Source organism: Pseudomonas sp. CGJS7 (assembly GCF_036961695.1).
The window spans coordinates 1-56,644 of sequence record NZ_JBAMDI010000046.1; the positions used below are offsets into that span (position 1 = coordinate 1).

General features: G+C 62.4%; 51 protein-coding genes (1 of these 51 cut by a window edge). 21 read left to right on the plus strand and 30 right to left on the minus strand.

Going from position 1 to position 56,644, the window contains the following annotated elements; all coding sequences use genetic code 11:
• Positions 1-139 precede the first annotated feature (139 nt).
• Positions 140-1,324, minus strand: a complete 1,185-nt coding sequence (locus V7787_RS25215; protein ID WP_064493185.1) for an alkaline phosphatase family protein — start codon at positions 1,322-1,324, stop codon at positions 140-142.
• A gap of 139 nt (positions 1,325-1,463) precedes the next feature.
• On the opposite strand from V7787_RS25215, the gene V7787_RS25220 reads away from it, so the two are divergent.
• The 4 genes from V7787_RS25220 (at position 1,464) to V7787_RS25235 (ending at position 4,328) form a co-directional block, all read left to right on the plus strand.
• The gene (locus V7787_RS25220) at positions 1,464-2,114 is read left to right on the plus strand and encodes a FadR/GntR family transcriptional regulator (RefSeq protein ID WP_010952159.1); all 651 of its coding nucleotides are present in this window, start codon (positions 1,464-1,466) and stop codon (positions 2,112-2,114) included.
• Positions 2,115-2,127: 13 nt separating this feature from the next.
• Positions 2,128-3,408 carry a CynX/NimT family MFS transporter gene (locus V7787_RS25225; protein WP_336090013.1) on the plus strand — a complete coding sequence of 427 codons (1,281 nt, stop codon included), beginning with the start codon at positions 2,128-2,130 and terminating at the stop codon, positions 3,406-3,408.
• Positions 3,409-3,517: 109 nt separating this feature from the next.
• Positions 3,518-3,994, plus strand: a complete 477-nt coding sequence (locus tag V7787_RS25230; RefSeq protein ID WP_010952161.1) for a nuclear transport factor 2 family protein — start codon at positions 3,518-3,520, stop codon at positions 3,992-3,994.
• Positions 3,987-4,328, plus strand: a complete 342-nt coding sequence (locus V7787_RS25235; protein ID WP_064493187.1) for a GIY-YIG nuclease family protein — start codon at positions 3,987-3,989, stop codon at positions 4,326-4,328. Before V7787_RS25230 ends, V7787_RS25235 begins: the two co-directional genes overlap by 8 nt.
• Here V7787_RS25235 and yejK read toward each other — a convergent pair.
• The gene (gene yejK / locus V7787_RS25240) at positions 4,276-5,283 is read right to left on the minus strand and encodes a nucleoid-associated protein YejK (RefSeq protein WP_010952163.1); all 1,008 of its coding nucleotides are present in this window, start codon (positions 5,281-5,283) and stop codon (positions 4,276-4,278) included. The two genes, V7787_RS25235 and yejK, sit on opposite strands and share 53 nt — an antisense overlap.
• Positions 5,284-5,652: 369 nt before the next feature.
• Here yejK and V7787_RS25245 point away from each other — a divergent pair, with 369 nt between their 5' ends.
• Positions 5,653-5,934 carry an HU family DNA-binding protein gene (locus tag V7787_RS25245; RefSeq protein ID WP_003255106.1) on the plus strand — a complete coding sequence of 94 codons (282 nt, stop codon included), beginning with the start codon at positions 5,653-5,655 and terminating at the stop codon, positions 5,932-5,934.
• A gap of 48 nt (positions 5,935-5,982) precedes the next feature.
• Here V7787_RS25245 and rlmF read toward each other — a convergent pair whose 3' ends face one another.
• The 5 genes from rlmF to V7787_RS25270 all read right to left on the minus strand — a co-directional run bounded on the left by rlmF (position 5,983) and on the right by V7787_RS25270 (position 12,484).
• Positions 5,983-6,936, minus strand: coding sequence for a 23S rRNA (adenine(1618)-N(6))-methyltransferase RlmF (gene rlmF, locus V7787_RS25250; protein WP_010952165.1), 954 nt, complete (start codon positions 6,934-6,936; stop codon positions 5,983-5,985).
• A 178-nt stretch (positions 6,937-7,114) separates the two neighbouring features.
• Positions 7,115-9,961 (minus strand): valine--tRNA ligase, encoded by a 2,847-nt coding sequence (locus tag V7787_RS25255; protein WP_336090014.1) that lies wholly within the window; start codon positions 9,959-9,961, stop codon positions 7,115-7,117.
• 179 nt (positions 9,962-10,140) lie between these two features.
• Positions 10,141-10,506: a DNA polymerase III subunit chi gene (locus V7787_RS25260; protein WP_336090016.1), complete on the minus strand. Its 366-nt coding sequence runs from the start codon at positions 10,504-10,506 to the stop codon at positions 10,141-10,143.
• A gap of 5 nt (positions 10,507-10,511) precedes the next feature.
• Complete coding sequence (locus V7787_RS25265) at positions 10,512-10,940, minus strand: DNA polymerase III subunit chi (RefSeq protein ID WP_010952168.1); 429 nt, start codon at positions 10,938-10,940, stop codon at positions 10,512-10,514.
• A 50-nt stretch (positions 10,941-10,990) separates the two neighbouring features.
• Entirely contained in the window at positions 10,991-12,484 is a 1,494-nt protein-coding gene (locus V7787_RS25270; RefSeq protein WP_064493188.1) for a leucyl aminopeptidase, read from the minus strand.
• A gap of 301 nt (positions 12,485-12,785) precedes the next feature.
• Here V7787_RS25270 and lptF point away from each other — a divergent pair, with 301 nt between their 5' ends.
• Together lptF and lptG are read left to right on the plus strand one after the other, a co-directional pair.
• Entirely contained in the window at positions 12,786-13,901 is a 1,116-nt protein-coding gene (gene lptF, locus V7787_RS25275) for an LPS export ABC transporter permease LptF (RefSeq protein WP_004575655.1), read from the plus strand.
• Positions 13,894-14,955 (plus strand): LPS export ABC transporter permease LptG, encoded by a 1,062-nt coding sequence (gene lptG / locus V7787_RS25280; RefSeq protein WP_010952171.1) that lies wholly within the window; start codon positions 13,894-13,896, stop codon positions 14,953-14,955. The genes lptF and lptG overlap by 8 nt, the downstream gene beginning before the upstream one ends.
• Positions 14,956-15,101: 146 nt before the next feature.
• On the opposite strand, the gene V7787_RS25285 is transcribed toward lptG, so the two are convergent.
• The 10 genes from V7787_RS25285 to V7787_RS25330 form a co-directional block, all read right to left on the minus strand.
• Positions 15,102-15,590, minus strand: coding sequence for an RDD family protein (locus tag V7787_RS25285; protein WP_003255094.1), 489 nt, complete (start codon positions 15,588-15,590; stop codon positions 15,102-15,104).
• 89 nt (positions 15,591-15,679) lie between these two features.
• Positions 15,680-15,889, minus strand: a complete 210-nt coding sequence (locus tag V7787_RS25290) for a cold-shock protein (protein ID WP_014589840.1) — start codon at positions 15,887-15,889, stop codon at positions 15,680-15,682.
• A gap of 357 nt (positions 15,890-16,246) precedes the next feature.
• Positions 16,247-17,368 carry a glycine cleavage system aminomethyltransferase GcvT gene (gene gcvT, locus V7787_RS25295; RefSeq protein ID WP_104886634.1) on the minus strand — a complete coding sequence of 374 codons (1,122 nt, stop codon included), beginning with the start codon at positions 17,366-17,368 and terminating at the stop codon, positions 16,247-16,249.
• Between the two features lie 27 nt (positions 17,369-17,395).
• Positions 17,396-18,772, minus strand: a complete 1,377-nt coding sequence (locus V7787_RS25300) for an L-serine ammonia-lyase (RefSeq protein WP_003255090.1) — start codon at positions 18,770-18,772, stop codon at positions 17,396-17,398.
• 150 nt (positions 18,773-18,922) lie between these two features.
• Positions 18,923-21,778 (minus strand): aminomethyl-transferring glycine dehydrogenase, encoded by a 2,856-nt coding sequence (gcvP, locus tag V7787_RS25305; RefSeq protein WP_060546319.1) that lies wholly within the window; start codon positions 21,776-21,778, stop codon positions 18,923-18,925.
• Positions 21,779-21,789: 11 nt separating this feature from the next.
• Entirely contained in the window at positions 21,790-22,173 is a 384-nt protein-coding gene (gene gcvH, locus V7787_RS25310) for a glycine cleavage system protein GcvH (RefSeq protein WP_064493352.1), read from the minus strand.
• Between the two features lie 303 nt (positions 22,174-22,476).
• Positions 22,477-22,944, minus strand: a complete 468-nt coding sequence (locus V7787_RS25315; protein WP_064493353.1) for a DoxX family protein — start codon at positions 22,942-22,944, stop codon at positions 22,477-22,479.
• Positions 22,937-23,710 (minus strand): HvfC/BufC N-terminal domain-containing protein, encoded by a 774-nt coding sequence (locus V7787_RS25320; protein ID WP_104886632.1) that lies wholly within the window; start codon positions 23,708-23,710, stop codon positions 22,937-22,939. Before V7787_RS25320 ends, V7787_RS25315 begins: the two co-directional genes overlap by 8 nt.
• Positions 23,707-24,540, minus strand: a complete 834-nt coding sequence (gene bufB / locus V7787_RS25325; RefSeq protein WP_177413612.1) for an MNIO family bufferin maturase — start codon at positions 24,538-24,540, stop codon at positions 23,707-23,709. Before bufB ends, V7787_RS25320 begins: the two co-directional genes overlap by 4 nt.
• Positions 24,541-24,556: 16 nt before the next feature.
• Entirely contained in the window at positions 24,557-24,844 is a 288-nt protein-coding gene (locus V7787_RS25330) for a BufA1 family periplasmic bufferin-type metallophore (RefSeq protein ID WP_010952179.1), read from the minus strand.
• A 223-nt stretch (positions 24,845-25,067) separates the two neighbouring features.
• On the opposite strand from V7787_RS25330, the gene V7787_RS25335 reads away from it, so the two are divergent.
• Positions 25,068-25,652 (plus strand): sigma-70 family RNA polymerase sigma factor, encoded by a 585-nt coding sequence (locus V7787_RS25335; RefSeq protein ID WP_003255081.1) that lies wholly within the window; start codon positions 25,068-25,070, stop codon positions 25,650-25,652.
• On the plus strand, positions 25,642-26,283 hold the full coding sequence (locus V7787_RS25340; RefSeq protein ID WP_104960866.1) for a DUF1109 domain-containing protein: 642 nt from the start codon (positions 25,642-25,644) through the stop codon (positions 26,281-26,283). Before V7787_RS25335 ends, V7787_RS25340 begins: the two co-directional genes overlap by 11 nt.
• 77 nt (positions 26,284-26,360) lie before the next feature.
• On the opposite strand, the gene gltS is transcribed toward V7787_RS25340, so the two are convergent.
• From gltS to arcD (V7787_RS25375), 7 genes are all read right to left on the minus strand, one after another.
• Positions 26,361-27,566 (minus strand): sodium/glutamate symporter, encoded by a 1,206-nt coding sequence (gene gltS, locus V7787_RS25345; RefSeq protein ID WP_014589849.1) that lies wholly within the window; start codon positions 27,564-27,566, stop codon positions 26,361-26,363.
• Between the two features lie 127 nt (positions 27,567-27,693).
• Complete coding sequence (locus V7787_RS25350) at positions 27,694-29,202, minus strand: sigma-54-dependent transcriptional regulator (RefSeq protein ID WP_003255078.1); 1,509 nt, start codon at positions 29,200-29,202, stop codon at positions 27,694-27,696.
• A 139-nt stretch (positions 29,203-29,341) separates the two neighbouring features.
• On the minus strand, positions 29,342-29,710 hold the full coding sequence (locus V7787_RS25355; protein ID WP_020189900.1) for a DUF5064 family protein: 369 nt from the start codon (positions 29,708-29,710) through the stop codon (positions 29,342-29,344).
• Between the two features lie 56 nt (positions 29,711-29,766).
• On the minus strand, positions 29,767-30,696 hold the full coding sequence (gene arcC, locus V7787_RS25360; protein WP_014589851.1) for a carbamate kinase: 930 nt from the start codon (positions 30,694-30,696) through the stop codon (positions 29,767-29,769).
• Between the two features lie 164 nt (positions 30,697-30,860).
• Positions 30,861-31,871, minus strand: a complete 1,011-nt coding sequence (locus V7787_RS25365) for an ornithine carbamoyltransferase (protein ID WP_010952185.1) — start codon at positions 31,869-31,871, stop codon at positions 30,861-30,863.
• A 69-nt stretch (positions 31,872-31,940) separates the two neighbouring features.
• A complete protein-coding gene (gene arcA / locus V7787_RS25370) occupies positions 31,941-33,194 on the minus strand; it encodes an arginine deiminase (protein WP_021781892.1) in 1,254 nt (417 codons plus the stop codon).
• A gap of 33 nt (positions 33,195-33,227) precedes the next feature.
• The gene (gene arcD, locus V7787_RS25375; protein ID WP_064493358.1) at positions 33,228-34,655 is read right to left on the minus strand and encodes an arginine-ornithine antiporter; all 1,428 of its coding nucleotides are present in this window, start codon (positions 34,653-34,655) and stop codon (positions 33,228-33,230) included.
• Between the two features lie 436 nt (positions 34,656-35,091).
• On the opposite strand from arcD (V7787_RS25375), the gene arcD (V7787_RS25380) reads away from it, so the two are divergent.
• Positions 35,092-36,519, plus strand: coding sequence for an arginine-ornithine antiporter (gene arcD / locus V7787_RS25380; RefSeq protein ID WP_336090020.1), 1,428 nt, complete (start codon positions 35,092-35,094; stop codon positions 36,517-36,519).
• Here the strand turns inward: arcD (V7787_RS25380) and V7787_RS25385 are convergent.
• The 6 genes from V7787_RS25385 to gap all read right to left on the minus strand — a co-directional run bounded on the left by V7787_RS25385 (position 36,499) and on the right by gap (position 43,232).
• Positions 36,499-36,912 (minus strand): YbaN family protein, encoded by a 414-nt coding sequence (locus tag V7787_RS25385; RefSeq protein ID WP_003255065.1) that lies wholly within the window; start codon positions 36,910-36,912, stop codon positions 36,499-36,501. The two genes, arcD (V7787_RS25380) and V7787_RS25385, sit on opposite strands and share 21 nt — an antisense overlap.
• 54 nt (positions 36,913-36,966) lie before the next feature.
• Entirely contained in the window at positions 36,967-37,560 is a 594-nt protein-coding gene (locus V7787_RS25390; protein ID WP_336090021.1) for a biliverdin-producing heme oxygenase, read from the minus strand.
• Positions 37,561-37,699: 139 nt separating this feature from the next.
• Positions 37,700-40,288, minus strand: a complete 2,589-nt coding sequence (locus tag V7787_RS25395; RefSeq protein WP_020189894.1) for a TonB-dependent receptor — start codon at positions 40,286-40,288, stop codon at positions 37,700-37,702.
• Positions 40,289-40,414: 126 nt separating this feature from the next.
• Positions 40,415-41,377: a FecR family protein gene (locus V7787_RS25400; protein WP_336090022.1), complete on the minus strand. Its 963-nt coding sequence runs from the start codon at positions 41,375-41,377 to the stop codon at positions 40,415-40,417.
• Between the two features lie 89 nt (positions 41,378-41,466).
• Positions 41,467-41,979 carry an RNA polymerase sigma factor gene (locus tag V7787_RS25405; RefSeq protein WP_003255059.1) on the minus strand — a complete coding sequence of 171 codons (513 nt, stop codon included), beginning with the start codon at positions 41,977-41,979 and terminating at the stop codon, positions 41,467-41,469.
• A 251-nt stretch (positions 41,980-42,230) separates the two neighbouring features.
• Complete coding sequence (gap, locus tag V7787_RS25410) at positions 42,231-43,232, minus strand: type I glyceraldehyde-3-phosphate dehydrogenase (protein WP_014589858.1); 1,002 nt, start codon at positions 43,230-43,232, stop codon at positions 42,231-42,233.
• Positions 43,233-43,496: 264 nt separating this feature from the next.
• Here gap and edd point away from each other — a divergent pair, with 264 nt between their 5' ends.
• From edd to V7787_RS25465, 11 genes are all read left to right on the plus strand, one after another.
• A complete protein-coding gene (edd, locus tag V7787_RS25415; protein WP_003255057.1) occupies positions 43,497-45,323 on the plus strand; it encodes a phosphogluconate dehydratase in 1,827 nt (608 codons plus the stop codon).
• Entirely contained in the window at positions 45,320-46,279 is a 960-nt protein-coding gene (locus tag V7787_RS25420) for a glucokinase (protein ID WP_064493363.1), read from the plus strand. The genes edd and V7787_RS25420 overlap by 4 nt, the downstream gene beginning before the upstream one ends.
• 78 nt (positions 46,280-46,357) lie before the next feature.
• On the plus strand, positions 46,358-47,083 hold the full coding sequence (gene gltR, locus V7787_RS25425) for a two-component system response regulator GltR (RefSeq protein ID WP_014589861.1): 726 nt from the start codon (positions 46,358-46,360) through the stop codon (positions 47,081-47,083).
• On the plus strand, positions 47,064-48,518 hold the full coding sequence (locus V7787_RS25430; RefSeq protein WP_336090023.1) for an ATP-binding protein: 1,455 nt from the start codon (positions 47,064-47,066) through the stop codon (positions 48,516-48,518). The genes gltR and V7787_RS25430 overlap by 20 nt, the downstream gene beginning before the upstream one ends.
• Before the next feature lie 228 nt (positions 48,519-48,746).
• Complete coding sequence (locus tag V7787_RS25435) at positions 48,747-49,997, plus strand: D-mannose isomerase (protein WP_336090024.1); 1,251 nt, start codon at positions 48,747-48,749, stop codon at positions 49,995-49,997.
• Between the two features lie 104 nt (positions 49,998-50,101).
• Positions 50,102-51,388, plus strand: a complete 1,287-nt coding sequence (locus V7787_RS25440) for an ABC transporter substrate-binding protein (protein ID WP_064493191.1) — start codon at positions 50,102-50,104, stop codon at positions 51,386-51,388.
• Between the two features lie 133 nt (positions 51,389-51,521).
• Positions 51,522-52,430, plus strand: a complete 909-nt coding sequence (locus tag V7787_RS25445; RefSeq protein WP_003255050.1) for a carbohydrate ABC transporter permease — start codon at positions 51,522-51,524, stop codon at positions 52,428-52,430.
• Entirely contained in the window at positions 52,423-53,268 is an 846-nt protein-coding gene (locus tag V7787_RS25450) for a carbohydrate ABC transporter permease (protein ID WP_003255048.1), read from the plus strand. The genes V7787_RS25445 and V7787_RS25450 overlap by 8 nt, the downstream gene beginning before the upstream one ends.
• A 3-nt stretch (positions 53,269-53,271) precedes the next feature.
• Positions 53,272-54,426 (plus strand): ABC transporter ATP-binding protein, encoded by a 1,155-nt coding sequence (locus tag V7787_RS25455; RefSeq protein ID WP_064493192.1) that lies wholly within the window; start codon positions 53,272-53,274, stop codon positions 54,424-54,426.
• Positions 54,427-54,466: 40 nt separating this feature from the next.
• Positions 54,467-55,810 (plus strand): carbohydrate porin, encoded by a 1,344-nt coding sequence (locus V7787_RS25460; protein ID WP_064493193.1) that lies wholly within the window; start codon positions 54,467-54,469, stop codon positions 55,808-55,810.
• A gap of 117 nt (positions 55,811-55,927) precedes the next feature.
• Positions 55,928-56,644 carry the 5' portion of a D-hexose-6-phosphate mutarotase gene (locus V7787_RS25465; protein WP_003255044.1) on the plus strand. Its footprint extends 138 nt past the window's final position, so 717 of the gene's 855 nt are visible here — the first part of the coding sequence; the start codon lies at positions 55,928-55,930; its stop codon lies beyond the right edge, outside the window.

The window sequence follows — 56,644 nt, forward strand, 5'->3', positions numbered from 1 at the left end:
TACCCGCGAATACGGTAGCGGCGGCAACGGTGAATGGCGGGTGGTAATTGGCCAGCAGGTCCGGCCCTTTCGCGGGTGAGCCCGCTCCTACGGGGGGGCGGGCACTTGAGGTACGACAGAGCTGTTGCTTCCCAAGGGATTAATAGCGGCGGTCTTCGATTACAAACGGCTTGGCTGCCGGCCTGTTGCGCACTGCCGCCGGTGTACCATCCAGTACCAGTGCATAATCGTTCTGCTTGTCCATCCCCTCCGGATCGGTCCATTGCTCGTCTCTGGCCGCAACCTGGGCAACCACATGGCCGTTCTTGATAATGGTCAGATAACCCTTGGCGTTACTGTTCCAGCGTAGCCGTCCTTTGTTTTCATCGGCCCGCGCCTTGCGCACGCCGGTATCACCCAGTAAAGGCGTGCCGTCCAATAGCCATTGCGGCTGCAGCTTGAGGCCCATGTGGCGCAGCACCGTGGGCGCTACCGAGGTCTGCGCGGGAAGCCCGTACAGACCGCCGGGCCCAGGCATTTCCACAGGAATGCTCAGCTCGGTCAGTTCCTGATTCAACGGTTTGTTGCTGGCGATGAAGATGCTCTTTTCCTGCTCCGAAGCGCCGCCATGGCCTTTGCCCCAATAGTCCCGGCCATGGTTGGTACTGACGAGTACCAGCCAGTCTTCCTGTGGGAACATGCGACGCCGCTGGTCTACCTTGTCCAACAGCCGCCCGATCTCGCTGTCGGCCTTGCGCAACGCCTGCGCATAGCGCTCACCATAACCCCTGTGATGGCCAATCTGGTCAGGTTCGTCCAGTTGAATGAACGTGAAATCAGCGGGTGTGTCGCCGAGGATCTGCAACGTTCGTTCAATCACTTGTTCATCTGGCAGACCACTTTCGCGTACATCGGCGCCATGGGCGTCCTCCAGCAGAAATGCCGTGTTGATGGTCGACCAGTTGACGATGCTGGAGAGATAGGCATTGGGGTAGGCCAGGCGTAGCCGCTTGAACAGGCTAGGAAACGCCGGGTTTACCCGTTGCGAGTCGTCGTCCGATTCAACGCCATGCTTGTTGCTCCACACGCCGGTCAGCAAAGTGATCCAGCCTGGGCCACTCAAGGTGGGTTGCTCGCTGGCTTTACCATTGATCCCCCCGGCGTAAGCCTTGCCGTAGTGCAGCCGCTGTTTCAGGTTGGTCGCATCGCCCAGTTGCAGGTACTGCTGCAATTGCACGCCGTCAAGGCCGATGAGCAAGGTTTTAGGGCGGCTCGGGTGCCGGGCCGGGTCACAGCCCGGCTGCAGGGCCAGGAACAGCAATAACAGCAAACTTGCCAGTCGCATGGGGTCGCATCCTTGAAAGCACGCAACGAGCGTTGCAACAAAGTGGCATGCCCACAACTGGCAGAAATACCAGGTGGTTTACCTCTTTGCCTGCAATCCAGTAAGCTGCATCAAATCGTCGGATGATTGGTTGAGTGGCATGAATACAGAGCTGACCAAGCGCTCCCTGGTGGAGTTGGCGGTAGAGCGCATGCGCGAATGCATCGTGCTGGGCGATTGGCAGGTCGGTCAGCGCCTGCCTACCGAGCCAGAGCTTGCCTTGCAGCTGGGCATCAGCCGCAACACCGTGCGTGAGGCCATGCGCGTGCTGGCGTTCAGTGGCCTGGTGGAAATTCGCCAGGGCGACGGCAGCTACCTGCGCACTGCCCAGGACCCGCTGCAGGCGGTGCACGCGATGTCCCGGTGTACGCCCGAGCAGGCCCGTGAAACCCGCCATATTCTCGAGGCGGAGGCCGTCGGGCTGGCGGCCTTGCGCCGTACCGATGCCGACCTGCAAGCGCTACGGGATGCCCTGGAAGGCAGTGCCGGGCATTTTCACGGCGATGTCGATGCCTATGTGGCCTGCGACCTGGTGTTCCACCAGCGGCTGGTCGATGCCGCCCACAACCCGGCATTAAGCGAGCTGTACCGTTACTTTTCCGGGGTCGTGGCTGCCGCGCTGCAACACAATATGGCCACCGTTCCGCGCTGCCAGGCCACGTTCGACTTGCATGGGCAGATCCTCGACGCCATCGAGCAACGTGACGCTGAACGGGCCAAGCGCCTGACCCGTATCCTCATTGAATCCTGAGACCGAGAAGGCCATGGCTGAATCCATCACCCGTAATTCCCCATCGAACGAGCGGGATCTCGATGAGCTGCTGATCGACGCTGAAGCGGACGACGAACAGGTCCAGCAGCAGGCTGTGGTGTTGCGGCGGCCCTGGCTGTTGCTGCTGGGCCTGGTGCTGGTGGCCTTGAACCTGCGCCCGGCATTGTCGAGCATGGCGCCGGTGCTGGGCCAAGTATCTCAAGGCTTGGGGCTGAATGCTTCACAGGCTGGCTTGCTGACCACCTTGCCGGTGCTCTGCCTGGGCCTGTTTGCTCCCTTGGCGCCGTTGCTGGCGCGGCGCTTTGGCAGCGAGCGGGTGATTCTTGGCATCCTCCTCACCCTGGCACTTGGCCTCGTGGTACGAAGTACCTTTGGGGCAATCGGGGTGTTCCTCGGCAGCCTGATGGCGGGGGCCAGCATCGGCATTATCGGCGTATTGTTACCCGGTATCGTCAAGCGCGACTTTCCACAGCACGCTGGCACGCTGACCGGTGTATACACCATGGCGTTATGCCTGGGCGCGGCCATGGCCGCAGGTGCCACCGTACCTTTGGCCCAGCATTTCGACGGCAGCTGGGCACTGGGGTTGGGCTTCTGGGTGCTGCCGGCTTTGCTGGCCATGCTGGTGTGGCTGCCACAGGCCCGTCAGGGGCATGGCCTGCACAAGGTGGCCTATCGCGTGCGAGGCTTGTGGCGTGACCCACTGGCCTGGCAGGTGACCCTGTATATGGGCCTGCAGTCATCACTGGCTTACATCGTGTTCGGTTGGTTGCCATCGATCCTGATCGGCCGCGGCCTCACCCCGACCGAGGCAGGGTTGGTGCTGTCAGGGTCGGTAATCGTGCAGTTGATCAGTTCGCTCAGTGCCCCCTGGTTGGCCACCCGCGGCAAGGACCAGCGGCTGGCAATCGTGGTGGTCATGTCGGGCACGCTGGCGGGGCTGTTCGGTTGCCTGTATGCGCCACTTTCCGGACTGTGGGGGTGGGCCATTGTGCTGGGCCTGGGGCAGGGCGGTACCTTTGCCCTGGCGCTGACCTTGATCGTGCTGCGCTCGAAGGACGCCCACGTTGCGGCGAACTTGTCGAGCATGGCCCAAGGGGTGGGTTATACCCTGGCCTCGATGGGGCCTTTTGCGGTGGGGCTGGTGCATGACCTGACCGGCGGCTGGACGGCACTGGGTTGGATTTTTGCGGTGCTGGGCGTTGGCGCCGTGGTGTTCGGGCTGGGTGCCGGGCGGGCGCTGCATGTGCAGGTGACCTGCGAAAAAGTCTGAGGCCTGTTTTAGCAGTCCCGTCCTCGTGCCTGCCAAGAGGGCGGGACTGGCATAAGCCACCGGGGCAGATTATCGTGCAGTTTTCGAACCTAGGACGGACCAGCCCCCAATGAGCGATGCCAACCGCGCCCTGATCACCCGTTTCTACCAGGCTTTCCAGCGCCTGGATGCCGACGCCATGCTGGCCTGCTACAGCGACGATATCGTTTTCAGCGACCCGGTGTTCGGCACCCTGCGCGGCAAGGACGCAGGCGATATGTGGCGGATGCTCACCACCCGCGCCAAGAACTTCACCCTGACATTCGACAGCATACGCGCAGATGAGCACAGTGGCAGCGCGCACTGGGTGGCTACCTACCTGTTCAGCCAGACCGGCCGTGTTGTGGTCAACGATATCCAGGCACGCTTTGTCATTCGTGATGGGCTGATTTGCCAGCATGACGACACCTTTGACCTGTGGCGCTGGTCGCGGCAAGCGTTGGGTGTTCCTGGAATGCTGCTGGGGTGGTCGCCGCTGATGCAGAACAAGGTCCGCCTGCAGGCATTCAAGGGGTTGCGCGCATTCCAGCAGGCCCAGGGTGAGTGAAGTCGTCGAACCTGCCGTTGGTAAGCCCTGGTTTGTCTATCTGGTAAGGGCTGCCAATGGCTCGTTGTATTGCGGCATCAGCGATGACCCGCAGCGTCGGTTCGCCGCGCATCAGAAAGGGCAGGGCGCCCGCTATTTCAAGACCAGCCCGGCCCAGGCGCTGGTGTATGTGGAGCAGTGGCCGGACAAGAGCGCGGCCCTGCGCCAGGAGCGGTTGGTGAAACGGCTGCGCAAGTCGGCGAAGGAGGCACTGGTGGCCTCCTTTGGCGGCTTGGGCGAAATCAGTCCTTGCGCCGCTTCAGCTGATCCACCAAGGTTGTCGGCAGCCCCTTGATGATCAAGGTCCCCGCCGCTTCGTCATACTCCACCTTGTCCCCCAGCAGATGTGCCTCGAAGCTGATCGACAGCCCCTCGGCACGCCCGGTGAAACGGCGGAACTGGTTGAGGGTGCGTTTGTCAGCAGGAATTTCCGGCGACAGGCCGTAGTCCTTGTTGCGGATGTGGTCGTAGAACGCTTTGGGGCGGTCTTCGTCGATCAGGCTGGACAGCTCTTCGAGCGTCACCGGCTCGCCCAGCTTGGTCTGGGTGGTGGCGTACTCGACCAGGGTCTGGGTCTTTTCGCGGGCGGATTCTTCCGGCAGGTCTTCGCTTTCGACGAAATCGCTGAAGGCCTTGAGCAGGGTGCGGGTTTCGCCCGGGCCGTCGACGCCTTCCTGGCAGCCGATGAAGTCGCGGAAGTAATCCGATACCTTCTTGCCGTTCTTGCCCTTGATGAACGAAATATACTGCCTGGAGTTCTGGTTGTTCTTCCACTCCGACAGGTTGATGCGTGCTGCCAGGTGCAGCTGGCCAAGGTCGAGGTGACGGGAAGGGGTCACGTCGAGCTGGGCATTCACCGCCACGCCTTCGCTATGGTGCAGCAGGGCGATCGCCAGGTACTCGGTCATGCCTTGCTGATAGTGGGCAAACAGGATGTGGCCGCCGGTGGACAGGTTGGACTCTTCCATCAGCTTCTGCAGATGCTCGACAGCCACGCGGCTGAAGGCGGTGAAGTCTTTTTCTTCATCCAGGTACTGCTTCAGCCAGCCGCTCAGCGGGTAGGCGCCCGATTCGCCGTGGAAAAAGCCCCAGGCCTTGCCTTGCTTGGCGTTGTAGCTGTCATTGAGGTCGGCCAGGAGGTTTTCGATGGCATCGGAGGCAGCCAGTTCGGAGTCGCGAGCATGCAGTACGGCGGGGCTGCCATCGGGCTTTTTGTCGATCAGGTGAACGATGCAATGACGGATTGGCATGGAATTCTCGGCGAGCTGCAAAAGTTGCCAAGTTTAACCTAGACCTGAGGTGATGCAGTGGCCGTATGTTGGCAGATATGTCGGTTGTTCGTTTTTTGTTCAATTTTGTGTGTTTTCAGCTGAAACCCCCGAAAAACCTGCATTTAATCAAAGTGCGAAGCGGATATTTATCCATTCATGTGGTAGTTTTGCGCGGTCTTGCGCCCCTCGTGTGCGCATTGCTGGCAGCAAGCTTTCGTCGTGTCGAACCAAACGCCGATTTTCGTATCTACATACGCAATTGGCGCGGCCCTCCATTTCAAGGGGCTGGCCCGATAACGTCGTAGTCCGCTGCTTAACCATCGAATTTGATAGGGAAGGAACACCACCATGGCATTGACCAAAGACCAACTGATTGCCGACATCGCCGAATCGATCGCCGCGCCAAAAGCCACCGCCAAGAACGCTCTGGAGCAACTGGGCCAGATCGTTGCTGACCAACTGGAAAACGGCGCTGAAATCACTCTGCCAGGCATCGGCAAGCTGAAAGTCTCCGAGCGTCCTGCCCGTACCGGCCGCAACCCTTCGACTGGCGCTGCCATCGAAATCGCTGCCAAGAAAGTCGTCAAGTTCGTTCCAGCCAAAGTGCTGACCGACGCCATCAACAAGTAATTGTTGCTTTGACGAAACCGCGCCCGGCTTGCCCGGGCGCGGTTTTTTTCATGCCTGTGATTTACGCTGGGCGTGCCAGGCCTGGCGTGCGGCGTCGTCAAGGAAGCTCCAGGCGACCATGCGGCTCTGTTTCTGCCCCTGGCCCATCTCAATGATGCGTACGGCCTTGGCGCCGGACTTCTTCAACGCGGCTTCGATGCCCGGCAGGTTGCTGGCCTTGGACACCAGGCTGGTGAACCAAAGTACCCGTTCGGCGTACTGTACGCTTTCGCCGATCAGCTGGGTGACAAAGCGGATTTCGCCACCCTCGCACCACAGTTCATTGTTCTGGCCACCGAAGTTCAGCACGGGCAGCTTGCGTTTGGGATCCTGTTTGCCGAGGTTCTTCCATTTGCGCTGGCTGCCGCGGGTGGCTTCGTCGCGTGAGGCATGGAAGGGCGGGTTGCACAGGGTCAGGTCGAAGCGTTCGCCCTCCTGCAGCAGGCCGCTGAGGATGTGCGCTCGGTTGGCCTGCTGGCGCAGGGTAATGGCTTTGCCCAGGCCATTGGCCTGGACGATAGCCTTGGCCGAGGCCAGCGCCACCGGGTCGATGTCCGAGCCGAGGAAGCGCCAGCGGTAGTCACTGTAGCCCAGCAGTGGATAGATGCAGTTGGCCCCCACGCCGATGTCCAGCGCGCGCACTTGGGCACCCCTTGGGACGTCGCCGGCATTGTCATCGGCCAACAGATCGGCTGCTACGTGGATGTAGTCGGCACGGCCAGGAATGGGCGGGCACAGGTAATCGGCTGGGATGTCCCAGTGCTGGATGCCGTACTGGGCCTTGAGCAGTGCACGGTTGAACACGCGGACGGCTTCGGGGTTGGCAAAGTCGATGCTGGGCTTGCCGTGGGGGTTGGTGATGGTGAAACGGGCCAGATCAGGGTGGGCCTTGATCAGGCTGGGGAAGTCGTAGCGACCCTGGTGGCGGTTGCGCGGGTGCAGGGTGGGTTTGTTCGGGGTCATGGCAGTGTCCAGCCCTATACGAGCGGTGGCTTGAAGACCCTGGGGCTGCTACGCAGCCCTTTCGCGACACAAGGCCGCTCCCACAGGGTGGTGGCGCCTTGAAGGTTGGCGCCGTCCTGTGGGAGCGGCCTTGTGTCGCGAAAGGGCCGTGCAGCGGCCCCAACGGTCTCTCTAGTGATTACAGCGCTGCAATCCGCGCATGCTGCTCGGTGAAGTTGGCCAGGGCCTGTTCGGACTCGGCCAGCTTGGCGCGTTCCTTCTCGATCACCGCAGGCGGGGCCTTGTCGACGAAGGCTGCGTTGGACAGCTTGCCGCCAACACGTTGCACTTCACCTTGCAGACGCTGGATTTCCTTGTTCAGGCGCGCCAGCTCGGCATCCTTGTCGATCAGCCCGGCCATTGGCACCAGCACTTGCAGGTCACCCACCAGGGCGGTAGCGGACAGCGGCGCTTCGTCGGCATCACCCAGTACGGTGAACGACTCGACCTTGGCCAGCTTCTTCAGCAGCGCTTCGTTTTCCTGCAGTCGGCGCTGGTCGTCGGCATTGGCGTTCTTCAGGAACAGCGGCAGTGGCTTGCCGGGGCCGATGTTCATTTCGGCGCGGATATTGCGCAGGCCGACCATCAACTCTTTCAGCCACTCGATGTCGCCTTCGGCAGCGGCGTCAATGCGCGCTTCGTTGGCCACTGGCCATGGCTGCAGCATGATGGTCTTGCCGTCGATGCCGGCCAGCGGCGCGATGCGCTGCCAGATTTCTTCGGTGATGAACGGCATGAACGGATGCGCAAGACGCAGTGCCACTTCCAGTACGCGCACCAGGGTGCAGCGGGTGCCGCGGGCGCGCTCTACCGGGGCGTTTTCGTCCCACAGTACCGGTTTGGACAGCTCCAGGTACCAGTCGCAGTACTGGTTCCAGATGAACTCGTACAGCGCCTGGCTGGCCAGGTCGAAGCGGAACTGCTCCAGCTGGCGGGTTACTTCGGCTTCGGTACGCTGAAGCTGCGAGATGATCCAGCGGTCGGCCAGCGACAGCTCGTAGGCTTCGCCGTTCTGGCCGCAGTCTTCGCCCTTGTCCAGCACGTAGCGGGCAGCGTTCCAGATCTTGTTGCAGAAGTTGCGGTAGCCTTCGACGCGGCCCATGTCGAACTTGATGTCGCGGCCTGTCGAGGCCAGCGAGCAGAAGGTGAAGCGCAGGGCGTCGGTGCCGTAGCTGGCAATACCTTCGGGGAACTCGGCCTTGGTCTGCTTGGCGATCTTCTCGGCAAGCTTGGGCTGCATCATGCCGCTGGTGCGTTTTTCCAGCAGGGCGTCGAGGGTGATGCCGTCGACGATGTCCAGCGGGTCCAGCACGTTGCCCTTGGACTTGGACATCTTCTGGCCTTGGCCATCACGTACCAGGCCGTGCACGTACACGGTCTTGAACGGTACCTGCGGGGTGCCGTCTTCGTTCTTGATCAGGTGCATGGTCAGCATGATCATGCGCGCAACCCAGAAGAAGATGATGTCGAAGCCAGTCACCAGCACGTCGGTGGAGTGGAACTTCTTGAGGAATTCGGTCTGTTCCGGCCAGCCCAGGGTGGAGAATGTCCACAGGCCCGAGCTGAACCAGGTGTCGAGTACGTCGTCATCCTGACGCAGGACCACGTCGGCGCCCAGCTTGTGCTTGGTGCGCACTTCTTCCTCGTTGCGGCCAACGTAGACCTGGCCGGCCTCGTCGTACCACGCAGGAATGCGATGGCCCCACCACAGCTGGCGGCTGATGCACCAGTCCTGGATATCGCGCATCCAGGAGAAGTACATGTTCTCGTATTGCTTGGGCACGAACTGGATGCGGCCATCTTCCACGGCGGCGATGGCAGGCTCTGCCAGCGGCTTGGTGGAAACGTACCACTGGTCGGTCAGCCACGGCTCGATGACCGTGCCGGAGCGGTCGCCTTTCGGCACTTTCAGGGCGTGGTCGTCGATGCTGACCAGCAGGCCCTGGGCGTCCAGGTCGGCGACGATCTGCTTGCGCGCGACAAAGCGGTCAAGGTTGGCGTACTGGGCCGGCAGCTGGGTGTCGACCTGCTCGTTAACGCTGCCGTCGAGGTTGAAGGCCTGGGCGCTGGCCAGCACGAAGGCGTTCTTGTCGAAGATGTTCAGCAGCGGCAGGTTGTGACGCTTGCCGACTTCATAGTCGTTGAAGTCGTGGGCCGGGGTGATCTTCACGCAACCGGTACCGAACTCGGGGTCGCAGTAGTCATCGGCGATGATCGGGATGCGGCGGCCGACCAACGGCAGTTCGACGAATTTGCCGATCAGTGCCTGATAGCGTTCGTCGTTCGGGTTGACGGCCACGGCAGCGTCACCCAGCAGGGTTTCCGGACGCGTGGTGGCAACTACCAGGTAGTCCTGGCCTTCGGCGGTCTTGGCACCGTCGGCCAGCGGGTAGCGCAGGTTCCACAGGTGGCCTTTCTCGTCGTGGTTTTCCACTTCGAGGTCGGAGATGGCTGTGTGCAGCTTGGTATCCCAGTTGACCAGGCGCTTGCCGCGGTAGATAAGGCCGTCTTCATGCAGGCGCACGAACGCTTCTTTTACCGCTTCGGAGAGGCCGTCGTCCATGGTGAAGCGCTCGCGGCTCCAGTCAACCGACGAGCCCAGGCGGCGAATCTGGCGGCTGATGTTGCCACCGGACTGATCCTTCCATTCCCAGACTTTTTCCAGGAACTTTTCGCGGCCCAGGTCATGACGGTTCTGGCCTTTGGCTTCAAGTTGGCGCTCGACCAGCATCTGCGTGGCGATACCCGCGTGATCGGTGCCTGGCTGCCACAGGGTGTCGCGGCCTTGCATGCGGCGGAAACGGATCAGGGCGTCCATGATCGCGTTGTTGAACCCGTGGCCCATGTGCAGGCTGCCGGTTACGTTCGGCGGCGGGATCATGATGGTGTAGGACTCGCCTGCACCTTGTGGAGCGAAATAGTTCTCGGACTCCCAGGTGTTGTACCAGGAAGTTTCGATTGCGTGCGGCTGGTAGGTCTTATCCATGCGCGGCGGGACCCTGTGCATTTATTCGGGAAAGCCGGGAAGTATAACCAAGCTGGGGGCCGCAGGCGACAAGCTGCTGACAACTGTCGGAACAGTGTCGCCTGCGTCGCGGGCAAAGCGCAGGCTTCGAACCTGTGGGAGCGGGCGCGCCCGCGAAGCAGGCGACACCGTTGCCGGTTCTACTCGGAACGCTTGATCAGCCGCTCGATCCGCGCATCCAGCCGGCGCTTGATTTCGTTCTCGATATGCGGGGTAAAGTCGTTGATCACGTCCTGCATGATCATCTGCGCTGCGGCGCGCAGCTCGCTTTCCAGGTGCAGCAGGGTGTCCTGGCGGCGGGTCTGCGGGTCGTCCTCGGGTTCGGCAGCTACCGGTTCGGCGAGCGCCGCGGGGTCGCTGGCGGCTTCGTCCAGCAGCAACGGAATCTGCTCTACCGTCTCGGTGAGCAGTGGCGGTTGCAGGTCGGCGTCGCCAAGCAGCTGACGGATCGACTCGAGGTCATCGAGCAGATGGGCGGAATCGGGCAAAGGGGAGGGCTTGTCCATCGTCGTCAAAGTCGCTGTAAGCGGTGGTCTTGCAGAGCATAGCCCTGTTCGCGGTAGAAACGGAATCGCTCACGGGCTGATTGGCGGATAGCCGGCTCTTCAACAACGATTTCGGCCACCCGCTCGAACTGCCCGACAAAGCCCGGCACGCTGGCGCCGAGGTTGATCAGCAGACCGTGGTGCTCGCCGGCGTTGTCAGCCAGGCCCAGAACCACGTCAGCATCGGCATGCACCTCGGCGAGGTCGTGGGGCACGAAGGCCTCGCCCTTGAAGCGCCACAGGCGTTGGTCCAGTTCACTGCGCTGTTCGGCATCCTGGCAGTGCAGATAGACCCGGTGGCCGAGGCGCCAGGCCTTCTCGCACAGCTTGCAGGCGAAATCGAGCCGCGCCGACAGCGAGTCGGTGGGCAGAATGTAGAAGTCGACTTTGCTCATGGTGGGAATCGCCGGCCGGTGGCGCGCAAGGCACCACCGGCTTCACGGCTTCAGGCGCCAGCGCGGTCCAGCAGGTACTGGGTCAGCAGAGGTACCGGGCGGCCAGTGGCGCCTTTGTCCTTGCCGCCACTGACCCAGGCGGTACCGGCAATGTCCATGTGCGCCCAGTTGTAGGCTTTTGCGAAGCGCGACAGGAAGCAACCCGCGGTGATCGTACCGGCCTTCGGCCCACCGATGTTGCCCATGTCGGCGAACGGGCTGTCCAGTTGCTCCTGGTATTCCTCGAACAGCGGCAACTGCCAGGCACGGTCGTCGGCGCGCTTGCCGGCATCGAGCAACTGCCCGACCAGGTCGTCGTTATTGCCCATCAGGCCGGAGGTGTGGCTGCCCAGGGCGACGATGCAGGCGCCGGTCAGGGTGGCGATGTCGATGACCGCCTGCGGCTTGAAGCGCTCGGCGTAGGTCAGGGTGTCGCACAGCACCAGACGGCCTTCAGCGTCGGTGTTGAGGATTTCCACGGTCTGGCCGCTCATGGTGGTGACGATGTCACCTGGGCGGGTGGCACCGCCGCTTGGCATGTTCTCGGCGCAGGCCAGCAGGCACACCAGGTTGATCGGCAGTTGCAGCTCGAGCACTGCACGCAGGGTGCCGAACACGCTGGCGGCGCCGCACATGTCGTACTTCATTTCATCCATGCCGGCGCCTGGCTTGAGGCTGATGCCGCCGGTGTCGAAGGTAATGCCTTTACCCACCAGCACGAATGGCTTGTCGGCCTTTTTGCCGCCCTGGTAATTGAGCACGATCAGGCGTGGCGGCTGGTCGCTGCCCTGGCCCACGGCGTAGAACGCGCCCATGCCCAGGTCCTTGATCTTTTTCTCGTCCAGCACTTCAACCTTGAGGGCCTTGTGCGCCTTGCCCAGCTCCTTGGCCTGTTCGGCCAGGTAGCTTGGGTGGCAAAGGTTGGGCGGCAGGTTGCCGAGGTCGCGGGTGAAGGCCATGCCGCTGGCGATGGCGCTGGCATGCTTGATCGCACGCTCGACTTCGGCCTGGCCGGCTTTGTCGGCCAGCAGGGTGACCTTTTTCAGCGCGCGCGGCTCTGCTTTCTGGCTCTTGAAACGGTCGAACACATATTCGCCGTCCAGCAGGGTTTCGGCCAGCAGGCGGTACTTGCCGTAATGGGCGTCGCGGTTGCTGACCGCGATATCGTCCAGGGCCAGTACTGCGTCAGCGCCGTTCAGGCCCTTGAGCACGCCAGCGACACTGGCCACCAGTTTGCGCCAGGCGCGGTCGCCCAGGGCTTCTTCCTTGCCGCTGCCCACCAGCAGCACGCGCTCGGCCTTCAGGCCCGGAAGGTTCTGTAGCAGCAGGGTCTGGCCCGGCTTGCCGGCCAGGTCGCCGCGCTTGAGCACGGCGCTGATGGCGCCTTCGCAGGCCTGGTCGACAGCCTGGGCAACAGCGCCGAGCTTGCGGTTTTCACCTACCGGAAGGACCAGTGTGGCGGTTTTTACGGATGCAGCAGCTACGCTTTTTACAACCAGTTCCATGTCAGGATCCCCGAATGATCGATACGTATGGCGCTGTGTGTTCCAGCGCTCTGGACGGGCCTGGCCGCGTCGTCGCGCACCAGCGGAAAAGCTGCCAGTTTGAGCCTGTGGCAAGCGTGCTGACAACCCCGATGTGCGCCTTCGTACGCGGCCAAGTGACAGGGGCGGTCAATCACAGGATAATGCGCGCACTTTACATGGAGGTTCGCCTTTGGCGAACCGGCATTGGTCTTGGATGTACTAAGTCATTGTTTGGCGCCATTGCATGGCAGTCCGCCCTGACAACCCAGGAGTGTCTGGTTTGATCGTCTTTCGTTATCTGTCCCGCGAGGTCCTGGTCACCTTGAGCGCCGTCAGCGCTGTGCTGTTGGTGATCATCATGAGCGGGCGCTTCATCAAGTACCTGGCCCAGGCTGCCCAGGGCGTGCTCGACCCGGGCGTGTTGTTCCTGATCATGGGCTTCCGCTTGCCAGGCTTCCTGCAACTGATCCTGCCTCTGGGGCTGTTCCTCGGCATCCTCCTGGCTTACGGGCGCCTGTACCTGGAAAGCGAGATGACCGTGCTGTCGGCCACAGGCATGAGCCAGCAGCGCCTGCTGGGCATGACCATGGCGCCGGCTGCCCTGGTTGCCCTGCTGGTGGCCTGGCTGAGCCTGAGCCTGGCCCCCCTGGGCGTTGCCCAGGTGCAGCAGATCATCAGCCAGCAGGATGCCCTGACCGAGTTCGACACCTTGGTGCCGGGCCGCTTCCAGACCTTGCGTGATGGCTCGCGGGTAACCTATACCGAGCAACTGTCGGATGACCGCATCAATCTGGGCGGGGTGTTCATCTCCGAGAAGCGCTTCAACCAGGACAAGACCAAGGACCGCGCCCCCTCGGTGCTGGTCGCCGAGAAAGGCCACCAGGAAATCCAGGCCGACGGCAACCGCTACCTGGTGCTGGAAAACGGTTACCGCTACGACGGCAACCCGGGCCAGGCCGACTACCGCGCCATCAAGTACGACACCTACGGCGTGCTGCTGCCCAAGCCGGAAGTCGCCGAGGAAGTGACCGAGCGCGAAGCGCTTCCCACCTCCGAACTGATCGGCAAGGAGGGCCTGCGTGAGCGCGCCGAGCTGCAATGGCGGTTGTCGCTGCCGATCCTGGTGTTCGTCGTCACCCTGCTGGCGGTGCCACTGTCGCGGGTCAACCCGCGCCAGGGCCGCTTCCTCAAGCTGCTGCCGGCAATTCTTCTGTACATGGCCTACCTGACAATGCTGATTTCCGTACGCGGCGCCCTCGAGAAGGGCAAACTGCCGATCGCCCTGGGCATGTGGTGGGTCCACGGCCTGTTCCTGCTGATCGGCCTTGGCCTGATGTACTGGGAGCCGCTGCGCCTCAAACGTGCCGCCCGCCGTGCGGAGGTGGCCCATGGCTAAGCTCGATCGCTACATCGGCCAGAGCGTGCTGCTGGCCATCCTGGCCGTGCTGGGGATCATCCTCGGCCTGGCTTCGCTTTTCGCCTTCATCGATGAAATGGGCGACCTGAGTGACACCTACACGGTGATGGAAGCGGGCAACTTTGTCCTGCTTACCGCACCTCGGCGGCTGTATGAAATGCTGCCAATGGCCGCCCTGATCGGTTGCCTGATCGGCCTGGGCAGTCTGGCCAGCAGCAGCGAGCTGACCATCATGCGTGCGGCAGGCGTGTCCATCGGCCGTATCGTCTGGGCGGTGATGAAGCCGATGCTGGTGCTGATGCTGGTGGGGCTGCTGATTGGCGAATATGTGGCACCGGTGACCGAGAACAAGGCCCAGGCCGACCGTTCCCTGGCCCAGGGTGGTGGTGAAGCACAAAGCTCCAAACGTGGCATGTGGCACCGCCAGGGCGAGGAGTACGTGCACATCAACGCCGTACAGCCCGATGGCCTGCTGCTGGGCGTGACCCGCTACCGCTTCGACAGCGAGCGCAAGATTGTCACCTCGAGCTTTGCCCGCCGTGCGCAGTACCAGAACGACCACTGGCTGCTCGCCGATGTGCGTACCACCTACTTCCGTGGCGACCACACCGAGGTGGTCAACGCGCCGGAGGAGCGCTGGGATGTTTCGCTTACGCCAGAACTGCTCAATACTGTGATCCTCGCGCCAGAGTCGCTTTCGATTACCGGGTTGTGGGATTACATCCACTACTTGTCTGATCAGGGCCTGAACAACTCCCGCTACTGGCTGGCGTTCTGGACCAAGGTGCTGCAGCCGATGGTAACGGCGGCCCTGGTGCTGATGGCGATCTCGTTCATCTTTGGCCCGCTGCGTTCGGTAACCCTTGGTCAGCGCGTGTTCACGGGTGTACTGGTGGGCTTCGTGTTTCGCATTGGCCAGGACCTGCTTGGGCCTTCGAGCCAGGTATTTGGCTTCCCGCCGCTGCTGGCGGTGGTGATACCGGCGGGCATCTGTGCCTTGGCCGGTGTGTGGTTGTTGCGCCGGGCAGGGTAATAGCCTGAGCTGCACAAGAAAGCCGACCGCAGGGTCGGCTTTTTCGTGGGTGTTGATCTGGCCAGGCCCGTTCGCGGGTAAACCCGCGCCTACAGGTACCACGCAGGCATCAGGAAAGGGCCCGAAGGCAACTCCAATCCTCTGGCTTATTTCTTCTGCTTCGGCACCCGCACCAGCTGGCTTTCCGAATAAATGTCATGCCAACCGCGCTTGCGCTTGTCGATCAGCACCCAGAAAAAACCCAGCCCCAGGCACAGCCACGAGGCGATCGACACGACGAACCGCAACAGCGCCTGCCACAGGCTGATGGCCGAGCCATCGGCATTCTGCACCCGAACGCCCCATACCTGCATACCCAGCGTCTGCCCGCCGTGGGTCCAGAACTTGGCAAAGAAGCCGAACAGGGCAAACAGCAATACCGTAGACAGCAATGGGTCGCCATCCAGTGCGCCGGCCTCGGTCAGCTCGCGCATGCGTGCTTCGCCGATGATCGACATCTGAATCATCTTGTAGGCGCCGGCGGTCACGATCAGCAGTGCGGTGCACAGTAAGAAGTCATAGAACATCGCTGCCAGGCGCCGGCCCAGGCCGACCGGTGGAAAATCCCCCTGGGGAGTGAGTAGAGGCTTGGACATGCAGGACGCTCCAAAAGACGAGCCCACTATTCTACGGGCAAAAAAAAGCCCCTGCACTTGGCAGGGGCTTTTCAAAGTCTGGCGCTGGATCAGACAGGTTGAACCTTGTCAGCCTGCATGCCTTTCTGGCCTTGGACTGCTTCGAAGGTGACTTGCTGGCCTTCTTTCAGGCTCTTGAAGCCGTTGCCTTCGATAGCGCGGAAGTGAACGAAGAGATCCGGACCGCTTTCTGGGGTGATGAAGCCGTAACCTTTTTCGTCATTGAACCACTTGACGGTACCCTTCTGACGCTCAGCCATTGTCTTATTTCCTATGAAACTTAAATTTTGATGACAGTTACTTTCGCACTTTTTTGTAAGCGAAAGATTACTGGGCTGGGTTGCAGGAAGTAAGAGACGTCGAACGGGTTGTAGCAAATCTCGGCTACTGGCCCAGGTCACGAACTGTTGCGACCCATGCAAACACAGTGCAGTGACTCTACGCCAACTCCCGAGCGAAAAACAAGCCCTTGGTCGTATGGAAAACTGGCGGCTTGCCGATAACCGACCGATTTGTCGGAAACGGCATGGCGCCTGGCCTGGCGCCATGTTCAAAAGTTATTGGGCAGGTTCGAAAACGAATATGTCTATGCTGCCAAAAACCTTCACAAAGCCGTTTCAGCCACGGTAGTAACGTGGTGTCACGAAAGGCATTTTACTGACTTTCAAGGCCACCTTCTTTCCACGCACCACGGCAAACAGTGCGGTGTCGAGTGCAGCATGTTCACTATCGATATAACCCATGGCGACAGGGGCAGCGAGTGTCGGGCCAAAGCCCCCGCTGCACACTTTACCCACCGGTTTATCGTTTGCGTCGACAATGTCCGCACCTTCACGAACAGGCGTACGCTCCTGCGGCAACAGGCCGACACGTTTGCGCGCAACACCATCGCGCACGTGGGCGAAGATCGCCTCGGCACCCGGGAAGCCGGCAGCACGTGCACCGTCGGCACGGCGCACCTTGGAAATTGCCCACAGCAGGCTGGCTTCGACCGGCGTAGTCTCGCTGTTCATGTCGTGGCCATACAGGCACAGGCCAGCTTCCAGGCGCAGCGAGTCGCGTGCGCCCAAGCCGATCGGCTGTACTTCCGGCTCGGCCAGCAGGCGGCGGGCCAAGGCGTCGGCAGCGTTGACCGGTACCGAGATCTCGTAGCCGTCTTCGCCGGTGTAGCCCGAGCGGCTTACGAAGCAGTCCACACCCAGCAGTTTTACCCGGCGGAACTGCATGAAGGTCATGCCGGCCACTTCTGGAGCCAGTCGTTCCAGCACCTTGACTGCAGCCGGGCCTTGCAGGGCGAGCAGGGCACGCTCCTCGAACAGCGGCTGCACCTCGCAACGGCTGCCGATGTGGGTTTGCAGGTGAGCCAGGTCCTGCTCCTTGCAGGCGGCGTTGACGACCAGGAACAGGGTGTCCTCGCCCAGGTTGGCAACCATCAGGTCGTCGAGAATGCCGCCTTGCTCATTGGTGAACATGGCATAGCGCTGCATGCCCACCGGCAGGTCGATGATGTCCACCGGTACCAGGCTTTCCAGCGCCTTGGCGGCGTCAGCGCCACGCAGAATGATCTGGCCCATGTGCGAGACGTCGAACAGGCCGGCCTGCTCGCGGGTGTGCAGGTGTTCCTTGAGCACGCCCAGCGGGTACTGCACCGGCATGTCGTAGCCGGCGAACGGCACCATGCGTGCACCCAGTTCCAGATGTAGGGCATGCAGTGGGGTCTTGAGCAGTGTTTCGGACATCGATGACTCCTTGCTGTCATTGTCGGGTCAACATTCGATGATGTTGACGGCCAGGCCGCCACGGGCGGTCTCTTTGTATTTGCTTTTCATGTCGGCGCCGGTCTGGCGCATGGTGCGGATGACCTTGTCCAGCGACACGTAGTGCTGCCCGTCGCCGCGCAGGGCCATGCGTACCGCGTTGATGGCCTTCACCGAGCCCATCGCATTGCGCTCGATACAGGGCACCTGTACGAGGCCGCCGATCGGGTCGCAGGTCAGGCCCAGGTTGTGTTCCATGCCTATTTCGGCGGCGTTCTCCACCTGCTGCACGCTGCCGCCCATCACTTCGCACAGCGCCCCGGCGGCCATCGAGCAGGCGACGCCGACCTCGCCCTGGCAGCCCACTTCGGCGCCGGAGATGGAGGCGTTTTCCTTGTACAGGATGCCGATGGCTGCGGCGGTGAGCAGAAAGCGCACCACCCCGTCCTCGCTGGCCCCCGGGACGAAGCGCATGTAGTAGTGAAGGACTGCCGGGACGATGCCCGCTGCGCCGTTGGTAGGGGCGGTGACCACACGACCGCCGTAGGCGTTTTCCTCGTTCACCGCCAAGGCGTAGAGGTTGACCCAGTCGAGCACAGACAGGGCGTCACGCAGGCTGGCTTCCGGGTGGCCGCTCAGTTGGCGGTACAGGGCCGGCGCGCGGCGTTTGACCTTGAGCCCTCCCGGTAATATGCCCTCATGCTGGCAACCTGCCGCGACGCAATCTTGCATCACCTGCCAGATGCGCAGCAGCCCGGCCCGGGTTTCTGCTTCTGGGCGCCAGGCGGACTCGTTGGCCAGCATCACCTGGCTCACCGACAGGTCATGCGCGGTGCAGTGGCCGAGGAGCGCCTTGGCGGTCTTGAACGGATAGGCCAGCACCGTGGTGTCTTCGACGATGCGGTCATGGCCGGCAGCGTCCTCGTCGACCACGAAACCACCGCCTACCGAGTAATACTCGCGGCTTCGGATTTGCAGGCCTGCGTCGTCGAAGGCGCGAAATATCATGCCGTTGGGGTGGTAGTCCAACGGCTTGCGGATCATCGCCAGGTGCTGCTTTTCGATGAACGCAATGCTGTGTTCGCCCAGCAGGTTGATGCGTCCGCTGTCGCGGATGACCTGCAGGCGGGCGGGAATGCTGTCGGTGTCGATAATGTCCGGGTGTTCGCCTTCAAGGCCCAGCAGCACGGCTTTGTCACTGCCGTGGCCTTTGCCTGTGGCGCCCAGTGAGCCATACAGCTCGGCTTTGACGCTGGCGGTGCGGGCCAGCAGGCCGTCACGGCGCAGCCCTTCGGCAAACCGCGCAGCGGCGCGCATCGGGCCGACCGTGTGGGAGCTGGAGGGGCCGATGCCGATCTTGAACAGGTCGAAGACGCTCAGTGACATGTGGACCTCCTGCCAGGTTGTTGGGTGGACATTGAGCCCTGTAGGCGCGGGTTTACCCGCGAATGCGGCGATATAGCCACCATCGCATTCGCGGGTAGACCCGCGCCTACACAGAGCCCGCCACCCAAGCCAGGTGGCGGGGAGGGGCTATCAGGCGTCCTGATAGCTCTCGATCGACGGACAGGCGCACACCAGGTTGCGGTCGCCGAACACGTTGTCGACGCGGCCGACCGGCGGCCAGTACTTGCCTTCCACCAGGCTCGCCAGGGGGTATACCGCCTGCTCGCGGCTGTAGCCATGGGTCCATTCGCCAACCAGCTCAGCCGCAGTGTGCGGTGCGTTTTTCAGCGGGTTGTCGTCCTTGTCCAGGCTACCGTCCTCCACCGCGCGGATTTCTTCGCGGATCTGGATCATTGCGTTGCAGAAGCGGTCCAGTTCTTCTTTGGACTCGCTTTCGGTCGGTTCGATCATCAGCGTGCCAGCCACCGGGAAGGACATGGTCGGGGCGTGGAAGCCGAAGTCGATCAACCGCTTGGCCACGTCGTCGACACTGATGCCGCTGGTGTCCTTCAGTGGGCGCAGGTCGAGAATGCACTCGTGAGCCACCAGGCCGTTACCGCCGGTATACAGAACAGGATAGTGCTCTTCCAGGCGGCGGGCGATGTAGTTGGCGTTGAGGATTGCCATCTGCGAGGCACGTTTGAGGCCGGCACCGCCCATCATGCGGATATACATCCATGTGATTGGCAGGATGCTGGCGCTACCGAACGGCGCAGCGCATACCGCGCCCTGGGTGTTTTCCAGCTGTGCATGGCCTGGCAGGAACGGCGCCAGGTGCGACTTGACGCCAATCGGGCCAACACCCGGGCCACCACCACCGTGCGGGATGCAGAAGGTCTTGTGCAGGTTCAGGTGGGAAACGTCGCCGCCGAACTTGCCTGGCGCGCACAGTCCGACCATGGCGTTCATGTTGGCGCCATCGATGTACACCTGGCCGCCGTTGTCGTGGATGATCGCGCAGATTTCGCCGATCGCTTCCTCGAACACGCCGTGGGTCGACGGGTAGGTGATCATGATTGCGGCCAGGCGCTCGCGGTGCTCGATGGCTTTGGCGCGCAGGTCCTCGACATCGACGTTGCCACGGGCGTCACAGGCGGTAACCACGACACGCATGCCAGCCATGTGTGCGGTGGCCGGGTTGGTGCCATGGGCCGACGACGGGATCAGGCAGATATCGCGATGGCCTTCACCACGGCTGCGGTGGTAGGCGCGGATCGCCAACAGCCCGGCGTATTCGCCCTGCGAGCCGGCGTTGGGCTGCAGCGACACGGCATCATAGCCAGTGGCCGCGCACAGCATGGCCTCCAGTTCGGTGGTCATCTGCAGGTAGCCCTGGCTCTGCTCGGCCGGAGCGAACGGGTGCAGGTTGCCGAACTCGGCCCAGGTGACCGGGATCATTTCGCTGGCGGCGTTCAGCTTCATGGTGCAGGAGCCCAGCGGGATCATGCTGCGGTCCAGCGCCAGGTCCTTGTCGGCCAGGCGGCGCAGGTAGCGCATCAGCTCGGTTTCGCTGTGGTAGCGGTTGAACACCGGGTGTTCGAGGATGGCCGACTGGCGCAGCAGGGCGGCAGGCAGCAGGGAACCGGTGCTGGCGGCCAGTGCGGTGAAATCAGGCTGTGCCTGCTCGCCACCCAACAGCTGCCACAGCGACTCGACGTCAGCCTGAGTGCTGGTTTCGTCCAGGGACAGGCCCACATGGGCGGCATCGATCTGGCGCAGGTTGATGCCCTGGGCGCGTGCCTTGTCATGCAGGCTGGCGGTGGCAGTGCCGGTGGCCAGGGTCAGGGTATCGAAGGCGCTGGCGCCCACCACTTGTACGCCCAGCGCCTTCAGGCCGGCGGCGAGGATCGCGGTCAGGGCGTGGGTGCGCTCGGCAATGCGCTTGAGGCCGGCAGGGCCGTGGTACACGGCGAACATGCTGGCGATGTTGGCCAGCAGCACCTGGGCGGTGCAGATGTTGCTGGTGGCCTTTTCGCGGCGGATGTGCTGCTCGCGGGTCTGCATGGCCAGACGCAGGGCGGTTTTGCCGAAGCGGTCGATCGACACGCCGACCAGGCGGCCAGGCATGTCGCGCTTGAACGCGTCGCGGGTGGCGAAGTAAGCCGCGTGCGGGCCACCGAAGCCCAGTGGCACGCCGAAGCGCTGGGCGCTGCCGATGGCCACGTCGGCGTCGAATTCGCCCGGTGGGGTCAGCAGGGTCAGGGCCAGCAGGTCTGCCGCTACGGCGACCAGGGCGTTGGCCGCGTGGAAGCGCTGCACGACCTCGCGGTAGTCGAACACTTCACCGTTGCTGGCAGGGTATTGCAGCAGGGCGCCGAAGAAGGCGCTGACATCGCCCAGCTCGCGCTCGTCGCCAACCACAACCTCGATACCCAGCGGCTCGGCACGGGTGCGCAGCACGTCGAGGGTTTGCGGGTGACAGTGCACGGAGGCGAAGAAGGCATGGCTGGACTTGTTCTTCGACAGGCGCTTGCAGAAGGTCATGGCCTCGGCCGCAGCAGTGGCTTCGTCGAGCAAGGAGGCGTTGGCGATCGGCAGGCCGGTGAGGTCGCTGATCAGGGTCTGGAAGTTCAGCAGCGCTTCCAGGCGGCCTTGGGAAATTTCTGGCTGATACGGGGTGTAGGCGGTGTACCAGGCCGGGTTTTCCAGCAGGTTGCGCAGGATCGGTGCCGGAGTGTGGGTGTTGTAGTAGCCCTGGCCGATGTAGCTTTTGAACAGCTGGTTCTTGCTGGCGATGGCCTTGAGTGCGGCGAGTGCGTCGGCCTCGCTCTGGCCGTCGTGCGAGCCAAGCACGCTGGTGCCTTTGATGCTGTCGGGGATGACCGCAGCGGTCATGGCGTCCAGCGAGTCGAAGCCCAGTGCAGTGAGCATGGCCTGTTCGTCAGCGGCGCGCGGGCCTATGTGACGGGCGATGAATTCGTTGGCGGTGCCGAGGTTGATGGTCATGGCGGGATTCCTCAGGCGTCGTCGTTGGCTTTGAGCAGGCGGTCGTAGGCGTCCTGGTCGAGCAGCGCGGTTACCGCTTCTACATCGGCAGGGATGAAGCGGAAGAACCAGCCTTCGCCCATCGGGTCTTCGTTGACCAGTTCCGGGCTGTCTTCGAGCTGGCCGTTGACCTCGACCACTTCACCCGTCAGTGGCATGTACACGCCGCTGGCGGCCTTGACCGATTCAACGGTGGACGCTTCGTTGCCTTTCTCATACTGCTGCAACTCTGGCAGTTGCACGAAAACCACGTCGCCAAGGGCATTCTGGGCGTAGGCGGTGATGCCCACGGTGACGCTGCCATCGGCTTCGACGCGCAGCCATTCGTGATCTTCAGTGAAACGCAACTCGCTCATGGGGAATCCTCGGGAAGCAGGGCGTTGGGGGCGCGGTGGCGCCGCGCTCTTAGGGTAGGATTCCCTTAGCAATAATGCGGCCAACCTATAAAACTTCTTATTTATCAATAGATTACGTAAATTGTCGGAGAAGCCGTATTTTTCGTGTGGAATGATATCGTTACAGGTGCCTATGGGAGGAAAAGGGTTTGAGCATCAAACCCTTGTGCACCCACGGCGAGGAGGGTGTGTATCGTTTTCGCTACGACGTAGCGAAAACGATACATGTGGTGCCTGGACAGCCGAGGTGCCAATGGCCTTCGGTCATCTCACTTTCAGCAGATGATCCAGCGAAAACGCGCCGGCACCTCGGGCAACCAGGAGCAGCAAGAGCCCTGCCCAGGTCAGGTGGGTGGGCCACGCATCGGGGTAGACGAACACTTCGATCACCAACGTCATGCCCAGCAGTGCCAGCGCCGATAGCCGGGTCATCAGCCCGAGCACCAGCAATAGCGGGAACAAGTGCTCAGCGTAGGCGGCCAGGTGCGCTGCAAGCCAGGGCGAGAGTAGAGGCACCGCGTACTCGGTGCGGAACAGCTCATAGGTGCCGGGTGTAAGGGTGAGGAAACCCTCCACTTTGGTGCGTCCGGAGAGAAAGAATATCGAGGCGATCCCGAACCGGGCGACCAGGCACAACAGGTCATCGCTCAAACGGCGCTCGAGGCTCTGTGCAACGTGGTTCCAGGCGCGCCGCAGGCTGCTGGCCGGAGGTGTGAAATCGGCACTAGCCATGGTGGTGTTCTCCTGTGAAGGCGAGTGAGCGAAAAGCCTGGGCCGTCATCAGGCGCCCGAGCATCTCGGTGAAATCCAGGTCGGTTTCAGCGTGTCGCGCCAGGTCCGAGGCCTGCATCAGCGACTGTCCGGCAGCACAGGCCTTGAGGAACGCATGGCCACCTTTTCCCAGTGGCTGGTGGCATACGCCATCAGCGGTGCCGACAAACAGCACCCCTTCGCCCACCCATGGCTGGTCATCGGGCCAGGCAACCTGCTCGCGGGCGCAGCGCCACAGGGTGTACACAGGGTGCGCTTCGCACCAGTACCAGCGAGCACTGGCACGGGGGTGCAAGCAACCGTGATCAAGATCGCTGGGGGTCATGCCTGCCAGTTCGACAAGGTTCAGGCACGTTTCGTACGGCGCACTGAAGGCTTCTGTCCAACGCAGGTCCAGGCGAGCGACTTCTGCCAGATACGGCACAGCGTGCTGTGACTGAATGTCTTCGAGGAAATCCGGGAAGGTCGCGCCGTAGCAGATCAACCGGGGATCGCTGGGGGGGAATTGCCGCGCATAGATTGCCGCGGTCTCATCCATCCAGGTGCGCCCGACGAGTGTGCACACGCTCGGAAAGTTTGCGCGCAGCGCATCCACGCAGCCGGCCAACACCGTGTTGCGATAAACCGCGAACGCCGCTTGTTCGGTCACGCCCGAAAGCTGGGGAGCGGGACGGGAATAGAGTGCCTCGATGAACGCTTGCTGGAACTGACCAAGGGAAAGGTTCATGGCAATACACCTGGGCAAGTCATGATCGACTGTGCAATGGACCGTTCAGCAAGCAGTTCGGTGAACGGGGGAAGCTTGTCGTCACGTTCAATGAGGGTCGGGCGCGGGCCTACACGGGAAACCAGTTTGCGGTACAGCGCCCATACAGGCTCGGCCACCTGCGCATCATGAGAGTCGATCAACAGGCTGCCTTGGTCATCGTTGCTGTGCCCGGCCAGATGAACTTCTGTGATGGCTTGCGCTGGAAAGCGATCCAGGTAGGCAGTTGCCGAGAACCCCAGATTGTGAGCGCTCACGTAGACGTTGTTGATGTCCAGCAACAGACCACAACCGGTGCGACGTGTCAGTTCGCCAAGAAAGTCGATCTCGTCCCAGTCATGGCCCTGCAGCTGCAAATAATGACTGGGGTTTTCGATGGATATCCGCCGGCCCAAAACCTCCTGGCATCGCTGGATGTTTTCAGCGATGCGCTGCAGAGCTTCGTTGCTGCGCGGAAATGGCAGCAGGTCTGGATGGTAGTGCCCCTGCCAGGTTGACCAGGCCAGGTGCTCTGATACCAGTACCGGTTCGGTCTGATCGCACAGTGCGCGCAGACGCTGCAGATGGTCCTGATCGGGAGCCGCGTCAGCCGCAAGCGAAAGTGCCACACCATGCAATGAGACCGGGTGCCGCTCTGCGATTCGGTTCAGCCAGGCAAGGCGAGGGCCACCGACCATGTAGTTCTCCGGGTGAACTTCAAACCAGAGCCCTTCGAGATTGCACGCCAGCGCCTGGTCGTAGTGCTCGGCCTTCAGGCTGACTCCGGCGCCCATTCGTGCGTCTGTGTTCATGGTCGGTTTCCCCTGATCAAGACTTGATAGGTGTCAGCGAGCCCATGCCGGCGGGTGTCTTGATCGATGTGCAGGTGCCGGCGGGGACGTTTTTCCAGTGCATGCCGTCGTAGTCCTTCTTCGCACTGCCGGCGCAGCTGGTGCCGGCACCGGCCTTGCAATCGTTCTTTCCTGCCATGGCGACGCCGTAGCATTTTTCCATGGCAGCGCCATTGCCTGCGGGTTGCGTGCTGTCGGCCGCCATGGCGGCGCCTGCAAGCGTGGCAAGCGCGAGTGCTGCGGTGGTGAGGGCGAGGGTTTTCATGGTCAATCTCCTGAGAGTGTGGCCGTGGTCTATACCGGCGGCTCATGGAGTAGTTCGTGCCTTGCGTAAAACGGGTTACAGCCTTGGAAGAAATTTTTTCAGGGCGAGTCTTCACGACCTGATGTTGAAGCCAAGGGCATGGCATATTTGCAGCACCTGCGTGCCACACGGCGGGAGCGGATGAATCAAGTCAATTGTATTCAGGGTGTAACCCAGGCGACCCATGCAGCGAACTAACTCACAGGATGAGCTCGAGGCTCGCGAGGCCCGGTTGAAAGCACTGTTGCTTCGGGGGCTGACAGGCGACCAGCTGGCCTATCAGGATTTTCTTGGCACGCTTGCGCTGCATGTACGTGCGTTTCTGCGCAGCCGTCTGAGCAGGCGCCCGGCCGAGATAGAGGACATGGTGCAGGATGTGCTGCTGGCGGTGCATAACGCGCGCCACACTTACCAGCCGCAGCAGCCTTTGACTGCCTGGGTGCAGGCGATTGCCCGTTACAAGCTGGCGGATCATCTGCGAAGTGTTTCACGTCGCGACGCCCGGCATGATGTGCTGGACGATGATGCGCAACTGTTTGCCGTCTCGGAGGTTGAATCAGCCGAGGCCAGCCGAGACCTGACCAAGCTGCTCAAACAGCTGCCAGAGCGGCAACGACTGCCGATTGTTCATGTCAAGCTGGAGGGGTTGTCTGTCGAAGAGACGGCACAACTTACCGGGCTTTCCAGTTCAGCGGTAAAGGTTGGGATACATCGAGGTCTGAAAGCGCTATCCAGGCTGATTGGAGGAGCCAACAACCATGAAGACTGACGATTTGATTGCCTTGCTGGCCGCAGGCGAAGGGCCAGTGCCGCGCCACGCCGTTGGCAGGCGGATGGCAGTGGCTGTGCTGGGCGGGCTGACCGCAGCACTGCTGCTGACTATTACCCTTTACGGTGTACGCAGTGATATCACAGAGGTCGCACAAACCCCGCTGTTCTGGGGCAAAGTCGCCTTTCCGACCAGCTTGGCGTTGATCGGGCTGTGGTTGACGAGCCGCTTGGCCAGGCCAGGAGGGAAGGGCGCTGCAGGCTGGAAGATGCTTGGCTTGCCACTGCTGCTGGTCTGGTGCGGGGCGGCGGTGAGTATCGCCGGGGCGCCTGTGGAGGCGCGCGCCGACCTGTTGTTCGGGCGCACATGGCGTACCTGCGCACTGAATATCGCGTTGCTGTCGGTGCCGGCCTTTGTCACCGTGTTCTGGGCGCTGAAAGGCCTGGCGCCGACCCGGTTGCGGCTGGCAGGTGCTGCCGGTGGCCTGCTGGCGGGCTCGAGCGCAACGGTGGCCTACTGCCTGCATTGCCCGGAAATGGGCGTGCCGTTCTGGGGTGTGTGGTATGTCCTCGGCATGCTCGTGCCGACGGTACTCGGTGCCTGGTGGGGCCCCCGCATGCTGCGTTGGTAGGCTGTACCGGCAGGCCCCACGCAACTCAGAACGACGTGCTGATTGCCTGCCCTGGCTTCACAGGTTCGTGACCTCGCTCAACCCGCAACAAACCAAGGCAATGCCAGGTACAGCTTGATCACGATGACATTGATGATGTCGATGAAGAACGCCCCCACCATCGGCACCACCAGGAAGGCGAGGTGCGAGGCACCATAGCGTTGTGTCACCGCTTGCATGTTGGCGATGGCTGTCGGTGTAGCACCCAGGCCGAAGCCACAGTGGCCGGCAGCCAGGACTGCTGCATCGTAGTTGCGCCCCATTACCTTGAACGTCACGAAGATTGCGAACAGCGCCATGACCAGTGTCTGTGCGGCCAACAAGGTAAAGAAGGGTAATGCCAGGGCTGCCAGGTCCCACAACTTTAGCGACATCAAGGCAATCGCCAGGAACAGGGACAAACTCACATTGCCCAGTACCGACACTTCCCGTTCGAATACTTTGTAAACACCTAAAGCCCGAAGCCCATTGCGCAACAGTACGCCGACGAAGAGTACGCAAACAAATGTCGGCAGTTCGAATGCTGTGCCTTTCAACAAGCCATTAAGTAAGGTACCGGTCAGTAAGCTGACAGCAATAAGTGCCAAGGTTTCTATAAATGAAAACGAGGTGATCAGGCGCTCTCTGTCAGGTTGTTCAAAGCCTTTGGGTAATTGCGGTGCTTCTTCTTGCACCCCAGGCGTTTCGACCCGTTTGATCAGCAACCGGGCGACTGGGCCACCAATCAAACCGCCCAACACCAGGCCGAAAGTGGCAGAGGCCATTGCCAGTTCCGAAGCCGAAGCCAGGCCGAACCGCTCAGTGAAGGTCGCGCCCCAGGCAGCGCCTGTGCCGTGGCCACCCGACAAGCTGATCGAACCGGCCAGCAGGCCCATCAGCGGGTCGAGCCCCAATGCTGTTGCCAGGCCGATGCCCATGGCGTTCTGAACCATTAGCAAACCCGTCACCACCAGAAGGAATACGGCGACCACCCGTCCACCCTTCTTCAGGCTTGCGAAGTCTGCACTCAAGCCGATGGTAGCGAAGAATGCCAGCATCAACGGTGTTTGCAACGAGGTATCAAATTGGACGTGTACATCGAAACTGCGCAATGCCAGGAGTGACAAGGCAACGACCAGGCCGCCTGCAACAGGCTCCGGGATATTGTATGCGCGCAGGAAACCAATGCGTGCAACCAGGCCGCGTCCCAGTAGCAGTACCAAAGAGGCGGCTACAAGTGTCCCGTAAAAATCGAGTTCGAACATCAGGGTACTCTTCGTTCAAGGTGACAAGCAAAATTACAATGTCGCCATTCTACGGGGAGCACTCCAGTTAATTGTGGCTCAGCGGCTAGGAAAAGTCCGATTCAATCATGGGTTTTGACCACAGTCCTCATGGTTTCCCGGGTATTCCATATTTACGCAGCCTCTGCGCGATAGCCGTGTGCGAAGTTTGCAAGCGCCCGGCGAGTTGCCGTGTTGACGGGTAGCTGGCGTATAAGCGCTGTAACAGTTCGCGCTCGAAATCACCTACAGCCTGTTCCAGGCTGGCCACTTCGCCGTCTTGCCCGCGTGCCACCGAGGTGCCGGCGATATCCAGGTCGCCGATATCCACCAGGTTGCCCTCGCAGATAGCCGCGGCGCGGAAGATCACGTTCTGCAACTGGCGCACATTGCCCGGCCAAGGGTTGGCCAGCAGTGCCGAATGGGTGGAGGGGGTCAGCCGACAGGCTGGGCGCTGGATCTGCGTGCACGCCTGCTGCATGAAGAAGTGCGCCAGCATCAGGATGTCCTGGCCACGGTCGCGAAGCGGCGGTACCTCCAGGTTAAGCACGTTCAGGCGGTAGAACAGGTCTTCGCGAAAGCTGCCTTCGGCGACCATGCGCTCCAGATCGCGGTGGGTGGCGCTGATGATGCGCACATCCACCTTCACTTCACGGTCGCCACCCACCCGGCGGAAGCTGCCATCGCTGAGAAAACGCAGCAGCTTGGCCTGCAGGTAGGGCGACATTTCACCAATTTCATCGAGGAACACGGTGCCCTGGTTGGCCAGTTCCATCAGCCCAGGCTTGCCACCTCGTTGCGCGCCGGTAAAGGCCCCGGGCGCGTAGCCGAACAGCTCGCTTTCGGCCAGGCTCTCGGGCAGCGCGGCGCAGTTCAGCGCCAGGAACGGGGCCGCGTGGCGGCTGCTGACGGCATGGCAGGCGCGGGCTACCAGTTCTTTGCCGGTGCCGGTCTCGCCATGCACCAGCAGCGGTGCATCGAGCGCAGCCACGCGTAAGGCGCGGGCCTTGAGGGTGCGGATGGCCGGCGACTCGCCCAGCAAGGCATCGAAGCCTTCGGCGTGGTCGTGGTGCAGGGCCGACAGGCGTTCGCCCATACGCGAAGGTGGGTACAGCGTCAGCAGGCCACCGGCGTTGGTAATCGGCATGGCGTCCAGCAGCAGGCTATGGCCGTTCAGCTGCATTTCGCGCATGGGCAGGTGGAAGTTGTTGTCCAGCAGCGCCTGCAGCAGCGCGGGGTCGCCAAACAGCTCACCCACCGAGCGGCCGGCAGATTCGCGGCCGCACAGTTCGATCAGCGCCGGGTTGGCCAACAGCACCAGGCCTGCGCTGTCCACCGCCAGCACCGGGTCGCTCATGGCGGCCAGCAGGGCATCGAGCTGCAGGTGGCGGCGCTGGCCGGGGAGGATGTCGACCACGTCCACCGATTGCACGCCGTGTACTTCGAACAGCGCGTCGTGCAGTTCTTCAAGTACGGCGGGGCTGAGGGTGGGGGCGTCGATGTAGACGTTCGGCGGGACCATCTCCACGGCGTCCAGGTTGAGGTTGCGGGCACCGAGCAGGGCGAGGACTTCCTGGGTGATGCCGACGCGGTCGATGAAGCTGACGTGGATGCGCATGGGTTCGAACAGTTGGCAATGGAGGCCGCCAGTATGCCCTGAGACGGGTGTCAGGCCCAAGGTTGGCGGTGGCGCATTCGCGGGCGCGCCCGCTCCCACAGGGTTGCTGCTGTGGGGGCGGGCTTGCTCGCGAAAAGGGTCATTCCAGATGTTCAGGTTTGATCGGGTCGCCCGATTTCACATCGAGCTTTTCGCGAATGTCCGCGAACATATGGTCATAGAGCTTGTGCGGCGAACTCAGGGTCTCGAATTTCTTCGGCGGCGCCAGATACGACTGCGCCTTGCGGGTCAGCAGCATGAGGAAGCTGGGCAAGACCTGGTCCTTGGCCAGGAAGAACTTTTCTTCCACTGTCTTGCCTTCGATGCTGCCATGCATGTGGAACTGAATGCCTCTGCCTTCCTTGGGGTCCGACACGGCCTCGTACTCGATGTTCAGGTCATAGCTGTGGTCGGCGTTGTTCAGCGCAGAGCGCTCGATGTGTACATGACCGGGCTGATACTGGGCCATGGCTATCTCCTTTGGAAGGTCGAAAATGGCGGGCCGCGTAAGCCCGCCGACTGCATTCAACGGTAGCTGATCCCCGGCTTCGCGGTGGAAACCCGAGTGCCGGCAGTGCCTTTGACGATGTCTTCGATGTTCTCCAGCGAACTGATCACCGCCACCTTGCCGGTGTTGCGGGCAAAGTCGCAGGCGGCCTGCACCTTCGGCCCCATGGAGCCGGCGGCAAACCCCAGCGTTTCCAACGCGTCCGGGTGGGCCTGGGCGATGGCCTTCTGCGTCGGTTTGCCCCAGTCAATGTAGGCTGCATCGACGTCGGTGGCGATAATCAGAAGGTCGGCTTCCAATTGCTCGGCCAGCAGCGCCGAGCACAGGTCTTTGTCGATCACCGCCTCGATGCCTTTGAGCTTGCGGTTTTCATCGTACATGGTGGGGATGCCGCCACCGCCTGCGCAAATCACGATGCTGCTTTTTTCCAGCAGCCACTTGATCGGGCGAATTTCGAAGATGCGCTTGGGTTTCGGGCTGGCTACCACGCGGCGGTACTTGTCGCCGTCGGCCTTGACCACCCAGCCCTTTTCCTTGGCCAGGCGCTCGGCCTCTTCCTTGCTGTAGACCGGGCCGATGAACTTGGTCGGATCCTTGAAGGCCGGGTCGTTGGCGTCCACTTCCACTTGGGTGAGCAAGGTGGCGAATGGCACCTCGAAGGCCAGCAGGTTGCCCAGTTCCTGTTCGATCATGTAACCGATCATGCCCTCGGTCTCGGCACCCAGCACGTCCAGCGGGTAGGCCTCGTCTGGCTTGTACGACAGGGCCTGAAGCGACAGCAGACCCACTTGCGGGCCGTTGCCGTGGGCGATGACCAGCTCGTTGCCAGGGTGAATCTTGGCGATCTGTTCGGTGGCGGTGCGGATATTGGCGCGCTGGTTGTCAGCGGTCATGGGCTCGCCGCGACGAAGCAGGGCGTTGCCGCCCAATGCAACAACGATACGCATGTGGAATGTCCTTTAGCGAAAGAATGAATGGACTGTCGCTGCACGGAGGCTGCCGAGTTCGCTGTGGGAGCCGGCATGCCCGCGAAGAGGCCAGACCTGACATCATCGATGATGCGGCTGACGCCTTCGCGGGCACGCCCGCTCCCACAGGGACTGCGGGCTACCTATAGATCAGCCAGGGTCGATACCAGGATCGCCTTGATCGTGTGCATGCGGTTTTCCGCCTGCTCGAAGGCGATGCACGCTGGCGACTCGAACACGTCATCGGTCACTTCGATGCCGTTGGCCAGGTCCGGGTATTGTTCGGCGATCTGCTTGCCTACCTTGGTTTCGGAGTTGTGGAATGCCGGCAGGCAGTGCATGAACTTGGTCCGTGGGTTACCGGTGGACTTCATCAGTTCGGCATTCACCTGATAAGGCTTGAGCTGCTTGATGCGCTCACCCCAGGCTTCGATCGGCTCGCCCATCGATACCCACACGTCGGTATGGACAAAGTCGACACCCTTGACCGCGGCTTTCGGGTCTTCGGTGAGGGTGATGCGTGCGCCGCTTTCTTCAGCGTACTGCTTGCAGCGCTCTACCAGGTCGTCGTGTGGCCACAGTGCCTTGGGCGCGGCGATGCGCACATCCATGCCCAGCTTGGCGCCGATCAGCAGCAGCGAGTTGCCCATGTTGTTGCGGGCATCGCCCAGGTAGGCGTAGCTGATGTCGTGCAGCGGCTTGTCGCTGTGCTCACGCATGGTCAGCACGTCGGCGATCATCTGGGTCGGGTGGTATTCGTCGGTCAGGCCGTTGAACACCGGTACGCCGGCGAACTTGGCCAGCTCTTCGACGATTTCCTGCTTGAAGCCACGGTACTCGATGGCGTCATACATGCGCCCGAGCACACGGGCGGTGTCCTTCATGCTTTCCTTGTGGCCAATCTGCGAGGAGTTGGGGTCGATGTAGGTGACGTTGGCGCCTTGGTCATAGGCTGCGACTTCGAAGGCACAACGGGTACGGGTGGAGGTTTTTTCGAAGATCAGGGCGATGTTGTTGCCCTTCAGGTGCTGCTGCTCGGTGCCCGTGTACTTGGCGCGCTTGAGGTCGCGGGACAGGTCCAGCAGGTAGCGCAACTCGCGGGTGGTGTGGTGTTCCAGGCTGAGCAAGTTGCGGTTGTGAATGTTGAACGCCATGACAGTTTCTCCTTGAGTTCGGTGATGTCCCGGCCGCCACTTCATGGGTGCGGCCGGGCGTAATGGTCGTTAGTAGTCGATCGGGTCGCGCACGATAGGGCAGGTCATGCAGTGGCCGCCGCCACGGCCCCGGCCCAGTTCGCCGGCGCTGATGGTGATGACCTCGATGCCGGCCTTGCGCAGCAGGGTGTTGGTGTAGGTGTTGCGGTCGTAGCCAATGACCACGCCCGGCTCGATGGCCACCACGTTGTTACCGTCATCCCACTGTTCGCGCTCGGCGGCGAAGCTGTTGCCGCCGGTCTCGACCACGCGCAGCTGAACGCCCAGTTGCTCGCCCACCACTTCGATGAACGACTTGTTGATGCGGCGTACATCCATTCCGTAAGGCTTGCTTTCGTCCGGGCGGATGATGAATGGCACAATCTCTTTCACCACTTCCGGGAAGACCGTGACCAGGTCGCGGTCGCAGAAGCTGAAGACAGTGTCCAGGTGCATGGCGGCGCGGGACTTTGGCAGGCCTGCGACGATCACTTCCTTGACGGCGCCCTTGGCAAACAGGTTTTGCGCCAGCTGGCCGATGGCCTGGCGCGAGGTGCGCTCACCCATGCCGATGAGCACGATGCCATTGCCGATCGGCATCACATCACCGCCTTCGAGCGTGGCATTGCCATGGTCCTTGTCCGGGTCGCCATACCACACCTGGAAGTCGGCCTCGGTGAACTCCTTGTGGAACTTGTAGATGGCGGTGGTCAAAAGCGTTTCCTGGCGACGCGCCGGCCAGTACATCGGGTTCAACGTCACGCCGCCGTAGATCCAGCAGGTGGTGTCGCGCGTGAACTGGGTGTTGGGTAGTGGTGGCAGGATGAAGCTGGAGTGGCCCAGGTAGTCGTTGTACATCTTCACGACTTCGGCGCCTTCGCTCTGCGGCAGGTCCTGGCCCGCCACGCCGCCGATCAGGAATTCGGCCAGATGGCGTGGCTCCAGCCCTTCGAGCCAGCTGCGTACTTCGTTGGTCAGGCCTACGCCGACGGTGTCAGGGGTGATCTTGCGGTCGAGGATCCACTTGAGCGCCTCTTTGTTCTGCACGATATCGGTCAGCAGGTTGTGCATCTCCAGCACATCCACGCCACGCTCGCGCATCTTGGTGACGAAGTCGAAATGGTCACGCTTGGCCTGGTCGACCCAGATCACATCGTCGAACAGCAGTTCGTCACAGTTGCTCGGCGTCAGGCGCTTGTGCGCCAGGCCCGGGGCGCAAACCATCACTTTGCGCAGTTTGCCGGCTTCGGAGTGGACACCGTACTTCTGTTTTTCAGCGGACATGGTTTCATTCCTCCAATTGAGCGAAGACGTGGGTCAAAGGGTCAGGAAGCCGTCATACAGGCCAAAGGCTGCCACCAGGGCGCCAATGACCACGGCTGCGAAGATCAGTTTTTCCACGTTGGTGAAGACCGGTTGGCCCACCTCACGCTTGGCCTTGGCGAACAGGATCGCGCCAGGTGCGTAGAGCAGGGCCGAGAGCAGCAGGTATTTCACGCCGCCGGCGTACAGCAACCAGACGGCGTACAGCAGGGCGATACCACCGATGATCAGGTCCTTCTTGCGTTCGGCCAGGGCTTGCTCGTAGGTTTCGCTGCGCAGTGCCAGCAGGAACGCATAGGCTGCCGACCACAGGTAGGGCACCAGGATCATCGAGGTGGCCAGGTAGATCAGGGACAGGTAGGTGCTGTTCGAGAACAGCGTGATGACCAGAAAGATCTGCACCATGGCGTTGGTCAGCCACAGGGCGTTGGCCGGTACCTGTTTGGCGTTCTCGCGGCGCAGGAACTCCGGCATGGTGTGGTCCTTGGCTGCGGCGAACATGATCTCGGCGCACAGCAGCACCCACGACAGCAGCGCCCCGAGCAGCGAGATGACCAGGCCGACGCTGATCAGCACCGCCCCCCAGTGGCCGACCACATGCTCCAGCACGGCAGCCATCGACGGGTTCTGCAGCTTGGCCAGTTCCGGTTGAGTCATGATGCCCAGCGACAGCACGTTGACCAACACCAGGAACAGCAGAACGGTCACGAAGCCGATCACCGTTGCCTTGCCCACGTCGGTGCGTTTTTCCGCCCGCGCCGAGAAGATGCTCGCGCCCTCGATGCCGATGAACACCCACACGGTGACCAGCATCATGTTGCGCACCTGGTTCATGACACTGCCAAGCTCTGGCGTGCCCACAGCCCAGATATCGGCGGTGAAGATGTCGAGCCTGAAGGCGAACAGGCAGATCAGGGCGAACAGCACCAGCGGCACCACTTTGGCCACAGTGGTGACCAAGTTGATGAAGGCGGCTTCCTTGATGCCGCGCAGTACCAGGAAGTGCACCGCCCACAACAGGATCGACGCGCCAATGATGGCGGCTGGGGTGTTGCCTTCACCGAAGATCGGGAAGAAGTAACCCAGGGTGCTGAACAGCAGCACAAAGTAGCCGACGTTGCCCAGCCAGGCACTGATCCAGTAGCCCCAGGCCGAGGAAAAGCCCATGTAGTCGCCGAAACCAGCCTTGGCGTAGGCATACACCCCGCCATCCAGGTCAGGCTTGCGGTTGGCCAGGGTCTGGAACACGAAGGCCAGGGTCAGCATGCCGACTGCGGTGATCGCCCAGCCGATCAGCACGGCCCCAACCCCTGCGCTGGCGGCCATGTTTTGCGGCAGCGAGAAGATACCACCGCCAATCATCGAGCCGACGACAAGTGCAACTAACGCGCCGAGCTTTAGTTTTCCGGATGAATCAGACATTTAACAACTCCTGCCAGGAGAAAGTTGACGACAGAATAGATCCGACGCCTTTGCCTTGAGCTGACTTATGTCAGTTTAAGGCGCCGTGAAGGTAGGAAATTTCCTTCACGGGTGCTCCTGGAGAGTGCCGACAGCTTGAGCTGCAGGCCTTGCGTACTGGCACCTCCATGTCCTTCTAGAGCAAACGCTCTGTTCAGCCTGCGAAGCTTGAAACTAGCTGCTTTTGCCGCTTTCGCAAATTTTCCACAAGAATTTCGAGTTTTATCCGTTTCTTTTCTAGTTGCCGGACTGCTGCTAGTTTTGAGGGAGCAGGCACATAGACAAAGCAGTTATGAGTGATATAGGTTGAACGCACAGCTTCAGTATAAGTAACGATATTCATATAGCCCGCAAGGCTGTTTCAAACGCATGACAGGGCTCGATGAAAGGGAGGCTCATGAGCGAACCGGGACAGAAGCTGCGCCTGGGCGCGCTGATCGCGCTGGTGGTCGGGTCGATGATTGGCGGCGGTATCTTCTCGCTGCCGCAGAACATGGCCGCGCGTGCTGATGTGGGCGCAGTGCTGATCGGCTGGGGGATCACCGCGGTCGGCATGTTGGCCCTGGCCTTCGTGTTCCAGACCCTGGCCAACCGCAAGCCGGAACTGGACTCAGGCGTATATGCCTACGCCAAGGCCGGCTTTGGCGAGTACATGGGCTTTTCCTCGGCCTGGGGCTACTGGATCAGCGCCTGGCTGGGCAACGTCGGCTACTTCGTGCTGCTGTTCAGCACCCTGGGCTTCTACTTCCCGGTGTTCGGCGAAGGCAACACACCCATCGCCATCGGTTGTGCATCGCTGCTGCTGTGGTCGGTACATTTTCTGGTGCTGCGCGGTATCAAGGAGGCGGCCTTCATCAACCAGGTCACCACCGTCGCCAAAGTGGTGCCTTTGCTGATTTTCGTGGTGATCGCTGCATTTGCCTTCCGCGCCGACATCTTCACCCGGGATATCTGGGGCTTGAGCAACCCACAATTCGGCAGCGTGCTGGAGCAGGTGCGCAACATGATGCTGGTGACCGTGTTCGTGTTCATCGGCATCGAGGGCGCCAGTGTGTATTCCGGGCGCGCCCAGCGTCGGTCAGACGTTGGGAAGGCCACGGTCATCGGTTTTCTGGGTGTGCTGGCGCTGCTGGTGCTGGTCAACGTGTTGTCGCTGGGCATCATGACCCAACCGGAACTGGCCGGGCTGCAGAACCCCTCGCTGGCCTCGGTGCTGGAGCATATCGTCGGCCCCTGGGGCGCCTTGCTGATCAGCCTCGGCCTGGCGGTCTCGCTGCTTGGCGCCTTGCTGTCATGGGCGTTGTTGTGTGCCGAAATTCTCTACGCCACGGCGCGGGACAAGACCATGCCGCGCTTTCTGGCCAAGGAAAACGCCAACCATGTGCCGGCTAACGCCCTGTGGCTGACCAACTGCATGATTCAGGGTTTCCTGCTGATTACGCTGTTCTCCGCCGGTACGTACACCAGTCTGATCTACCTGGCCTCGTCGATGATCCTGGTGCCCTACCTGTGGTCTGCGGCGTATGCCGTGTTGCTGGCGATGCGCGCAGAAACCTATGCCGGGCAGCCGAGGTTGCGGCGCAAGGACTTGCTGGTGGCGCTGGTTGCCCTGCTGTATGCCGTGTGGCTGCTGTATGCCGGCGGGCTCAAGTACCTGCTGCTTTCGGCGCTGCTGTACGCCCCCGGCGCCGTCTTGTTCGCGAGGGCCAAGCATGAGCAGGGGCAGACGTTGTTCACGGCCTGGGAAAAGCTGATTTTCGCCGCCGTGCTGGTGGGTGCCGCGCTGGCGGCCTACGCCTTGTATTCAGGGCTGCTGAGCTTGTGACGGGGCAGGGCAGGCGTGTTCCGGGCGTGACCAGATCCACAGGTTGCCCAGGGTCATGCCGGCGATTGCCAGGAATACTGGCCAGTGGTGTTCCAGAAAGGTCAGCATCAGGCCCGCGCACAGCAGCATGCTGATGGTTGCGCTGACCTTGGCCCGGCGCTGGATCACCTTGCCGTTGCGCCAGTTATGCAGAATTGGCCCGAACAGCCGGTGGTTCTCCAGCCATGCCGACAGGCGCGGTGAGCTGCGCGTGGCGGCCCAGGCGGCCAGCAGGATGAACTCGGTGGTCGGCAAGCCAGGAATCACAATGGCGACCAGGCCCACCCCGAGGCTCACGTAGGCCAGGATTCCATACAACAGGCGGGCGAGTTTCGAGCGGGCTGGTCGGGTCATGTTCTCACTGCATAAAACGGTTCGGCCACCGGAGGGGTGGCCGGCTTCGGCGTATCAGACCAGCGCGGCATCCGCAGCGTAGGCGTGCTTGAGCAGCTCGGTGAAGCGCTCGAAAGCGGCCACTGCACCGCGCTCGGCAGCCGCTTCCTCTTCAGGCGAGAGCGCCAGGCCATCGAGGATGCGGGTGAACTGCTTCCAGCCTTCGGCACGGCCACCGGCGGGCTCCCCCAGGTGACGGGCGCCGAAGCTGTCGGACAGTTCCAGGGCTACGGCACGCTTGATCAGAAACGCAGCGCCCAGTTTGGAGCCTTCGGAGACGAAGATCCAGCCCATTGCCTCGCCCAGGCTTGGCTTGTCCACAGCGCCCGGCACGGCGGCCGGTACTTCGGTGTCGAGGTCGGCGAGGTCCAGGCGGGCCTGGTCGGCACGGCAGCGCTCAGCCAGATCAGGGACGATGGCGATCAGCTGAGGGTCGTTGTACAGGGCCTGCAACTCGGACTGGAACAGGTACTGTGCGACGACGAAGCGGGCGAAACTTTCGCGGCTGTCGAAAGGCGCGTGGGATTTCACCAGGGCATCCAGCTCGGCGTGCGGGGCGTGGGTGATCTGGTTCAGGCGCTGGGAGCGCAGGGCTGGGCGGTCGGTCATGGGGAGTCCTTGGAAAGAGGGCGTCTAGATACAAGACGAAACAGCGGGAGCGGGACAGTAAAAAAAGCCGGTATTTGTGTTGCCAGTACCGGCCTCTTCGCGGGTTTACCCGCAAAGAGGCCGGTACAGACGTAACGCCTCAGATATCCCAAACCACATTGATACCGAAGTTGCGCCCCGGCATGGTCAGGCGGTCGATATTGGCTGGCTGGGTCACAGCCGCCTCACCCTGGCCGTCGTAGCTGCGCACCGAATCCCACTGCCAGTATTTCTTGTCGGTAAGGTTGTACAGCCCGGCATTGATGGTGACGTCGTCGGTGACCTTGTAGTAACCGGTCAGGTCCAGCACACCGTAGCCCGGGGTGCGGAACTTCGAGGTAGAACCGTCAGGCGAATAGAAGGTGCTGTCGTCGACACGGGTCTTGCGTTTGACCAGCGTCCAGCTCAGCAAGCCACCGTAGTTCTGCTGCTCGTAGCCCAGGCCGAATACGCCCTTGAGCGGGTTGACACTGTTCAGCGGTTGACCGGTGTCATCGTTACGACCATAGGTGTAGGCAATCGAGGTTTGGGTATAGAGGCCCTGCGGTGCGCCGAAGTGGTCGAGGTTCAGGCGGCCCTTGAATTCGGCACCCTTGATGGTGGCGTGCTTGATGTTGTTGGCCTGGAAGGTCTGTTCCAGGTTGGCGCTTTGCACGGCATCTTCGTCGATGAAATCACGGTACTTGTTGTAGAACACTGCCACGTCGAAGTTGCCGGCGTCGAAGTTGCCACGCAGGCCGGTTTCGTAGCTTTTGCTCTTTTCAGGCTCAAGGTTCGGGTTGCCCTCCACGCGGTAGCCTTGGTCCAGGTTCTGGAAGCGGCCATACATGGCTTTGGCGGTCGGCGTGCGGAAGCCCTCTGCATACTGGCCGTACCAGGTGTAATTGTCGTTGAAGGCGTAGGTCAGGCCGAACTTGGGCGAGACGCGGTGCCACTTCTTGTCCGAATCGTCCTGGGCGGTAGGCGCCGTACCGCTGGACTCCAGACCACGCAGGAATTCCTCGGTGAATTTGGGCTCCATGCGGGTGTAGTCGTAGCGCGCGCCGGGCATGAAGGTCCAGTTGTTCCAGCGGATTTCATCCTGCGCGAACAGGCTGTAGGTATTCACGGTCGGGTCCGGGAAGTCGCTGACCAGAACCTGGCCGTCTGCCGGGCGTTCGGCGCCGGCGGCGGAACAACCGGATCCTACGGTCAAGCAGGTACCGGTACCGCTGCGCGAACCGGTGACCTTTTCGTGCTTGAGCGTGGTGCCGTAGGTCAGCAGGTGGTCGGTGGCGCCGATGCTGAAGGCCTTGTCCAGCTGGGCGTCGAACACCCACTGGCGGTCCTTGTAGGTGGTATCGCGGGTGCGCAGCACCTGGCGGCCAGGCGGCACGTAAACTTCCTCGGTGTGCTGGTCGGTCTTGGCAATCTGGTAGTTCAGGCTCCACTTGACGTGGTCGGCGACCAGCGAGTCCAGGCCGAACTCATGGTTAACGCCGAAGCGCTCGCGGGTGATGGTGTCGTTGCCATTACGCGCCTTGTAGTAGCCCATGCCACCAAAGCCGGGGATGAACGGCCCACCCACCGCGCTGAGGATGTTCTGGTCACGGTCATCCTTGTAGCGCTCATAGGTGAACCCCAGGCGTGCGTCGTCGGCGTAGTTCCAGCCCAGCTTGGCCAGCACGTTGGTGGTGCGCGCATCCATCGGGTTGGCTTCGGTGCGCGACAGGCCGTCGCCACTGTGGCTGCCGTGGGTTTCGGTCTCGTGGCCGTTGCGCTGGCTCAGGTGCAGCAGGCCGTCGAAGTCACCCTGGCGGCCAGCGACGGTGGCGGAGGTCAGCCAGCTTTCGTCGGCCGAGCTGTAGCCGGTTTTCAGGCGTGCCCCCACGTCTTTGCCGGGCTTGATGATGTCGTCCGGGTCGAGGGTGAAGTAGCTCACCGCACCGCCGATGGCGTTGCTGCCATACAACACCGAGGCCGGGCCGCGGAGGATTTCCACACGCTTGACGATTTCCGGGTCGACATAGTTGCGCTGGGTCTGGGCGTAGGGGCCGTAGAAGAAGCTGTCGGGGATCGACACGCCGTCGACTTGGGTGAGGATCCGCTCGCCGTCGATACCACGGATGTTGTAGCCGTTCAGCCCGCTGCGTTGGCCGGTTCCGGATACCGACACTCCCGGCTCGTAGCGCACCAGATCCTGGATATTGTTCACGTTCTGCCGGTCCAGTTGCTCACGGGTCTGCACGCTGACAGTGCTCGGCACCTGGCTGACGTCCTGTGCGCTGCGGGTGGCGCTGACGGTCACCTGCTGCAGCGCGATCACGTTGCTTGCGGTTTGGCGCTCCAGGACCACATTGCCGTTGCTGATCTTGCGAAAACTCAGCCCGGTACCCCGCAACAGGCGCTTGAGGGCAGCATCTGGCGGCAGCGAACCCTGTACGCCTGGCGAAGCCACGCCGTCGGCCAGCTCGGCGCTGAAGCCGACCTGCCAGCCGGTGACCTGGCTGAAGGCGTTGATCGCCGACACTAGCGGCTGCTGGCCGATGCTGAAGCGGTAGTCGCCCATGCGCGGGCTGCTGGCCTGGGCCGGCTCGGCGGCCAGCGCCGGCAGGCTGCAGGCACCGCTGGCGAGCAGGGCAAGGGTCAACAGGGACAGTTGTCCTGTACGGCGGGGAAGGTTGGACGAGCGGGTAGGACCAGTGGACATCGGAAGCGCTCCCAGACGCGCGGGCTGTTATAGGTGATGGCTGTTCTCGTTCTCAAACAAGAATCAGTTGCATTGGCTATAACGAGACGGGCGGGCGAGTGCGATCGCGTAAAAATAATTCAGGGGTCAGTTCAGGATGACCAGCGCCGGGTACTCATGCAGTTGTGCCGAGGTGATGTGGGCCAGTGCGCGCAGGGTTTCCAGTGGCTGGTCGAGGCGGTAGTTACCGGTGACGGCAACGTGCTCCAACTGCTCATTGCGGTTGATGATCCAGCCCGGGTAGTAGCGCTGCACTTCGGCCAGCACCTGGCTCAACGGGCAGTTCTCGAACACCAGGCGGCCGTCGATCCAGGCCAGGTCCTTGTGCATGTCGGGGCGCTGGCGCTGGCCAAAGCCCTGGGGGCCGACGCTGATGCTGTCGCCGGCACTCAGGCGGATGCGCTGGTCGCGCTCCCCCTGCAGGTCGACATCGCCGCGTTGCACCCGTACCTGGGCCTCGCCGTCAAGGTAGCGCACGGCAAAGTCGGTGTCGCGCACCTGTGCGCGCAACGGCCCGGCTTCCACCTCCAGCGGCAGCTGCGCGCCCTCGGGGACCTGGAAGTAAGCCTCGCCCTGTAGCAGGCGGGCGACCTGGCGGCCGTCCTGGCGTTCGCTGGCGAATGCCGAATTGGTGTTGAGCAGCACTTTTGCGCCGTCTTCCAGTTGCAGGCGCTGGCGCTCGCCGACCACCGTAAGGTGGTCGGCCTGCAGGCGCATGGGCAGGTTACCGACGGTGAACAGCCCGACCAGCAGCAGCGCTGCGGTGGCCAGGGGTTTCCAGTGACTGCGCAGGCGCCCGCGCCATGAGCGGCGTTGCTGCTGGTGCATGTGCGTGGCCACCTTGTGCAACGGCGTACCGTTCCACAGCGCCTCCGCTTCGACATAGGCCTCGGCGTTTTCCGGCGCGGCGCTCAGCCAGGCTTCAAAGGCCTGGGTGTCTGCGGCATCTGCGCATTGCAGGCGCACCAGCCAGTCCAGCGCCTCGTCCATGGCACGAGCACGGGCATCAGGCCTGGCAGGTGACGGGCGAGGGGCAGGGCTGTCGGTCACGGTGAATCCTTGAATGGTTTTTTTGCGAATGATCAAGGCTAAGGCGGGGTGTGGCAAGGGCTTTGCGTTGCCGTTCGCCTGGGGTCAGCTTACTTGAGTCGTTCGGCAACACCCATGCAGATTGCCATGATCAGTTTCAGTTCCTTTTGTACCGTGCTGGGCGAAACACTCAGTTGTTCGGCGATTTCCAGATAGGTGGCGCCATGCAGGCGGCTGAGGATGAAAATGCGTTGTTGGCGTTCGCTCAGTTGATTGAGGCTGACGCTGAGGTGCTTGAGCAACTGCTCGGCGTGCGCGGCATCCTCGCTGCTGGTGGCGGGCGCGGCGACACTGTGCAGCACTTCGTCGGGCACGTCGTCGACCAGCATGCGTGCCTGCACCCGGCGTGCACGCAGGTGGTCCAGCGCCAGGTTGCGCGCGGTCTGAAACACGAACGGCTCGATGTGCTCGATGGGCCGCTCGCCCAGCGCGCGGGACACCCGCAGGTAGGTTTCCTGCAGCAGGTCTTCGGCCGTGCTGGGGTTACCGACCATGCGCTGCAGGGTACGCAGCAGGGTGAGGCGCTGAACGAGGAAGACGGAATTGAACCGGGACTGACTCACGGGGGGACCTGGCCGACGAAAGGTTAATGATAATGCTTATCATCCGTGCGGCAGGTCAAGTGTGGAATTATCAGGAAAAGGTAAAGATTGTAGTCGCTGGATGTCGTTTGCTTTTTTTGGGAGCAACTGTCTTGCTCAATTTCTAAAAGCTGGCGCGATCCCTGTGGGAGCGGGCTTGCCCGCGAACACGGGCGAAGCCCGTGCCATCCACCACGGTGTTGGCTTCGCGGGCAAGCCCGCTCCCACGCGGGTCAGCCAGCCCGGTGCAGCGCCAGGCAGTTGTCCAGCATCCGGTTGCTGAACCCCCACTCGTTGTCATACCAGGCCAGCACCTTGAGCATCCGCCCGTTGGCCCGGGTATGGTTGGCATCGAAGATCGACGACAGCGGGTTGTGGTTGAAATCGCAGGAAACCAATGGCAGGGCGTTGTAGCCCAATACCTTGGAATGCTTGCTGGCCTCGAGGAACAGCTGGTTGACCTGCTCGGCCGTGGCCTCGCGCTTGAGGTTGACGGTGAGGTCCACCAACGACACGTTGATGACGGGCACCCGCACCGCCATTCCGGTCAGCTTGCCGGCCAGCTCCGGCAGCACCAGGCCCACGGCCTCGGCGGCACCGGTCTTGCTCGGGATCATCGACTGGGTGGCTGAACGCGCGCGGTACGGGTCGCTGTGGTAAACGTCAGTCAGCACCTGGTCGTTGGTGTAGGCGTGGATGGTGGTCATCAGGCCTTGCTCGATGCCGAACTCCCGGTGCAGCACCTGGGCGATCGGCGCCAGGCAGTTGGTGGTGCAGGAGGCATTGGAAATGACCTGGTGCGAGGCCCGCAGAATGTCGTGGTTGACCCCGTATACCACGGTGGCATCGGCACCCTTGGCCGGTGCAGAGACAATCACCTTGCCCGCCCCGGCGGCCAGGTGCGCAGCGGCTTTGGCGCGGTCGGTGAACAGCCCGGTGCACTCGAACACCACGTCGATCGCCTCGGCCTTCCAGGGCAGTTCGGCCGGATTGCGAATGGCACTGACCGCGATACGGTCCCCGTTGACCGTCAGGCTTTCGTGGTCGGCCTCGACGGTCGCGTCGAAGGTGCCGTGGACACTGTCGTACTTGAGCAGGTGGGCATTCATGGTGCTGTCGCCCAGGTCGTTGATGGCGACGACCTGCAGGTCCTGGCGGTAGCCTTGGGTATACAGTGCGCGCAGGACATTGCGCCCGATTCGGCCGAATCCATTGATGGCGATGCGAAGGGTCATGGCAGTACCTCTGGCAGTTCGAGTGAAACCTGTGGCACAAAGGAGCTTCACTGAAACGGTTTTGTTGTTGGAATTACAAGATTATTCACTGGCTGATAGAAAACAAGCCTTTTTAGTGGCAGTATTTTGTTTAAATATACAACGAGTGGTTGGGCGTCGTGCCTCCACCGATGCAGCGGGCTCCTAACCATGAGCCTAGGCCGCAATCGTTTGGAGGGGAAATGCCCGGTAAACCGCCCTTACAATTAGCCTGGAGTCCAGTACATGCATCCGCGCATCCTTGAGGTCACCCAGCGGCTGGTCGAACGCAGCCGCGCCACCCGCGAACGCTACCTGCAACTGATTCGCGGCGCGGCCAGTGAAGGCCCCATGCGTGCCAGCCTGCAGTGCGCCAACTTCGCCCACGGCGTGGCCGGTTGCGGCAGCGAAGACAAGCAGACTCTGCGCCTGATGAACGCGGCCAACGTGGCCATCGTCTCGGCCTACAACGACATGTTGTCTGCCCACCAGCCTTACTTGCACTTCCCCGAGCAGATCAAGCAGGCCCTGCGCGAGGTCGGTTCGGTCGGCCAGTTCGCCGGTGGCGTGCCGGCCATGTGCGACGGGGTGACCCAGGGCGAGCCGGGGATGGAGCTGGCGATCGCCAGCCGTGAAGTGATCGCGATGTCCACGGCGGTAGCGCTGTCGCACAACATGTTCGACGCGGCACTCATGCTGGGCATCTGCGACAAGATCGTCCCCGGCCTGATGATGGGCGCGTTGCGCTTCGGCCACCTGCCGACCATCTTCGTCCCGGGTGGGCCAATGGTTTCCGGCATCTCCAACAAGCAGAAGGCCGATGTGCGCCAGCGCTATGCCGAAGGCAAGGCCAGCCGCGAAGAGCTGTTGGAGTCCGAGATGAATTCCTACCACAGCCCCGGCACCTGCACCTTCTACGGCACCGCCAACACCAACCAGTTGGTGATGGAAGTGATGGGGCTGCACCTACCGGGCGCCTCGTTCGTCAACCCGTACACGCCGCTGCGTGACGCACTCACCGCCGAGGCTGCGCAGCAGGTGACGCGCATGACCAAGGCCAGTGGCAGCTTCATGCCGCTGGGCGAAATCGTCGACGAGAAGGCGCTGGTCAACTCCATCGTCGCGCTGCACGCTACCGGCGGCTCGACCAACCACACCCTGCACATCCCGGCGATCGCCCAGGCTGCGGGTATCCAGCTGACCTGGCAGGACATGGCCGACCTTTCCGAAGTGGTGCCGACCCTGTCGCACGTCTACCCCAACGGCAAGGCCGACATCAACCACTTCCAGGCTGCCGGCGGCATGGCCTTCCTGATTCGTGAACTGCTCGACGCCGGCCTGCTGCACGAAGATGTCAACACCGTGGCCGGCCATGGCCTGCGCCGCTACACCCAGGAACCCTTCCTCGACAATGGCAAGCTGGTGTGGCGCGAAGGGCCGCAACACAGCCTGGACGAAAGCATCCTGCGCCCGGTGTCGCGACCATTCTCGGCCGAAGGCGGCCTGCGGGTGATGGAAGGCAACCTGGGCCGTGGCGTGATGAAAGTGTCTGCCGTTGCCCCCGAGCACCAAGTGGTCGAGGCCCCGGCGCGGGTGTTCCAGGACCAGCAGTCGCTGGCCGACGCGTTCAAGGCCGGTGAGCTGGAACGTGACTTTGTCGCGGTGGTGCGCTTCCAGGGCCCGCGCTGCAATGGCATGCCGGAACTGCACAAGCTCACCCCGTTCCTCGGTGTATTGCAGGACCGTGGCTACAAGGTTGCGTTGGTCACCGACGGGCGCATGTCCGGTGCCTCGGGCAAGATCCCGGCGGCCATCCACGTTTGCCCGGAGGCTTACGACGGCGGCCCGCTGGCGCGGGTGCGCGATGGTGATATCGTGCGGGTCGACGGAGTCGAAGGCACGTTGCGGATCATGGTGTCGGCCGAAGAACTGGCCAGCCGTGAGCTGCCGCCGGCACCCCAGGGCAACGACCTGGGTTGTGGGCGCGAGCTGTTCGGCTTCATGCGCATGGCGTTCAGCCCGGCAGAGCAGGGCGCCAGTGCCTTTACCTCGGCCCTGGAGCACCTCAAATGAAGCACCTGCTGGTTGGTGATATTGGCGGCACCAATGCCCGTTTTGCGTTGTGGCGTGACAACCAGCTGCATGAAGTAAATGTTTTCGCCACCGCGGACTACACCAACCCCGAGCAGGCCATCGAGGCCTACCTGGAAAGCCAAGGTATCGCCCGCGGTGGCCTGGCGGCGGTGTGCCTGGCGGTGGCCGGCCCGGTCGATGGCGATGAATTCCGCTTCACCAACAACCACTGGCGCCTGAGCCGCACGGCATTTTGCAAGACCTTGCAGGTCGAGCGACTGTTGCTGATCAATGATTTCACCGCGATGGCGCTGGGCATGACGCGTCTGCGCGAAGGCGAGTTCCGCGAGGTGTGCCCCGGCCAGGCCGACCCCTCGAGGCCGGCATTGGTGATCGGGCCAGGTACTGGCCTGGGTGTGGGCTCGTTGCTGCGTCTGGGCGAACAGCACTGGAAGGCCCTGCCGGGTGAAGGCGGACATGTTGACCTGCCGGTAGGCAATGCTCGCGAAGCGGCAATCCACCATCAGATCCACAGTCAGATCGGCCATGTCAGCGCCGAGGCCGTGCTCAGTGGGGGTGGCCTGGTGCGGCTGTACCAGGCGATCTGTGCGCTGGACGGCGACACGCCCAGGCACAAGACCCCGGCGCATATCACCGATGCCGCGCTGGGCGGGGAGCCACGGGCGCTGGCGGTGGTCGAGCAGTTCTGTCGTTTCCTTGGGCGAGTGGCGGGTAACAATGTGCTGACGCTGGGCGCGCGAGGCGGGGTCTATATTGTGGGCGGTGTGATTCCGCGCTTTGCCGAGCTGTTCCTGCGTAGCGGGTTTGCCGCGAGTTTTGCCGACAAGGGGTGTATGAGTGGCTATTTTACCGGGGTGCCGGTGTGGCTGGTGACGGCGGAGTTTTCCGGGTTGGAGGGGGCAGGGGTAGCGTTGCAGCAGGCGTTGGATCACTGAGGGGGCCGCTTTGCGGCGCCAATGGCAATACCCGACAGCAGGCAAAAAGACCTGTAATCAACAAGAGGAAGGACCACCTTGAGCACTGCCGGCAAATCGATCCTGATGGTCGACGACGACCAGGAAATCCGTGAACTGCTGCAAACCTACCTGAGCCGATCCGGCTTCCAGGTGCATGCCGAGGCTGACGGCAAGGGCTTTCGCCACGCGCTGGAAACCACGCCCTGCGACCTGGTCATTCTTGACGTCATGTTGCCCGACGAAGACGGCTTTAGCTTGTGCCGCTGGGTACGCCAGCACCCACGCCAAGCGCGCGTACCTATCATCATGCTCACCGCCAGCTCCGACGAGGCCGACCGGGTCATCGGCCTGGAGCTGGGCGCTGACGACTATCTGGGCAAGCCGTTCAGCCCCCGCGAACTGCAAGCGCGAATCAAGGCTTTGTTGCGCCGCACCGAGTTCGGCCAGACGGCGCCGGGCAGCGCCGTGCTGGCCTTCGACGACTGGCGCCTGGACACGGTCAGCCACCGCCTGTTCCACCGTGATGGAGAGGAGGTGATCCTCTCCGGCGCCGACTTTGCCCTGCTCAAACTGTTCCTCGATCACCCGCAGCAAATCCTCGACCGCGACACCATCGGCAACGCCACCCGTGGCCGCGAACCGATGCCGCTGGACCGCATCGTCGACATGGCGGTCAGCCGTCTGCGCCAGCGCCTGCGCGATACCGACAAGCCTCCCCGGCTGATCCGCACCGTGCGAGGCAGTGGCTACTTGTTGGCGGCGCATGTCTGCTGTGCGCCCTGAGCGGCGCTGGCGCCTGCTGCCGCGCTCCTTGCTGGGGCGCATGCTGCTGCTGACCCTGCTGGTTGTCCTGCTGGCCCAGGGGTTGTCCAGCATCATCTGGGTGTCCCAGCTTCGCGCCAGCCAGCTTCAGGGGCTGCGTGCCAGCGCCAGCAGCCTGGCCCATTCCATGAGTGCCAGCGTCAGTTACTTCCGCTCGCTGCCGGTGGCCTACCGGCCGCTGGTGCTCGACCAATTGCGCAGCATGGGCGGCACGCGTTTCTTCGTGTCGCTCAACGCCACGCCGCTGGACATGCAGGCACTGCCCGTTACCCCTCGCAAGCAGGCGGTGATCGATGTGTTCCAGCAGGTGCTGCACGAGCGCCTGGGTTCGCAGATGGAAATTTCCGTTGAGTTTGTCGGGCCTGACGACCTGCGCATCTTCAACACCGGCCTCAAACTCGAGGAACTGCCGCGCTCATGGGCCCATTATTCACTGACCCTGGAACCGCTGAAACCCCCGGTACTGGTCACGCAGATCCGCTTGGGCGAGGGCGAATGGTTGTACATCGCCTCGCTGTTGCCCGAACCGTACACGGGGCTGGAAGCCGAACGCCTGCCGCGCCAGCAGATCGGCTTCATCGTGCTGACCACGGCCTTGCTGTTGCTGTTCATCGGCTTGCTGGTGCACTGGCAAAGCTGGCCACTGAAGCGCCTGGCGCGGGCCGCCCGAGAGATGTCGCTGGGTGCCGATGTGGCGCCAGTGGCTGAAGCTGGCGGCAGTGAAGTGGTCGAGGTGAGTCGGGCATTCAACAGCATGCGCGAGCGTATCAGCCGTTACCTGACCGAACGCAGCCAGCTGTTCAGCGCCATTTCCCACGACCTGCGCACGCCGATCACGCGCCTGCGCCTGCGCGTCGAACTGCTGGAGGACGAGCGCCTGCAGGCCAAGTTCAGCCAGGACCTGGACGAGCTGGAGTTGCTGGTCAAAGGCGCCTTGCAGTGCGTAAAGGACACCGACATCCACGAAAACATCGAGCCGGTCGACCTTAACCAGGTGCTGGAGATTCTGGCCGAGCCTTACCTGGGCGATGGTCGCATCACCGTCGAGGGCCAGGCGCTGGCGCCTTACCCGGGCAAGCCGCTGGCGTTGCGTCGCTGCATCGGCAACCTGATCGACAACGCCATCAAGTACGGCGAACGGGCGCGGCTGCGCATCATCGACGGGGCAGAGGGTTTTGTGCTGCAGGTGGATGACCAGGGGCCCGGGGTGCCGCAGCAGCAGCTGGAACAGGTGTTCGAGCCGCATTTCCGGCTGGCCGGGCAGCAGCAGGGGTATGGGCTGGGGTTGGGCATTGCGCGCAACATCGCCCATAGCCATGGGGGCGAGGTGAGCTTGCTGAACCTGCGGGAGGGCGGGCTGCGGGTGACCCTGTATCTGCCGCGGGGTATGGATTGAGTTTTTGGGGTGCCTGTGCGGGCCTCTTCGCGGGTGAACCCGCTCCCACAGGTACAGCGTAAACTTGGAAGGCTGTGCGGTCTTTGTGGGAGCGGGCGCGCCCGCGAAGAGGCCAATACAGGCAGGCGAAATGTCACTGCCCAGTGACAATCCCGTCGTCCTTCGTGACCTCCGCAATGACCCCGCTGGCTAGAATTCGCAAATGACTGGCAAGGATCAAGCTGGCCCATGACCCCCCTCAACCTGTCCGCTGACAGCTGGCTCAATGCCCCGGCCCACAACGCCTGGCGCTTGGCCGAAGCACAGCGCCTGCTGGCCTTTGCCAAGGCCGCGAAACTACCCGACGGTTTCGGTAACCTGGATGCCAATGGGCAACTCGCCCCCGGTGCCCGTGCTGAAACCATCAACACCGCCCGCATGACCCATTGCTTTGCCTTGGCCCACCTGCAGGGCATCCCCGGTAGCCTGGCCTATGCCGAGCACGGTGTGGCAGCGCTGCGCGGTGCCATGCAGGATGCCACCCACGGCGGTTGGTTCGCCCATCCTGGCGGCCACGACGATAGCGGCAAGGCGGCGTACCTGCATGCCTTCGTCGCGCTGGCCGCCAGCTCGGCGGTGGTGGCCGGCGCTGTCGACGCCAATACGCTATTGGCAGACGCAATCCAGGTGATCGAAGCGCATTTCTGGAGCGAAGACGAAGGTGCTCTGCGGGAAACCTTCTCCCGCGCCTGGCAGCTTCCCGAGCAGTACCGGGGCGCCAACAGCAACATGCACGCGACCGAGGCCTTCCTGGCGTTGGCAGACGTCACCGGCAACGGCCTGTGGCTGCAACGTGCCTTGCGTATCGCCGAACGCATCATCCATACCCATGCCGCCGCCAACGGCTATCGGGTGATCGAACATTTCGATGTCCATTGGCAGCCGCTGCCGGATTACAACCTCGAACATCCCGCCGACCCCTTCCGGCCTTATGGCACTACACCCGGGCATGCCCTGGAGTGGGCGCGGTTGCTGTTGCACCTGGAAGCCAGCCTTGAACGGGCCGGCCTGTACGCCCCGCAATGGCTGCCGGACAGTGCCCGCGCATTGTTCGACACAGCCTGCCAACAGGCCTGGAACGTCGATGGCGAACCGGGTTTCGTCTATACGCTGGACTGGGCTGATCGCCCGGTGGTGCATGCACGATTGCACTGGGTGCACGCTGAGGCTTGCGCGGCTGCGGCAGCCCTGTTGCAACGCACCGGCGAGGCGCATTACGAACAGTGGTACCGCTTCTGCTGGGGCTTTATCGCCAACCATTTCATCGACCCCATTGGCGGCAGCTGGCACCACGAACTCGATGCGCACAACCAGCCGGCCGGGTCCCTCTGGCCGGGCAAGCCCGACCTCTATCACGCCTACCAGGCGCTGCTGCTGCCAGGTTTGCCCCTGGCACCCAGCCTGGCCAGCAACCTGGCCGGCAATGTAACCAAACGATGACATTCACGCATCGCTTCGTTACCTGACGAGGCGGGCACGCTGTTTAGACTTCATGCTACGCAAGCGATCGACTTGCACGGCATAACAACAAGAAAGGTGCTTCGATGAATTCCACGCTCCGTCTCGCTGCCGCAATTTCCTTTGCCTCGTTAATCCCCTTGGGTGCCCAGGCTGCTGACGCCAAAGGCAGTGTCGAAGTGGTGCACTGGTGGACCTCCGGTGGTGAAAAAGCGGCGGTCGATGTGCTCAAGGCCCAGGTCGAAAAAGACGGCTTCATCTGGAAGGACGGCGCCGTCGCCGGCGGCGGTGGTGCAACGGCCATGACCGTGCTCAAAAGCCGCGCAGTGGCCGGCAACCCGCCGGGCGTCGCGCAGATCAAAGGCCCGGACATCCAGGACTGGGCGGCCACCGGCCTGCTCGACGCCGATGTGCTCAAGGATGTGGCCAAGGAAGAAAAGTGGGACTCGCTGCTCGACAAGAAAGTGGCCGACACCGTGAAGTACGACGGTGACTACGTTGCCGTACCAGTGAATATCCACCGTATCAACTGGCTGTGGATCAACCCCGAGGTGTTCAAAAAAGCCGGCATCGACAAGGCGCCCACCACCCTCGACGAATTCTATGCCGCCGCCGACAAGCTCAAGGCTGCCGGTTTCATCCCGCTCGCCCATGGTGGGCAACCCTGGCAGGACAGCACCGTGTTCGAAAGCGTGGTGCTGTCGGTGATGGGCGTCGATGGCTACAAGAAGGCCTTGGTCGACCTCGACAGCGCAACGCTGACCGGACCGCAGATGGTCAAGGCGCTGACCGAGCTGAAGAAGGTCGCCACCTACATGGACCCGGACGGCAAGGGCCAGGACTGGAACCTGGAAGCCGCCAAGGTCATCAACGGCAAGGCCGGCATGCAGATCATGGGCGACTGGGCCAAGAGCGAATGGACCCTGGCGAAGAAAACTGCCGGCAAGGATTATCAGTGCGTGCCGTTCCCCGGTACTGACAAGTCCTTCCTGTACAACATCGACTCGTTGGTGGTGTTCAAGCAGAACAACGCTGGCACCTCTGCTGGTCAGCAGGACATCGCCCGCAAGGTGTTGGGTGAGGACTTCCAGAAGGTCTTCAGCATCAACAAGGGTTCGATCCCGGTACGCAACGACATGCTTGCCGACATGGGCAAGTATGGTTTCGATGCCTGTGCTCAAACCTCCGCCAAGGACTTCCTGGCCGACGCCAAAACGGGCGGCCTGCAACCGAGCATGGCGCACAACATGGCCACCACGCTGGCCGTGCAGGGCGCGTTCTTCGATGTGGTGACCAACTACATCAACGACCCCAAGGCCGACCCGGCCGATGCGGCGAAGAAGCTGGCGGCGGCGATCAAGGCTGCCCAGTAACGGCTGTTCGCGGGCACGCCCGCTCCCAGATGGGCCCTGCTCACCACTGTTCCTGGTCATGACGCCGGACCTGTGGGAGCGGGCTTGCCCGCGAAGCGGTGCGTAGCACCGCCACTACCTCGGGATCCAAGACATGACTACGACCACCGCCCAACTGCGGGCCTCACCCCTGGACGCGCTTCAGCGCTGGCTGCCCAAGCTGGTGCTGGCACCCAGCATGTTCATCGTCCTGGTGGGCTTCTACGGCTACATCCTCTGGACCTTCGTGCTGTCCTTCACCACCTCGACCTTTCTGCCTACCTACAAGTGGGCGGGCCTTGCGCAATACGCCCGTCTGTTCGACAACGACCGCTGGTGGGTGGCGAGCAAGAACCTGCTTCTGTTCGGCGGCCTGTTCATTGCCATCAGCCTGGCCATCGGTGTGTTGCTGGCAGTGTTGCTCGACCAGCGCATCCGTCGCGAGGGCTTCATCCGCACTATCTACCTGTACCCCATGGCACTGTCGATGATCGTCACCGGCACGGCCTGGAAGTGGCTGCTCAACCCCGGCATGGGCCTGGACAAGCTGCTGCGCGACTGGGGCTGGGAGGGTTTTCGCCTGGACTGGCTGATCGATCCCGACCGGGTGGTGTATTGCCTGGTGATCGCGGCCGTGTGGCAGGCTTCGGGCTTCATCATGGCAATGTTCCTTGCCGGCTTGCGTGGCGTTGACCCGTCGATCATCCGCGCTGCGCAGATGGATGGTGCCAGCCTGCCGCGTATCTACTGGACCGTGGTGCTGCCCAGCCTGCGCCCGGTGTTCTTCAGCGCGCTGATGATCCTTTCGCACATTGCCATCAAGAGCTTCGACCTGGTCGCGGCGATGACCGCTGGCGGCCCGGGTTACTCCTCCGACCTGCCGGCAATGTTCATGTACTCGTTCACCTTCAGCCGCGGCCAGATGGGCATGGGCTCGGCCAGCGCCATCCTGATGCTCGGGGCAATCCTGGCGATCCTCGTCCCTTACCTGTACTCGGAGCTGCGGAGCAAACGCCATGCATAGTCCTGTCGACAAGCCGGTGCTCAGCCTCAGCCGTATGGCCATCCATGCCGTGTTGCTGATCGCTGTGCTGCTGTATCTGGTGCCGCTGGTGGTGATGCTGCTGACCAGCTTCAAGACCCCCGAAGACATCAGCACCGGCAACCTGCTGAGCTGGCCTGCAGTGATTACCGGCATAGGCTGGGTCAAGGCCTGGGGAGCGGTCAGCGGTTACTTCTGGAACTCGATCATGATCACCGTGCCCGCGGTGCTGATCTCCACCGCGATTGGTGCACTGAACGGCTATGTGCTGTCGATGTGGCGCTTCCGAGGTTCGCAACTGTTCTTCGGCCTGCTGCTGTTCGGCTGTTTCCTGCCGTTCCAGACTGTGCTGCTGCCGGCCTCGTTCACCCTCGGCAAGCTTGGCCTGGCCAGCACCACCGGTGGCCTGGTGCTGGTGCATGTGGTCTACGGCCTGGCCTTCACCACGCTGTTCTTCCGCAACTTCTACGTGAGCATCCCCGACGCATTGGTCAAGGCCGCACGGTTGGACGGCGCCGGGTTCTTCACCATCTTCCGCCGCATCATCCTGCCGATGTCCACGCCGATCATCATGGTCTGCCTGATCTGGCAGTTCACCCAGATCTGGAACGACTTCCTGTTCGGCGTGGTGTTCTCCAGCGGCGACTCGCAACCGATTACCGTAGCCCTGAACAATCTGGTCAATACCAGCACCGGGGCCAAGGAATACAACGTCGACATGGCGGCAGCAATGATCGCTGGCCTGCCAACCCTGCTGGTCTACGTGGTGGCAGGCAAATATTTCGTGCGCGGGCTGACGGCCGGCGCGGTCAAGGGGTAAGCCATGGCAACGCTCGAACTTCGCAATGTGAACAAGACCTACGGCAGCGGCCTGCCGGATACCCTCAAGGACATCCAGCTGTCGATCAAGGACGGCGAGTTCCTGATCCTGGTGGGCCCGTCGGGCTGCGGCAAGTCGACCCTGATGAACTGTATCGCCGGCCTGGAGCAGATCACCGGCGGCGCCATCCTCATCGACGAGCAGGACGTCAGTGGCATGAGCCCCAAGGACCGCGATATCGCCATGGTGTTCCAGTCCTATGCGCTGTACCCCACCATGAGCGTGCGCGAGAACATCGAGTTCGGACTGAAGATCCGCAAGCTGCCCCAGGCCGCCATCGACGAGGAAGTGGCGCGGGTGGCCAAGTTGCTGCAGATCGAACACTTGCTGGCGCGCAAGCCGGCGCAGCTGTCCGGTGGCCAACAGCAGCGCGTGGCCATGGGCCGGGCATTGGCGCGGCGACCCAAGATCTACCTGTTCGATGAACCCCTGTCCAACCTCGATGCCAAGCTGCGGGTCGAAATGCGCACCGAAATGAAGTTGATGCACCAGCGCCTGAAGACCACCACGGTGTACGTCACCCATGACCAGATCGAGGCCATGACCCTGGGCGACAAGGTGGCGGTGATGAAGGACGGCATCATCCAGCAGTTCGGCACCCCGCAGCAGATCTACAACGACCCGGCCAACCAGTTCGTGGCCAGCTTCATCGGTTCGCCGCCAATGAACTTCATTCCGGTGCGTCTGGCCAGGCAGGATGGCCGCTTGCTGGCGCTGCTCGACAGCGGCCAGGCGCGCTGCGAACTGCCCTTGGGGGAGGCTGCTGACGCGCTTGAGGGGCGCGAGATCATCCTCGGCATCCGCCCTGAGCAGATCGCCCTGGGCGCTGCTGACGGCAATGGTTTGCCGGCTATCCGCGCCGAGGTGCAGGTCACAGAGCCCACCGGGCCGGACCTGCTGGTGTTCGTCACGCTCAACCAGACCAAGGTGTGCTGCCGCCTGGCGCCAGATGTGGCGTGCCGGGTGGGTGACACCCTCAACCTGCAATTCGACCCGGCCCGGGTGCTGCTGTTCGACGCTGCCAATGGCGAGCGCGTGCACCTGGCCAGCACTGGCGCAACCGCAAAGGACAACGTGGCTCACTTCAAAGGCCGTTGACTCGTCTACACCATCAATAAGAAAAAGAGGACGCAAAGGGATGGAACAGCGCAAACGCATCAAGACACTGGGATCGCTGGCCTTGCTTGCACTTGTAGGCAGCAGCGGTACACAGGCTGCCGAGGCTTTTTCCAGCGAATCCAAATGGATGACCGGCGACTGGGGCGGCACCCGGACCGAGCTGCTGGACAAGGGCTATGACTTCACCCTCGATTATGTGGGTGAGGTGGCTGGCAACCTGCATGGCGGCTACAACGACGACAAGACGGCACGCTACAGCGACCAGTTCGCCCTCGGCGCGCATCTGGACTTGCAGAAGATACTGGGTTGGCATGATGCCGAGTTCAAGCTGGCGATCACCGAGCGAAGCGGTCGCAACCTGTCCAACGACCGCATCAGCGACCCGCGCGCCGGGCAGTTCAGCTCGGTGCAGGAGGTGTGGGGCCGTGGCCAGACCTGGCGCCTGACCCAGATGTGGATCAAGCAGAAGTACTTCGACGGCGCGCTGGACGTGAAATTTGGCCGTTTTGGCGAGGGCGAGGACTTCAACAGCTTCCCTTGCGACTTCCAGAACCTGGCCTTCTGCGGCTCGCAGGTGGGCAACTGGGTGGGCGGCATCTGGTACAACTGGCCGGTCAGCCAGTGGGCGCTGCGGGTGAAGTACAACATCACCCCAGCGTTCTTCGTGCAGGTCGGGGCCTTCGAGCAGAACCCTTCCAACCTGGAAACCGGCAACGGCTTCAAGCTGAGCGGTAGCGGTACCAAGGGGGCGATCTTGCCGGTGGAAGCGGTGTGGTCGCCCAAGGTCAATGGTCTGCCGGGCGAGTACCGCCTGGGTTACTACTACAGCACGGCCAAGGCTGACGATGTGTACGACGACGTCAACGGCAACCCGCAGGGGCTGACCGGTGAGGCCTTCAAATCGCATTCCAGCAAGCACGGATGGTGGGTGGTGGCGCAGCAGCAGGTCACTGCCCATGGCGGCGACGTCAACCGGGGCCTCAGCCTGTTCGCCAACTTCACCGTGCACGACAAGGCCACCAACGTGGTCGACAACTACCAGCAGGTGGGGCTGGTCTACAAAGGCGCTTTCGACGCCCGGCCCAAGGATGACATCGGCTTCGGTGTGGCGCGTATTCATGTGAATGACGACGTGAAGAAGCGCGCCGAACTGCTCAACGCACAGAGCGGCATCAACGATTACGACAACCCTGGTTTCGTACCGCTGCAGCGTACCGAATACAACGCAGAGCTCTACTACGGCTTCCACGTTACCAACTGGCTGACCGTGAGGCCCAACCTGCAGTACATCAAGAGCCCTGGCGGGGTGGACGAGGTGGATAACGCGCTGGTCGCTGGCTTGAAGATTCAGTCGTCATTCTGAGGCAACTTGTTGTAAATTTACGCCAATCCATTTTCGGTTCCCGGCACCCACTGGTCTGCAGTGGGTGTTGGGGATAGGCCGAGACAGCGCTATCTCAAACAACAAGAGCTCTGAACCATGCCCGAACATCCGCTCCATCGCTTCTTCTCCTCGCAGCGGCCCCGGCCGACATTCGAGTGGGAGCGTTATCAGCAGCGCGATGTCCTGATCATCGACCACCCCCGTTGCCAGGCGGTGTTCAGCCGCCAGGGCGCGCAGTTGCTGCACTTTCAACCAGCGGGTGAACGGCCGTGGCTGTGGTGCGCCGAACAGTGGCCGCAGGTGGGGGCGATCCGCGGTGGTGTGCCGGTGTGCTGGCCCTGGTATGGCCGTCATCCCAGCGAAGACCTGTGGCCGGCCCACGGTTGGGCGCGGTTGCTGGACTGGAAGCTGGTGGACAGCCGTGAGGACGAGGAGGGCGTGACCCTGAAATGGCGGCTGGACCTGTGCGACTGGCAGGTCGACCTGCATGCCCGGCTGGGTAGCCGCATGGAGCTGAGCTTGAGCACCGAACATCAGGACAGCGAACCCTGCCAGTTGAGCCATGCGCTGCTGGCGTACTGGCGCATCAGTGACGTGTCCGAGATAGCGCTGTCTGGTCTGGAAGACATCGAGGGCTACGACCGCCTCAACCGCCAGGCTTGCCGTGAAGATGGCGCGCTGAAGCTCAAGGGCGGCTGCCAGAAGGTCTACCCCGGTACGCCACGGGTGCAATTGCAGGACCCGGCCTGGCAGCGCGAGCTGTGCATCGACACCGGTGACAGCGACGACACCGTGGTCTGGCACCCTGGCAAT

What these genes read in the sequence shown, in the direction of transcription:
- arcA (WP_021781892.1), bottom strand. Translation starts at nt 33,194, where the DNA reads ATGTCCGCTGAAAAACAGAAGTACGGTGTCCACTCCGAAGCCGGCAAA.
- V7787_RS25350 (WP_003255078.1), bottom strand. Translation starts at nt 29,202, where the DNA reads ATGCGCATCCACGTCAGCTTCATCGACCGCGTCGGCATCACCCAGGAA.
- V7787_RS25285 (WP_003255094.1), bottom strand. Translation starts at nt 15,590, where the DNA reads ATGTCCAAGCCTCTACTCACTCCCCAGGGGGATTTTCCACCGGTCGGC.
- gap (WP_014589858.1), bottom strand. Translation starts at nt 43,232, where the DNA reads ATGACCCTTCGCATCGCCATCAATGGATTCGGCCGAATCGGGCGCAAT.
- V7787_RS25395 (WP_020189894.1), bottom strand. Translation starts at nt 40,288, where the DNA reads ATGTCCACTGGTCCTACCCGCTCGTCCAACCTTCCCCGCCGTACAGGA.
- V7787_RS25450 (WP_003255048.1), top strand. Translation starts at nt 52,423, where the DNA reads ATGCATAGTCCTGTCGACAAGCCGGTGCTCAGCCTCAGCCGTATGGCC.
- arcD (WP_336090020.1), top strand. Translation starts at nt 35,092, where the DNA reads ATGAGCGAACCGGGACAGAAGCTGCGCCTGGGCGCGCTGATCGCGCTG.
- gcvP (WP_060546319.1), bottom strand. Translation starts at nt 21,778, where the DNA reads ATGACCATCAACCTCGGCACCGCCAACGAATTCATCGCCCGTCACATA.
- rlmF (WP_010952165.1), bottom strand. Translation starts at nt 6,936, where the DNA reads ATGACCCCGAACAAACCCACCCTGCACCCGCGCAACCGCCACCAGGGT.
- V7787_RS25430 (WP_336090023.1), top strand. Translation starts at nt 47,064, where the DNA reads ATGTCTGCTGTGCGCCCTGAGCGGCGCTGGCGCCTGCTGCCGCGCTCC.
- V7787_RS25260 (WP_336090016.1), bottom strand. Translation starts at nt 10,506, where the DNA reads ATGGACAAGCCCTCCCCTTTGCCCGATTCCGCCCATCTGCTCGATGAC.
- V7787_RS25355 (WP_020189900.1), bottom strand. Translation starts at nt 29,710, where the DNA reads ATGGCCCAGTATCAGCCCGGTCATGTACACATCGAGCGCTCTGCGCTG.
- V7787_RS25245 (WP_003255106.1), top strand. Translation starts at nt 5,653, where the DNA reads ATGGCATTGACCAAAGACCAACTGATTGCCGACATCGCCGAATCGATC.
- V7787_RS25300 (WP_003255090.1), bottom strand. Translation starts at nt 18,772, where the DNA reads ATGTCACTGAGCGTCTTCGACCTGTTCAAGATCGGCATCGGCCCCTCC.
- V7787_RS25440 (WP_064493191.1), top strand. Translation starts at nt 50,102, where the DNA reads ATGAATTCCACGCTCCGTCTCGCTGCCGCAATTTCCTTTGCCTCGTTA.
- gcvH (WP_064493352.1), bottom strand. Translation starts at nt 22,173, where the DNA reads ATGAGCGAGTTGCGTTTCACTGAAGATCACGAATGGCTGCGCGTCGAA.
- V7787_RS25230 (WP_010952161.1), top strand. Translation starts at nt 3,518, where the DNA reads ATGAGCGATGCCAACCGCGCCCTGATCACCCGTTTCTACCAGGCTTTC.
- V7787_RS25220 (WP_010952159.1), top strand. Translation starts at nt 1,464, where the DNA reads ATGAATACAGAGCTGACCAAGCGCTCCCTGGTGGAGTTGGCGGTAGAG.
- V7787_RS25265 (WP_010952168.1), bottom strand. Translation starts at nt 10,940, where the DNA reads ATGAGCAAAGTCGACTTCTACATTCTGCCCACCGACTCGCTGTCGGCG.
- V7787_RS25340 (WP_104960866.1), top strand. Translation starts at nt 25,642, where the DNA reads ATGAAGACTGACGATTTGATTGCCTTGCTGGCCGCAGGCGAAGGGCCA.
- yejK (WP_010952163.1), bottom strand. Translation starts at nt 5,283, where the DNA reads ATGCCAATCCGTCATTGCATCGTTCACCTGATCGACAAAAAGCCCGAT.
- V7787_RS25255 (WP_336090014.1), bottom strand. Translation starts at nt 9,961, where the DNA reads ATGGATAAGACCTACCAGCCGCACGCAATCGAAACTTCCTGGTACAAC.
- V7787_RS25390 (WP_336090021.1), bottom strand. Translation starts at nt 37,560, where the DNA reads ATGACCGACCGCCCAGCCCTGCGCTCCCAGCGCCTGAACCAGATCACC.
- V7787_RS25445 (WP_003255050.1), top strand. Translation starts at nt 51,522, where the DNA reads ATGACTACGACCACCGCCCAACTGCGGGCCTCACCCCTGGACGCGCTT.
- V7787_RS25215 (WP_064493185.1), bottom strand. Translation starts at nt 1,324, where the DNA reads ATGCGACTGGCAAGTTTGCTGTTATTGCTGTTCCTGGCCCTGCAGCCG.
- V7787_RS25320 (WP_104886632.1), bottom strand. Translation starts at nt 23,710, where the DNA reads ATGAACCTTTCCCTTGGTCAGTTCCAGCAAGCGTTCATCGAGGCACTC.
- edd (WP_003255057.1), top strand. Translation starts at nt 43,497, where the DNA reads ATGCATCCGCGCATCCTTGAGGTCACCCAGCGGCTGGTCGAACGCAGC.
- V7787_RS25365 (WP_010952185.1), bottom strand. Translation starts at nt 31,871, where the DNA reads ATGGCGTTCAACATTCACAACCGCAACTTGCTCAGCCTGGAACACCAC.
- V7787_RS25420 (WP_064493363.1), top strand. Translation starts at nt 45,320, where the DNA reads ATGAAGCACCTGCTGGTTGGTGATATTGGCGGCACCAATGCCCGTTTT.
- lptG (WP_010952171.1), top strand. Translation starts at nt 13,894, where the DNA reads ATGGCTAAGCTCGATCGCTACATCGGCCAGAGCGTGCTGCTGGCCATC.
- V7787_RS25455 (WP_064493192.1), top strand. Translation starts at nt 53,272, where the DNA reads ATGGCAACGCTCGAACTTCGCAATGTGAACAAGACCTACGGCAGCGGC.
- V7787_RS25330 (WP_010952179.1), bottom strand. Translation starts at nt 24,844, where the DNA reads ATGAAAACCCTCGCCCTCACCACCGCAGCACTCGCGCTTGCCACGCTT.
- V7787_RS25385 (WP_003255065.1), bottom strand. Translation starts at nt 36,912, where the DNA reads ATGACCCGACCAGCCCGCTCGAAACTCGCCCGCCTGTTGTATGGAATC.
- V7787_RS25460 (WP_064493193.1), top strand. Translation starts at nt 54,467, where the DNA reads ATGGAACAGCGCAAACGCATCAAGACACTGGGATCGCTGGCCTTGCTT.
- arcD (WP_064493358.1), bottom strand. Translation starts at nt 34,655, where the DNA reads ATGTCTGATTCATCCGGAAAACTAAAGCTCGGCGCGTTAGTTGCACTT.
- V7787_RS25315 (WP_064493353.1), bottom strand. Translation starts at nt 22,944, where the DNA reads ATGGCTAGTGCCGATTTCACACCTCCGGCCAGCAGCCTGCGGCGCGCC.
- V7787_RS25290 (WP_014589840.1), bottom strand. Translation starts at nt 15,889, where the DNA reads ATGGCTGAGCGTCAGAAGGGTACCGTCAAGTGGTTCAATGACGAAAAA.
- V7787_RS25335 (WP_003255081.1), top strand. Translation starts at nt 25,068, where the DNA reads ATGCAGCGAACTAACTCACAGGATGAGCTCGAGGCTCGCGAGGCCCGG.
- V7787_RS25270 (WP_064493188.1), bottom strand. Translation starts at nt 12,484, where the DNA reads ATGGAACTGGTTGTAAAAAGCGTAGCTGCTGCATCCGTAAAAACCGCC.
- V7787_RS25435 (WP_336090024.1), top strand. Translation starts at nt 48,747, where the DNA reads ATGACCCCCCTCAACCTGTCCGCTGACAGCTGGCTCAATGCCCCGGCC.
- V7787_RS25225 (WP_336090013.1), top strand. Translation starts at nt 2,128, where the DNA reads ATGGCTGAATCCATCACCCGTAATTCCCCATCGAACGAGCGGGATCTC.
- gcvT (WP_104886634.1), bottom strand. Translation starts at nt 17,368, where the DNA reads ATGTCCGAAACACTGCTCAAGACCCCACTGCATGCCCTACATCTGGAA.
- bufB (WP_177413612.1), bottom strand. Translation starts at nt 24,540, where the DNA reads ATGAACACAGACGCACGAATGGGCGCCGGAGTCAGCCTGAAGGCCGAG.
- arcC (WP_014589851.1), bottom strand. Translation starts at nt 30,696, where the DNA reads ATGCGTATCGTTGTTGCATTGGGCGGCAACGCCCTGCTTCGTCGCGGC.
- gltS (WP_014589849.1), bottom strand. Translation starts at nt 27,566, where the DNA reads ATGTTCGAACTCGATTTTTACGGGACACTTGTAGCCGCCTCTTTGGTA.